Origin of the sequence: Shewanella oneidensis MR-1 (assembly GCF_000146165.2) — a bacterium.
GTDB lineage: Bacteria > Pseudomonadota > Gammaproteobacteria > Enterobacterales > Shewanellaceae > Shewanella > Shewanella oneidensis.
The window spans coordinates 4,325,105-4,382,775 of the sequence record NC_004347.2 but is presented as its reverse complement, the minus strand read 5'-3'; the positions used below and the strand labels follow the sequence as shown (position 1 = coordinate 4,382,775).

The window sequence follows — 57,671 nt, the reverse complement described above, 5'->3', positions numbered from 1 at the left end:
GACAGCAATACGCAGTTGCAAGTGCCAGTACATCAAGTGATTAAATCCTTGATGAGCGAAAAGAAAGTTTTAAAAACTACTTGACGCAAAAACGGGAATGCGTAAAATACGCAGCCCTGACCCGCTGAAATCACTTGTGATAAAGCTGATGGTCAACGCTCTTTAACAATTTATCAAGCAAATCTGCGTGGACACTCACAGGTGTTGAGTTAATCGAAATTACTCTGCCGTTTGGCGAGTAATCAAAGAATTAAATCAATGATTCCAAATCACTTCGGTGATGAGTGTTCATAGCAATATGTACATAATTTTGGTTTCGCTTTCTTCTCTTTATGAAGAGATGGCGAAAACAAATGACAGAATTCATTGAGCCGTTTCTTCGGAAACAACAAAACTTTAATTGAAGAGTTTGATCATGGCTCAGATTGAACGCTGGCGGCAGGCCTAACACATGCAAGTCGAGCGGCAGCACAAGTGAGTTTACTCATGAGGTGGCGAGCGGCGGACGGGTGAGTAATGCCTAGGGATCTGCCCAGTCGAGGGGGATAACAGTTGGAAACGACTGCTAATACCGCATACGCCCTACGGGGGAAAGAGGGGGACTTTCGGGCCTCTCGCGATTGGATGAACCTAGGTGGGATTAGCTAGTTGGTGAGGTAATGGCTCACCAAGGCGACGATCCCTAGCTGTTCTGAGAGGATGATCAGCCACACTGGGACTGAGACACGGCCCAGACTCCTACGGGAGGCAGCAGTGGGGAATATTGCACAATGGGGGAAACCCTGATGCAGCCATGCCGCGTGTGTGAAGAAGGCCTTCGGGTTGTAAAGCACTTTCAGTAGGGAGGAAAGGGTAAGTCCTAATACGACTTATCTGTGACGTTACCTACAGAAGAAGGACCGGCTAACTCCGTGCCAGCAGCCGCGGTAATACGGAGGGTCCGAGCGTTAATCGGAATTACTGGGCGTAAAGCGTGCGCAGGCGGTTTGTTAAGCGAGATGTGAAAGCCCTGGGCTCAACCTAGGAATCGCATTTCGAACTGACCAACTAGAGTCTTGTAGAGGGGGGTAGAATTCCAGGTGTAGCGGTGAAATGCGTAGAGATCTGGAGGAATACCGGTGGCGAAGGCGGCCCCCTGGACAAAGACTGACGCTCATGCACGAAAGCGTGGGGAGCAAACAGGATTAGATACCCTGGTAGTCCACGCCGTAAACGATGTCTACTCGGAGTTTGGTGTCTTGAACACTGGGCTCTCAAGCTAACGCATTAAGTAGACCGCCTGGGGAGTACGGCCGCAAGGTTAAAACTCAAATGAATTGACGGGGGCCCGCACAAGCGGTGGAGCATGTGGTTTAATTCGATGCAACGCGAAGAACCTTACCTACTCTTGACATCCACGGAAGACTGCAGAGATGCGGTTGTGCCTTCGGGAACCGTGAGACAGGTGCTGCATGGCTGTCGTCAGCTCGTGTTGTGAAATGTTGGGTTAAGTCCCGCAACGAGCGCAACCCCTATCCTTATTTGCCAGCACGTAATGGTGGGAACTCTAGGGAGACTGCCGGTGATAAACCGGAGGAAGGTGGGGACGACGTCAAGTCATCATGGCCCTTACGAGTAGGGCTACACACGTGCTACAATGGCGAGTACAGAGGGTTGCAAAGCCGCGAGGTGGAGCTAATCTCACAAAGCTCGTCGTAGTCCGGATTGGAGTCTGCAACTCGACTCCATGAAGTCGGAATCGCTAGTAATCGTGGATCAGAATGCCACGGTGAATACGTTCCCGGGCCTTGTACACACCGCCCGTCACACCATGGGAGTGGGCTGCAAAAGAAGTGGGTAGCTTAACCTTCGGGGGGGCGCTCACCACTTTGTGGTTCATGACTGGGGTGAAGTCGTAACAAGGTAGCCCTAGGGGAACCTGGGGCTGGATCACCTCCTTACCTATACGACTAACTTGATGTTTGTTGAGTGTTCACACAGATTTGCTTGATAGAAGATAGAGTAAAAGATGGGTCTGTAGCTCAGCTGGTTAGAGCGCACCCCTGATAAGGGTGAGGTCGGTGGTTCAAGTCCACTCTGACCCACCAAATCTTCGTTCTCCTTTGTTAAATTAACACTCGTTTAGTGAACTAAACGTCGCGTTAATTTGCCGCGGATAACTCGATTTGGCAAACCAATCCTTTAAGAGGTTTGGAACATCTTATTTACTCGCACTGCATGTAAATGGGGCTATAGCTCAGCTGGGAGAGCGCCTGCCTTGCACGCAGGAGGTCTGCGGTTCGATCCCGCATAGCTCCACCATTTACTGCATTATGGTTAGAGATGCCAAAGATAAACTTAAACATTATCTTTGGCTTTTTTAAGCCCGTTCTTTAACAATTTGGAAAGCTGATAGTAATTAACACAATGATGTCTGTCGTTGTGTTAATACGAAAAAAATTGAGTTCTTAACACACTTTTTAAGTGTCTTGAATATTCAAGTCTAAGGCGAGTCCATCTTCTTGGTCGAAGATGAGACAAGTAAAACCAGCTGGTCGCAACAGCGCAAGTGATGTGAAACTCATTTGGGTTGTATGGTTAAGCGACTAAGCGTATACGGTGGATGCCTTGGCAGTCAGAGGCGATGAAGGACGTAGTAACTTGCGAAAAGCGTTGGCGAGCTAGTAACAAGCATTTGAGCTAACGATGTCCGAATGGGGGAACCCGGCCGCATAAGCGGTCATCATGTGGTGAATACATAGCGACATGAGGCAAACGAGGGGAACTGAAACATCTAAGTACCCTTAGGAAAAGAAATCAACCGAGATTCCCCTAGTAGCGGCGAGCGAACGGGGATTAGCCCTTAAGTCAGAGGGGTGTTAGTGGAATGGTCTGGAAAGTCCAGCGGCACAGGGTGATAGCCCCGTACACGAAAACTAACCTTTGATGAAAACGAGTAAGGCGGGACACGTGATATCCTGTTTGAATATGGGGGGACCATCCTCCAAGGCTAAATACTCCTGACTGACCGATAGTGAACCAGTACCGTGAGGGAAAGGCGAAAAGAACCCCTGTGAGGGGAGTGAAATAGAACCTGAAACCGTATACGTACAAGCAGTGGGAGCGGTACTTGAGACCGTGACTGCGTACCTTTTGTATAATGGGTCAGCGACTTACGTTTTGTAGCGAGGTTAAGCGAATAGCGGAGCCGTAGGGAAACCGAGTGTTAACTGCGCGTTTAGTTGCAAGGCGTAGACCCGAAACCCGGTGATCTAGCCATGGGCAGGTTGAAGGTTGAGTAACATCAACTGGAGGACCGAACCGACTAATGTTGAAAAATTAGCGGATGACTTGTGGCTGGGGGTGAAAGGCCAATCAAACCGGGAGATATCTGGTTCTCCTCGAAAGCTATTTAGGTAGCGCCTCGAGCGAATACCATTGGGGGTAGAGCACTGTTAAGGCTAGGGGGTCATCCCGACTTACCAACCCTTTGCAAACTCCGAATACCAATGAGTACTACTCGGGAGACAGACGGCGGGTGCTAACGTCCGTCGTCAAAAGGGAAACAACCCAGACCGTCAGCTAAGGTCCCAAAGTGTATGTTAAGTGGGAAACGATGTGGGAAGGCTTAGACAGCTAGGATGTTGGCTTAGAAGCAGCCATCATTTAAAGAAAGCGTAATAGCTCACTAGTCGAGTCGGCCTGCGCGGAAGATGTAACGGGGCTAAACATACCACCGAAGCTACGGGTGCATTTCATTAGAGATGCGCGGTAGAGGAGCGTTCTGTAAGCCGTAGAAGGTGAAGGGGTAACCCACACTGGAGGTATCAGAAGTGCGAATGCTGACATGAGTAACGATAAAGGGGGTGAAAAACCCCCTCGCCGAAAGACCAAGGGTTCCTGTCCAACGTTAATCGGGGCAGGGTGAGTCGACCCCTAAGGTGAGGCCGAAAGGCGTAATCGATGGGAAACAGATTAATATTTCTGTACTTCCGCTAACTGCGATGGAGAGACGGAGAAGGCTAGGCTAGCGCGGCGTTGGTAGTCCGCGTTTAAGGTGGTAGGTGGGTGACTTAGGCAAATCCGGGTCACTATACACTGAGAGCTGATGACGAGTCCCCAAGGGGATGAAGTAGTTGATGCCATGCTTCCAGGAAAATCTTCTAAGCTTCAGGTTAGTGGGAATCGTACCCCAAACCGACACAGGTGGTCGGGTAGAGAATACCAAGGCGCTTGAGAGAACTCGGCTGAAGGAACTAGGCAAAATGGTACCGTAACTTCGGGAGAAGGTACGCTCCTGTTGGTGATGAGACTTGCTCTCTAAGCTGACGGGAGTCGCAGATACCAGGTGGCTGCAACTGTTTATCAAAAACACAGCACTGTGCAAACTCGCAAGAGGAAGTATACGGTGTGACGCCTGCCCGGTGCCGGAAGGTTAATTGATTGGGTTATCGCAAGAGAAGCTCATGATCGAAGCCCCGGTAAACGGCGGCCGTAACTATAACGGTCCTAAGGTAGCGAAATTCCTTGTCGGGTAAGTTCCGACCTGCACGAATGGCGTAATGATGGCCACGCTGTCTCCAGCCGAGACTCAGTGAAGTTGAAATTGCGGTGAAGATGCCGTATACCCGCGGCTAGACGGAAAGACCCCGTGAACCTTTACTATAGCTTGGCACTGAACATTGACCCTACATGTGTAGGATAGGTGGGAGACTTTGAAGTTGGAACGCTAGTTCTGATGGAGTCGTCCTTGAAATACCACCCTTGTAGTGTTGATGTTCTAACTTGGCCCCATTATCTGGGGTAAGGACAGTGCCTGGTGGGTAGTTTGACTGGGGCGGTCTCCTCCCAAAGAGTAACGGAGGAGCACGAAGGTTGGCTAAGTACGGTCGGACATCGTACGGTTAGTGCAATGGCATAAGCCAGCTTAACTGCGAGACAGACACGTCGAGCAGGTACGAAAGTAGGTCATAGTGATCCGGTGGTTCTGAATGGAAGGGCCATCGCTCAACGGATAAAAGGTACTCCGGGGATAACAGGCTGATACCGCCCAAGAGTTCATATCGACGGCGGTGTTTGGCACCTCGATGTCGGCTCATCACATCCTGGGGCTGAAGTCGGTCCCAAGGGTATGGCTGTTCGCCATTTAAAGTGGTACGCGAGCTGGGTTCAGAACGTCGTGAGACAGTTCGGTCCCTATCTGCCGTGGGCGTTGGATGATTGAGGGGAGTTGCTCCTAGTACGAGAGGACCGGAGTGAACGAACCGCTGGTGTTCGGGTTGTCATGCCAATGGCATTGCCCGGTAGCTATGTTCGGAATCGATAACCGCTGAAAGCATCTAAGCGGGAAGCGAGCCCCAAGATGAGTCATCCCTTGGACTTTAAGTCCACTAAAGAGCCGTTCGAGACTAGGACGTTGATAGGTCAGGTGTGTAAGCGTTGTGAGGCGTTGAGCTAACTGATACTAATGACTCGAGAGGCTTAACCATACAACCCAGATGGGTTTTACTGAAAATGTTCCAGACATTTTCCAGTACTTCCTCCTTCCCTGGAGGTCGTACAGTACTTAGACGAATACAAACACTTAAGAAGTGATACTCAATACAGCTTTCTAAATTATTAAATAAGACAAGAGTAGGTTCTAGGACCTAGCAGCACACAGTGCGCTCTCGAGTCTTGTTTAAACCGAATTTGCTTGGTGACAATAGCATTGTGGTCCCACCTGATCCCATCCCGAACTCAGAAGTGAAACGCAATCGCGCCGATGGTAGTGTGGGGTCTCCCCATGTGAGAGTAGGTCATCGCCAAGCGCCTAATTTGATTTCACTTTTAAACGTGAAGACAAACAGTCTCGTAAGAGAGCAAAAAAGCCAGCTGAATAAGCTGGCTTTTTTGTTTTTCATTTTCAAACTGAACATATCGACACCTTTTCTAATACTATTCCGCATTGAAGTCTGATCTAATTGCAAGCAACACAACAGCTTAAAATTGGATTATTAAACCTGAAACTGCTGAAAGTCTGCTTAGCCTCTCCAAAAGAGAAAAAAATCCGCATAAGCGCATGCGATTACTCGCTGTATCGCTATTTTTGGCAATGCCATAACCGCACTCAGGTGGCAAACCAGTTGAAGGTGGCCAGAGCTAGCGTCAACTTATGGGTCAGAAGCTATCTTAAGCAAGGACTTGAAGATAAACCACGCCCAGGGAAGAAGCCGTCATTGTCAAATGAGCAAAAAAGGAGACTCGCCAGATATATTGAGTTCCAAGCACAATCAGATGAGGGCGGCAGACTCACTGGGGCAGACATCCAGCAATACATCTCGAGTGAGTTTAATGTCGAGTACCATCCCAATCACATCTACAAGCTACTCAAGAGCATGGGATCCTGTTGGATAACCAGCCGCTCCAGGCATCCAAAACAAACTCAGAGCTTACAGGACGCTTTTAAAAAAGTTTCCTCTGGAAACGCTCCTTCACACTCCCATTCATATACAACCACACCTGATTGATATTTGGTTTCAGGACGAAGCAAGATTCGGCCAGCAAAATACAACGACACGCCTTTGGGCCCCCAAAGGCAGTAGACCAAGAGCGCTAAAACAGCAGCAGTGTGAATATGTGCACCTCTTCGGCGCAGTCTGTCCTGCAACAGGAGAAACTGAAGCCATCATCACACCATTCGCCAATAAGGACATCATGCACCAGCACCTGGAGCTAATTGCAAAACGCACCAAACCTGGCCACCATGCAGTCGTGGTAATGGACGGTGCGGGTTGGCATACCAATGACATTGCTGCTGATATCCCTAACCTGTCGATCCTCAAACTGCCGCCATATTCCCCAGAACTAAACCCCATCGAACAGGTATGGAGTTGGCTGCGCCAACATTATCTCGCCAATCGCTGTTTTAAAGGATATGAGGACATAGTGGATGCCTGCAGCTAGGCTTGGAACAGCTTTATCAGTTGTACAAAACGCGTGATAAAGATGTGCTCTCAGGAATGGGCAAAGGTGACTGAACTTTAATGCGGTATGGTATTATTTAGAGTTGAGTCTTGGATGGCGATGGGGGATTGGTCTGTTTACCTTAACGCGACAAAGTTAACCACTTCGTTCAGGGTTCAGGCAAATAAAAAGAGCGGCGTTTAGCTGCTCTTTCTGCATAAGATCGATTTCTAAATCCGATTATTTAGCTTCTTTTAACCACTGTGCGGCACGTTTTGCGAAGTAGGTAAGGATGCCATCGGCGCCAGCGCGTTTAAAGCATAGTAGCGATTCCATGACGATTGCCTTTTCTGCTAACCAGCCATTTTGGATTGCAGCCATGTGCATGGCATATTCACCACTCACTTGGTAGGCGAAGGTGGGGACTGCTAATTCAGTCTTTACACGGTGAACGATATCGAGGTATGGCATGCCAGGTTTTACCATCACCATATCTGCGCCCTCTTGGATATCCAGTGCGACTTCGTGCAGCGCTTCATCGCTATTTGCTGGGTCCATTTGATAGCTATGTTTATTGCCACCTTTTAGGTTGCCTGCTGAGCCAACCGCATCGCGGAATGGGCCGTAGTAGCTTGAAGAGTATTTGGCAGAGTAGGCCATGATTTGAGTGTTAACATGGCCAGCAGCTTCTAGCGCTTGGCGAATGGCGCCAATGCGGCCGTCCATCATATCCGATGGAGCGACAATGTCTGCGCCCGCTTCAGCATGGGAGAGTGCTTGTTTCACTAAGATCTCTGTGGTGATGTCATTCAGGATATAGCCTGTTTCATCAATAATGCCGTCTTGACCATGGGTCGTGAAAGGATCTAGAGCTACGTCGGTCATAATGCCAAGTTGCGGGAAAGCTTTTTTGAGTTCACGCACTGCGCGTTGCACTAGCGCATCAGCATTGTATGCCTCTTCTGCCATAAGCGACTTTTTCTCGGAAGGCGTAACAGGAAAGAGGGCTATTAAGGGGATACCTAATTCAACTAGCTCTTCTGCTTCTTTTAGCAGTAGGTCGATAGAGTAGCGCTCTACACCTGGCATTGAAGCCACTTTTTCGCTGCGATTGCTGCCTTCGAGCACAAACATTGGATAGATTAAGTCATTCACTGTTAGGTGATTCTCAGCCATCAGGCGACGACTAAAATCATGTTTACGCATGCGGCGCATTCTGCGCTGTGGGAAGGCACTGGTAATGATATTCACATTAGACTCCTAATTAGGTTCTGTTTGTGCTGGCGCATACAATTTTACTTGATTGCGTCCGCTATTTTTTGCTTGGTAGAGGGCTTTGTCTGCTTGCTCTAATAATTCGGTACTGTGTTGTTCATTCATGATAACGTCGGCACTCACGCCAATACTGACGGTGAGTGGAATGGGCTTTCCTTCCCATGTTAGGCCGATACAACTTACTGTATCTCTTATACTTTCAGCGACTTGAAGCGCGCCATCTGCAGTTGTATTGGGAAGAATAATAGCAAACTCTTCTCCACCAAAACGTGATACTAGATCGGTTGGTCGTTTTAAATGCTGCTGTAAGGTTTGCGCAATGAGTTTTAATGCTTGATCGCCCGCTAAATGGCCGAATTGATCATTGATGGATTTAAATCGGTCGATATCAAGCATCAATAGGGCAATTGGCGTTTCTTGACGGCGGCTAATACGGCTCTCTGCCAACAGGCGTTTATCGAAGGCGCTACGGTTTTTGACTCCCGTTAAGCTATCTATGGTGCTTTGTTCGGTAAGCTTTTGATTGACTTCGTGTAACTCGCGTAGCGTTATCTCAAGTTCTAAGGTGCGCTCTTGCACCTTTTGCTCGAGTCTTTCATTCGTCTCGGCCTCAACCTTTAAGGCTTCTTCCCGCGCACTACGAATTTTTTGCGCTTGTTTTAGTGCTTCCTGCTGAATGCGTTGTTTAGCTTTACGTTCATCGTTATAGCGAATCGCCAGTACAAGTGACATAAAGATAATTTCGAAGGTTAATCCCAGCATCACAGGTGTCTGCGGTTTGATATTCAGTTCAATAACACTCAAATACAATAGGCTACTCAGGCATGCCCCCGTCAGCATACTCACCCAGCCAATAGTATATAGCTTGGCTAATTTCTGTCCCCTAACAGCTTGAATAATAGCGAGTATCATCATAATGATACTGAGTACGGCAACAGAGACTATTTCGATGTAGAGTACGGTACCGTAACGGGTAAAGGGGACTAATAAGCATACTAAGAGGATATAGACTGCACTGTAACGGCACATCAATAGCATGTGACGATTATAGTATTTCAGTTGTAAGATTTTTTCGGTAAACATCAAGGCAAAGCCCATAACTAAAGGCAGTAGCATTGGAACCATCAGTTGCTGCAATGCGGGCCAATTAGGCCAGAGAAATCGGAATGCAAACCCATTAATGGTGGCGACCAAGAGTGTCATGCAGAGAACATAGCCGGAGTAATAACTGTAACTGAATGAACCCGAAGCCAATGCGATAAATAGACTGAAGATCCCGATGGCTGCGAGCACACCAAGCTGAAACCCATGCTCGACTGCTGTTGATTCGGCAATTTGTACCAAATCATTAGCTGACCATAGATTAATAGGAACGGCAGCATTACCTTCAGTTTCTATATGCAGATAGAAGGTGTGTTGTTCATTTGCATTGATTTTAAAAGGGTATAGAAAAATATTACTCAGTAGTGGGCGTTGCTGATAGGGAAGCGTATCCCCCATATAGGTGGTGTTGATGAGCTGGTTACCCACTAAATGATAAAGGGTCACTTTATCTAATAACGGATTGTCGAGGGCGAGAATACGGGAGAGGCTTTCGTCACCACTTTGGATGCTAAATGTCAGCCAAAAATTATGTTGGCTAAGGCGTTGAATATCGCCACTGGTAAACTGATGCCATTTTGTTTTTGGGAGTGCTTGAATATCTGCTAATTCACTTGTGGTATTTAGGTGAGTTACCGTAAGCCAAGGCATTAGATTGAGCGGTGTTGGTGTATGGTCATCTATGCTCATCGTGTCGGCATAAACAGCGGATGACATAAACATGCTGATAAGCAAAACCAATATGTTGCCTAACTTAGCCATTGTGTTGACTCAGATTAAAGAACGCTAGGCTATTTTTATAGCATTGCTTAGCAAATTCAGCCGGATTTTCACCACGTAGATTGGCAATATACTGAGCGATATAGGGTAAATATTCGGGTTTATTTTTGCTGGATTTGGGTTTAGGCCGCATGCTACGAGGCAGCAGATATGGGCTATCTGTTTCGATCAATAAACGATCTTTTGGAATAAAGGGCACTAGCTCTGCTAATTCTTGGCCGCGTCTTTCATCACAGACCCAGCCTGTAATCCCTAAGTGTAAATCGAGATCGATATAAGCTTCCATGTGCGCGCGGGTGCCAGTAAAGCAGTGCAATAAAGCGCCGCGAAGATGGGGACGGTACTCGCTAACGATGCTTAAAAAATCACTATGGGCATCTCGCTCATGCATAAGAACGGGTTTTTGAAGTTCAATCGCCAGTTCTAATTGGGTGATAAATGCTTGGCGCTGGGCTGGGCGGGGTGAAAAGTCCCTGTTATAGTCAAGCCCGCATTCGCCAACGGCAACGACCTGTGGTGCTAGGCATAAATCTGCTTGAATTTGCTTGGAATCTGTTTGCCATAGGCTGGCATGGTGTGGGTGCACACCGGCAGTGCAATAAAGTTGGTTAGGGTAGTTTTGGCATAATTGAATAGCTGCTGCGCTTTCGGTTAAATCGCTACCAATAACGATGAGCGGCGAAACCCCTTGGTCCGCCGCTGCTTGTACAATTTGCGCTATGTCTGGTTCGAGTGCGCTGCCAAGCAAGTTGACAGCGATATCTATATAGGAAGCCATTATTTGAGGCGCTTTACCCTCACCTTCGCATTACGATTCTCAGTCCCCATTAAAAATGAGCCAAAGGCCGCTTTCTCGATGAAGATTTTCTCGCCCGCTTTTAAGTTGTATTTACGGCCTTCGGTTTGTTTCCAAACTTGGCCATTGGTGAAAGTGATTTTTAGGGCGCCGTAGGGATCTTCTGCGATAGATTCCACATCAAGATAAAGCTTGTCGATGGTATCTTCTTGGGCTCGTTTAGCTTCCATACCGAAATTATCTTCGATATTGCTTGCCGCAGCAGTGGGAGTTGGAGCTGCAACACCCTGCGCTATAACTGCGGTTGCTACAGCCGCAGATGGTGCGTTCGAATCAGTAGGCACAGAACTTACAACTTGAACGCTGCTCGCTAAATTGTCATAGCAAATTAAACGTTCAAGTTTGTCTGTCATTGCAGCACATTGAGCTAATTGTTGCTCAATACCAGCATTGGCCTGTGCCGATACCATAAATATGGCGGCAGTCAGTAGAGTAAAACGCATCCCAGTTCCCTTATTATTTTCCTCTAATGCCTTCTAGGCATTAGTTGTTCGTTGATTCTTCTTCGTCGGTCTCGTCATCAGGTTTACTGTAAAAACGAGCCGCAAATAATCCGGCTTCGAACAATATCAGCATTGGCACGGCAAGCATAGTCTGGGAGATAACATCGGGTGGCGTAAGTAGCATGCCCACCACGAATGCGCCGACAATGATATAAGGGCGTTTTTGCTTGAGATCTTCAGGTGATGTGACACCAGCCCAACAGAGTAGGACAACGGCAATAGGGATCTCAAAGGATAGGCCGAATGCAAAAAATAATTTCAGCACAAAGTCGAGGTAGCTGCTGATATCGGTTGCGACTTGTACGCCCTCGGGTGCTGTGTTGGCAAAAAAGCCAAACACGACAGGGAATACAATGTAATACGCAAAGGCGATCCCTAAATAAAACAGTACAGTGCTGCTAAAAAGTAGCGGCATGACTAAACGTTTTTCATGCTTATACAAACCAGGCGCAACAAAAGACCAAATTTGATAGAGCACATAGGGGACTGCCACAAAAAATGACAACACTAATGTCAGTTTGAAAGGGGCGAAGAAAGGCGCGGCGACATCGGTCGCAATCATGCTGCCACCTAAGGGCAAAGACTGCATTAAAGGGATTGCCATGTAATGGTAAATATCATTTGCCCAATACACGCTGCAAATAAATACAATTAAGACACTGGCAATGGATTTAAGCAGCTTGGACCTAAGTTCAAGCAAATGGCTGATAAGTGGCTGCTGTTGCGACATGAATTATCCGTTAGCTTTCGTGTTAGAACGGGGATCCTCGCCCTGAATGGACTCACTTTTGGGGGCGGAAGAAGCCGAAGTAGAGCTCGCCTCTGTAGAAACAGTTTGGCTTGCAGGGTTGTGGATCTGGTTATCCTGTGCACTGGGAGTATCTTGCACTTGGTAAGGACGATTCACAGACTGCGCGGCTTGTTTCAACTGCTCGATTGATTCTTGCAGTTCGGGTGAGAGGTTAGATAGGCCTTTACTCTCCGCTTTTTTGAGGTCGGCGTGCAACTGCTCGATCTTTAGCTCTTGCTCAAGTTCTTCTTTGACTGAGTTGGCCATGCGTTTCATCGCGCGGACCCAACTGGTTACTGAACGTACTGCAACCGGTAGACGTTCGGGGCCAAGAACTATTAGCCCCAAAACACCGATCAGCAGCAGCTCCATAAAGCCGATACCGTCAAACATAAAGAGTTACGCCTGTTCTTTGTTAGACTCAGGTTTCTTTTCAGTCGCCTGTTGAGTTGGTTGCGCACTTTGCACTGTTTGTGCTGTTTGCACCGGTTTTGCTGCTTCAGCATCTTCTAACGCCTTTTTATCTTCTTCAGAAGACATGGCGTTTTTGAAGCCCTTAACTGCACCACCTAAGTCACCACCCAAAGAGCGTAATTTCTTAGTTCCAAACAATAAGACAACGATTAACGCGATGATAAGAAGTTGCCAAATACTAATGCCACCCATGAAGGTATCCTCTTAATTGAAAACGGTTCTATTATGAACCTCTGATTAATTAGTGCTAGCTAAAATTTACGATTCTTTGGCCTAGATCGCCATCCGATAATCCACAATACTGCGCCTGAAATCAGGCACACATAAGGACTCAACAGTGTAGCGTCTTGGTTGAACAATAACGTGCCACAGATCAATAAAATTGCAGAAGTGATGAGCAAGTAATTACTCTTATGCGCTTGCTGCTGATATTTCAAATACTTATCTAGCATTTGTTGCTGAGAACTCAGCAATTTCCTGCCTAATTTAAGGTTGTCGTAAATTAGTTCAGGGAATTCCGGTAGCTTATCAGACCAATATGGCAGTTTTGTGGATACCTTTTTAAACATGGCTTTAGGTCCCACTTGCTCGGCCATCCACTGCTCTAAAAAGGGCTTGGCGGTCTGCCAGAGATCCAGTTGCGGATACAGTTGGCGGCCTAAACCTTCAATATAAAGCAAGGTTTTCTCGAGCAAGACAAGCTGAGGTTGCACGACAATATCAAAGTGTCTAGCGGTGCGAAACAGCTCTAACAACACATGTCCGAAGGAGATTTCATCTAAGGGTTTGTTAAACATAGGTTCACAAACGACCTTGATGGCTTGCTCGAAGGCTTGCAGATCGGTTTTTTCCGATACCCAACCTGATTCAATATATAGCTGGGCGATGCGGTGATAGTCGCGATTGAAAAATGCGAGAAAATTTTCCGCGAGATAGCGCTTATCGACCTCGCTGAGCGTGCCCATAATGCCGCAATCAAGACCAATATAGTAAGGATTCTCCGGATTTTCGCGGGAGATAAAAATATTCCCCGGATGCATGTCGGCATGGAAAAAATTATCGCGGAATACTTGAGTGAAAAACAGCTCAACGCCCCGTTCGGCTAACAGTTTAAAGTTAGTGCCTTGTGCCTTTAAAGCGACGATATCCGATACAGGAATGCCGTAAATCCGCTCCATCACCATTAAACGTGGATAACAAAACTCTTCATACACGTAAGGAATGTAGAGCGCATCTGAATCGATAAAGTTATTGCGCAGTTTAATGGCATTTAAAGCTTCAAGCTTAAGATTTAACTCGCCTAAAATGGTGACGCGGTAATCTTCAATCACCTCTGCTGGACGTAAACGATTACCTTCACCAAGGAGATAATCGATAACCTTTGCCGTTTGTGACATCAGCAACAGATCGGCTTGGATTTTGGTTTCCACATTAGGCCGCAGCACCTTTAACACTACCGCCTTGCCGTTGGATTTGAGCGTGGCGGTATGCACTTGCGAAATTGAGGCCGAGGCTAATGGCGTTTCATTAAAGTCATCGAAGAAGGTTTCTATCGGTGCTTTAAGTTCAGCTTCAATTGCAAGCCGTGCGAGTGCGCCATCAAAAGGCGGGACTTTATCCTGCAACATGGCTAGTTCAGTCGCCCATTCATCACTCAGTAAGTCACGGCGGGTGGAGAGCATTTGGCCGAGCTTGATATACACTGGGCCTAGCTCCTGCATTGCTAGCTTTAAGCGCTCGCCACCGGATTTATCTTTGTGTTTATTGCGGATCCAAAACAGACTATTGCGGGCGAGTGTAAAGTACCAAGGGGTCATCTTTGGCGGTAAAACATCATCTAACCCATATTGCAGTAGGGTTTTAATCACATGATAACCGCGGCGGATACTGGCAAGGGTCATGGCTTAATTTGGTCTCTTAATTTGGCTATCCGTTGTTCGAGCGTGCGAGTGTCGCTCACTAAATCATCCATTTGATCGCAAAAATGAATGAGCTCAAGTCGATGGGGCGCGATGCGGTACTCTTCGATAGCGAGTTGCCCTAAATGGGAGCGAGTTTTACGCAATACTTCAAGTGCAAAACTTTTTGCCTGATGGCCAGTGCTGATGAGCTTGTGAGTGGGGCCATCGCCCAAATAACTTGATATTGGCTCAGCAAAATCAAACTCTATGCTGCGTAGATACTGGCTAAAGCTTTGTAGTAAATTCAGATCACCTTCGAGCTTGAGTTTATCTTGCTTGATAAGTTCAGTCAGGTTGGCGCCTTCGGACACGTGATAAAGCGTGGTTGCATCTGCATGAAGGCTTACATCAACATCGCCTTCATAGCGGCTCAGGACTTGGATCTCTTTGGCAAAGATTAAGTAAATGGGCCAGCTAAGTTGGGTTAATTGAATACGAAATACTTTGCCATGTAACTGGCGCTGGCGAGCATAGGCGCCGCCCGCTTGGGTCTGAAGTTGTTTCAGACCCATCTCAATAGCGGCGCAGACAAGTAACACCACTTCTTGCGGCATCATTAGAATTTATAACCACGGTGCAGGGCGACAATGCCATCGGTCATATTGGTGTAATCGACCTGTTCAAAGCCCGCATCCACCATCATTTGCTTAAGGGTGTCTTGGTCTGGGTGCATACGAATTGATTCGGCCAAGTACTCATAGCTGTCAGCATCTTTCGTGATGAGTTGGCCCATCTTAGGTAAGACTTTGAAGCTATATAAATCATACACTTTACGCATGACTTCATGCTGAGGCTTAGAGAACTCTAACACCAATAACTTGCCGCCTGGCTTAAGCACGCGGTTCATGGAGCGAAGGGCGGCGTCTTTGTCAGTCACATTACGTAGGCCAAAGGCGATAGTGATGATATCGAAGTGGTTATCGGGGAAGGGCAACGCTTCGGCATTGGCTTGCACATAGCTCACATTGCTAACAATGCCACGATCACGCAGTTTAGTGCGGCCCACCTTGAGCATAGAGTCGTTGATATCCGCTAACACGACTTCGCCTTTATCGCCCACTAAATGAGAGAATTTAGCGGTTAAATCGCCCGTACCACCCGCAAGGTCAAGTACCTTCATACCTGGGCGAGCGCCAGACACTTCAATAGTGTAACGCTTCCAAAAACGATGAATACCGAAGGACATAACGTCGTTCATGATATCGTACTTGGCGGCAACCGAATGAAACACGCCAGCAACGAGATCGGCCTTTTTATCCGCCTCTACGGTTTTATAACCAAAGTGGGTACTTTTAGATTCGCCCTCAGACATCAATGTATTCCTATTATTTTGCAAAGTATTAGTGGCGAGTGTAAGCCATCGCCTGCATTTGCTGAATCTTTGATCTATCACTCTGTGATCGAGCTAGTAAACTCTCCTCAAGGCGTAAGCTTGAGGCGTTTGGCTTTTGCCATTGTTTAATGCGTCGACCCGATAAAATGGATTGGCATTAGACCACAATATCAGGATTTGGTGAATAGCTTCGCGCCCACAAGGACGCAAGCGAGACATGCTATTGAGCTAAAAATTGGCGCCGAGCCTGTACATAGGCATAAATTAACTCACTTATACTCTGACCTACATCCCTAAAGCCCGCCTCTATGCCTGCCTCATGGCAACTAGGGGCTGCTTCGGCTAAATGTAAATAAGCACAGGGGCAATGGCTGGCGATATAGCTGATGTAGTGAGCTGCATCGAGTAGTGGAATTCCTGCTGCAGTAGAGGCGCTACTTGGCATTTTGGCAATGGCATCGACATCCAGTTCTAATGCCACAGGGAGTGCGGTTTGATTGAGTTTGTCGGCTATCTCCTGCAGCGCCTGTGTGAGGCTTATCTCTCGGCGAATCCAAATTTGTTGCAGACTATGCCAAGTGCCACCAAATTCGGTGAGTTGTTGTAAATTGGCCTCACTGTTTTTGAGCTCGTGTAAACCGAGCACATGGTAATAACCCAGCGCACCGCGATCGGCCGCGTAACTAAAGCCGTTGCCGCTATGGCGTCCTTCGAGTAGGCGAAAATCGCTATGAGGATCTAGATTCACCGCTGCAACTTGGCGTTGATAATGGGCTGAGGCCGCCATTAATAGTCCATAGGCATTATTGTGGCCGCCACCAATCAGTATCGGTTCGAGTCCTGCATCTAAAATTGCGCGAACGATGTTAATCACCCGCTCATCTAATTGCTCTACCGCGGCACGTAAAGCCGTTAAACTCGCGCCTTCATCGGTTTTAACCTGTAATTGCAAATCAGCGGTATGCACTTGCCCTAAAATGAGGCATTCGGTACCCGAAAGAAAACGATTCGACTGTAAGTTCAGCCATTGGCGCATGCTGGTGGTAAAGGCGTCGGTGGCACCTCCTCGGCCTAAATTGGCTCGCGGGCCGATATCTTCGCCTACTCCAACAATGGCAAATTGGGCGCCATGGGCTTTGGCGGTAGCAAGTATCGATTCTAATGAATGTTCACCATTGGCCAAATGCACACATTGGCCTATTTTAGTTTCACCTGCTCGAGGGCTGACGAGACTGGCAACATCGGCTTGGGTAAATGGGATAAATTCAGACATAGATTAGCGTTCTTATTGGTAGGGACGGGAATATTGTGGCGCACACTTGGGCGAATATTCAATGGTATTTCGCGACGTTAGCCAATAAAAAAGCCAGCTTAGCTGGCTTTCTTGTCTTGGAATTCGTCATTACTCAATGTCGAGTGGTTCAGGCGATAAAATGATGCCCGTGTTGTCGGCATAGATATGATCACCGGGGAGGAAGGTCACGCCGCCAAAGTTGACGGGAATATCGACTTCACCCACTGAATTGCCATCAGCGCCCACAGGAATAGAGGCAAGGGCTTGAATGCCGATATCTAATTCTTCCAGTGCATCCACATCGCGTACTGAACCGTAAACGATAATGCCTTCCCAGTTGTTGCTAACCGCAAGCTCTGCGATAGTGCCATCGATAAGAGCACGGCGTAATGAGCCACCCCCATCGACGAGTAGGACTTTACCTTGGCCGTCTTCTTGTAAGACATCGGTAATTAGGCCGTTGTCTTCAAAGCACTTAATGGTGCTGATTGAACCGCCAAAAGAGCTACAACCACCGTAGTTACTGAACATGGGCTCGACTACATCTACGACATCTAAGTACATGTCACATAGTTCTGAGGTGTTGTATTCCATATTTACACTCCTATTGATCCGCGTTGCGTACAGTTTAGCGAGTTTACGCCAGTATAAAAGGGATTCCTGAAAAGAAAAGTGTTATCAATCACGGTATTGTTGCACTTGGACGTTAACACTTATGTTGTAAACTTTCGTCACTTAACAGGTGTTTATCCTCAAAACTTGATATCGGTCATTAAATAACGGTTTTTTATTACAACTCTGTTGCGTGTTTTGGTATTATATCTCAAGTTTAAATTAACTTACTTAACTTAATTTGCTTTAGGGGCAAGGACCCCCCGTTACGCTTATGGACGGCAGAGGGCCTTCGAGAGGTGCCTATGGAAGCTGTAAATACGATTGAAATTATTGGTTATTTTGCCTCTGTGATGGTGGCGATTTCACTCATGATGAAAAATATCATCTGGTTAAGATGGTTAAACTTTGTTGGTTGTACCCTGTTTGTTATCTACGGCGTATTCATTTCTGCTTGGCCTGTTGCGGGTATGAATGCCTTTGTTGCCTGTATCAATATTTACCATTTGACGAAAATTTACCGCGCCAAAGCACTGGAACAAGCCGTCGCTTGAAATTTATCTTAAGGTGTTGCTCGAGCTACAACGAGGGCAACACTGTTTTACCCTCTTCATTTGGCTTTATGCTCCTCAAAAAATCACTCGTGTCATAAAACTTTAGGCCAGATGTCACGTTGCCGTCATCGAGAGTTCTTAGTCTCAAAGTAACACTGAGTACTTAAGCGATATCTGTTTGGGTCAATCTAGGTTTTAGCATGAAGTTCTATCGTGAAATAGTCGTCTGATCTTGTGAGTAAAAAGACGCTAAAGGCTGTCGAGAGAATGCACTAATTAACATCGCCATGATACTCGCTGGCATGCCAGCAAGGAGCCTGTTTTATGTTGAGTTACATTGCAGACTTAGATAAGCGAATGTTTTATCGCATTGTTGCTTTCACCCAGCGTCACGGCTTTTATGATTGGGCAAAGCGGATATCGGCAACTGGTGATGGGCATGTGTATTTGTATCTCTCCGTGGGGTTGATGTTGACTCATTCGCAGGGACAGAGCTTATTTAACCTACTGTTGGCGAGTTTTTTGATCGAGTTGCCACTGTATTTGTTGCTTAAAAATAGTATCCGTCGCACTCGGCCCTGTCACGCATTGGTTGGGTTTGAAAACGCCTTTGAACCTTCTGATCGTTTTAGCTTACCCTCGGGACATACCGCTGCCGCGTTTGTCATGGCCGCGAGTGTGGCGCAGGTTTATCCTATTGCGACTCCTTTTGCTTACGCTTGGGCACTCAGTATTGGTGGTTCGCGAATCGCCCTTGGGGTGCATTATCCCTTAGATATTGCCGCGGGTGCTCTGTTAGGTGCGGGGGCAGTTTTACTCGTACATCCAGTGATTTAGCTCTCAACTTCCCATTCGTTGGAATTCAATTTCATTTACAGTTGAAGGATAAGCAATGCGAATACTCTACGGAGTTCAAGGCACAGGGAATGGCCACTTAAGCCGTGCTCGGGTGATGGCAAAGGCATTAGTTGAGCACAATATTCATGTCGATTTTTTGTTTTCAGGCCGTAAACCCGAACACTTTTTTGATATGGAGTGTTTTGGTGATTATCGCGTTCAGGCGGGGATGACATTTGCTACGCACTCTGGGCGAGTCAATGTGTCACAAACGGTGAAGCAGAATTTTTCATTGTCTTTGCTTAAGGATATCCAAGCCCTCGATCTAAGTTACTATGACCTAGTACTGAATGATTTTGAACCCGTATCCGCTTGGGCGGCGAGGCGTCAAAGTGTGCCCTCCATCGGTATTAGCCACCAAGCTGCATTGACTCATCCTGTGCCTAAATTGGGGAGCACTTGGTTTAATGAATTACTGCTTAACTATTTTGCCCCAGTGGATGTGGCTTTAGGTTGTCATTGGCATCATTTTGGGTTTCCGATCTTACCTCCCTTTGTCGAAGTGGATGCCAGCCCCATTGAACATACTCATCAAATTTTGGTGTATTTACCCTTTGAAGATGCGGATGTGATTGCCGAATTTTTTAAACCTTTTAGGGATTATCAATTTTTGGTGTATCACGCCAAGCAGCCGACGGAACCTATTGCCGAGCATATTCAATGGTATGGTTTTAATCGCGATGGGTTTAAACAACACTTGGCGACTTGTGGTGGTGTAATCGGTAATGCGGGATTTGAGCTTGCCAGTGAAGCCCTAACATTAGGTAAAAAATTATTGGTAAAGCCATTGATTGGCCAATTTGAGCAGCTATCGAATGTTGCGGCACTGCAATTATTAGGCGCAGGCGATAGCATGATGAGCCTAGATACGAATGTGGTTAAGCGTTGGCTTAAGGCGGCATCGCCAAATCCGATAGCTTATCCTCAAGTGGGTAATGCTTTAGTAAAGTGGATTTGCAGTGGTCAGTGGCAACATACAGAGACCTTATGCCATGACCTTTGGAACCAAGTTAAGCTTCCCGATACTTGGCGTTAATTTGAGATGGACATAGCGATAAAAGGCCATTTCTGCTCTAGCTGGGACGGTAGGGTTCGCGTATAATTTGGCCAATTTTTGCTGTGAGCCCTTGCAGCGTGTCTCTATTGGCCTAGCCAGAATTTAGTTGTCATCAATGAGCCTTAAGAAGTTTACTCAGTACAAGTTACTGTTTTTAATGTTGTTGTCCCTCGGTATTTTGCTTCCTTTTATTCCTGATCAAGCCTATCACATGCCCGGCCCTGAGACTGCTAAGCAAAATCTGCATGTGATTGAATTTAATGATCAAGGTCAGCCCCACAACGATGGACAATGGCAAGGGCTTAAGGCACGCATTTTACAGCCCAATAATGGCACCGCGCCTGAGTTGCTGATTTTTGTTCATGGTTGGCACCATAGTGCAAATCCTAAGGATGAAAACTTTGTCGCTTTCGAACAGTTTTATCAGCAGATGGCGGCCTCCGACTCCCAACGAAACTTGCTCGGCTTATACATAGGCTGGCGTGGGGATAAGTACGATCCCTTCTGGCTTGATGGCTCGGATGATGCCACCAGTTGGATTGAACCGTTGGATTTTTCCACCATTTTGCAGCGTAAAACCGTGGCTAAACGCATTGGCAAAACCGGTTTATCTCAGTTGCTCGATAAGCTTGATTCGTTAGTCGCTGAGCAGCAACTACTGCGTTATACCGTAATAGGTCATAGCCTTGGTGGCTTAGTGGTGCTGCATGCCAGTAAAGATAGAATTAAGGCTGCTATCGACAATGAGCAAGATAACCCGAATCTTTTCTTACTGTTAAACCCAGCTGCGCCCACGCAGGATTTTAAGCCACTTGACACGCTAATGAGTTTAGATAGGCAAAAGCCGAGTATGGTGGTGTTGCAATCCAAGGGCGATTTTGCGGTAAAAGAGGCGTTTAATTACATTAAAGATGGCGAGCGGGCACTGGGTAACTCTTGGGCAATTACCCATGATATTGATAAATGCTCTGGCGGCAACTGCGAAACGCCGATGAAAATGCCATCAGCACTGATGGCTCACGATCAGCTTCCCGGTTGTATGATGACGTTGCCGCATTCTGGCTGGAAAATTCGTGCGCGCTTACAGGCTCGGCGCAGTGTACAAACCTGTGCTGATGCCAATATGCAGGCGGTTTGGGTACTGGCGGTATCTGATGAAATTGTCTCTGGTCATAATGGCATCTTAACGCCTGATCATGGCAAAGCGTTGTCGGAAGTGATGGGCATGATTGATTTATATCGAAATCAACTCCCCAAACATGCCGTTGAAAGTCCTGCCAATGAAGATTTAGCCACGTTGGTGCCAGAGCCAGAAGCCGCAAGCACCACCGATACCCAAATGAGTACGCCGGCTGAGCCTGTGGTGATTGTCGAGGCTGCTTCTGAAGCTGAAAACCAACCACAGCAACAAGAGGCTCCTGCGCCGATGAAGCCTGAACCAGCCATAGCGCAGCCAGAGTCAGAAGGTGCAAAGAAAGATTCGCCATAGGCTAATCCAGTTGCAGTAAGTGAAGCGTTAAGGTTACCGAGCAAGAGATAAAACCGCAGGTTAGTGTGCTTGCGGTTCATGCCAAACCTGTAACTCAGGCCAATTTAGCTAACGAGTACCAGCCGATAGACGGAACTCCGCCTCAACCTAAAGTTGAGAAGGAGTAACGCATTGTCACAATTTAATTGCCGCAATCACGGCGATAAAATTAGCGCGTGAAAATAAGTACTTTATTGATTTTTCACTTGCCATTTGCGCCAAGTGAAGAGAAGTAGCGCCATCAGCATCAGGCTAACGATCGCCCATGTAGGGTATTTATGCTGATGATAAAACGCGAGTATTGGTGCGATTTCATCGCGGATTAACACGGGGCCTAAACCAAACAGACTCACCCAGATGCTGGTGGCGAGCAGATTGCCCATCACGAATTTCCTAAAGGGCATTTTGGCTAGGCCGCAGCCAATAAACATAAATTGTTTAAGCCCTTCGACAAAACGACTGAGCACTAGAGCGGCGATACCATATTGGCCAATGACAGCGTGAATTTTGTCTTCCACCTTAGGTTTGATCCAGCCCTTTTTTAACAACACGTCACCGAATCGGCGCCCGATAAAATAGCCCAATGTGTTGCCACATAAGGCTGCAAAGGTGGCGACCAGCAACACTAATGACAGTGACATTTGCCCCGTGGCCGCCAGCAAACTGGCAACGATCAATAAGGATTGCCCTGGTGCGGGAATGCCAAATCCTTCGACGGCAATGGCGATAAACAGCAGTAGATAGCCGTATTGCTGCAACCAAGGTGTCATTTCAGCGATAAGATGTTGTAGGGCTTCAGGCATTCAGAAATAAGCAATCTTGGTGACAATAGATAGCACCATCATACTCGTCAGAACTAAACTTAGGGTAGCTTTATGAGCAAAGTTTCATGTCCGCTTTAAGGAGTGAGACACAATTTGGACGGGTCAATAGGCACTAAAAAGCCGAACTGAGTTCGGCTTTTTAGTGGATTTACGACTTAATTGATGATTAAGCGAAAGCTGCTTGCAGTTGTGGTACCACTTGTTTCTTACGGCTTAATACGCCATCTAACCACACTTTGCCATCGACAGGAGTTTTACCGTAGGCACGGTTAATCAGTTCGGCATCATCCGAAACCACTAACAGCTCTGAGCCTTCTTTCATGATGTCGGTCAGCAGTAACAGTACGCTGTGGCGGTTGCCTTCAACTTTCAGAGCTTTGATATCGGCTTCTAGTTCGGCTTTGATTGCATCAAAGACTGACAGATCAATCACTTCTAACTGGCCGATACCGACTAAGTTACCGTTCATGTTGAAGTCTTTGAAATCGCGCATCACGAGGTCGCGTGCTGGCGTGCCTTCAACGGCTGATTTCACTTTGAACATTTCCATGCCCAGGGCTTTATAGTCTTCGATGCCAGCGATTTCGGCCAAGGCTTCTACGCAGCGAATGTCAGCAGTGGTGCAGGTGGGCGATTTGAAGATCACAGTGTCGCTCAGGATGGCGCACATCATAATACCAGCGATGTTTTTAGGGATGGCGACTTGGTAAAAGTCATACATCATTTTGATCACTGTGTTGCTGCAACCAACTGGGCGGATCCAGCACTCTAATGGGGTATCAGTGGTCAGATCGCCCAGTTTGTGGTGATCCACAATACCCACGATAGTCGCTTTGGCGATATCGTCCGGCGCTTGAGTCAGTTCAGAGTGGTCAACAATGTAAACCTGCTCGCCTGCATAACTGGTTTTGTATTCTGGTGCTTCAAAGCCAAAACGCTCTAGAATGAAAGCGGTTTCGGGTGATAACTCACCTAAACGTGCGGCAACGGCTTCTTCACCGATTTGGTTTTTTAAATAAGCTAACGCGATAGCACCACAGATTGAATCAGAATCGGGGATTTTGTGACCGACAACGTACATAGGCATTTCAGGGACTCTCCTTTAAATTTGTGCCAATTTTAACAATATTTCGCCCGATTCGGAAATAGCCAAAGCGCATATCGCTGCGCCTTTAAGTGGCTATTCCACTCAACATCGACCTCAGGCATGAAGCATGATTACATCTCGTTTTAGATTTTCACTTTTATCACGACTTTACGCACGGCCACTGGGGAGTCGCTTGTGCCAGGCATATGCATGTCCCCTGGGAAAAAGAGCGCAAACATGCCTGCTTTAAGCTGAATATAAGAGGCATTTTTTTTGTTGGACTCGTAATCAAATTCGGCGTAGTCGTGTTTATCGAAATAAGGCTTTGATGGGGTTTGGTCAGCTAATGGCAGATAACCAAACTCTTCTTCACCACTGACCACATACTGTACATCAATATATTTTTGATGTACTTCAAAGGGTTCGGTCGATTGTGGCTTGGTTTGGTAATCATTGACGATCACGAAAATATTATCGCCATCGAGAGGGTAATTTCCAACGGGCAGTTGGCTAAAATCCGTTGTGGCTAAGTGTGCTAATGCTGTGGCAATACGTGGGCTGAGTGATTGATAAATATGGCGATTAGCTAAAGTATCGACAATCATGGGGTACTCGATAGCGCAGATAAAGTTAAATTGTAAAGATTATAATCAGATCACTGCCGTTAGGACATAAGCTTTAGACATAAAAAACATACTATAAATAACGAGCAATGCGTTTGAGCTCGGCGTAAGTGATGAGTTGGCTGAGGTAGAGATTGGTGTCGATAATGGGCTTGGCTTCGGGTAAGGTGGTTTTGTTTACCAATAAAAACAGATCGCAAACTAAATATGTTTCATTGCTATTTTAATCAGTTGAATCTAAATAGTCCGTAAATGAAACTCATTAATGGAGTGACCTCATGAAGCTAAAAGCGACCGCCCCTTGTACACTCTTTGCTTGCTAAGCCTTTTTTCTGTAGGTGGTTGCAATGGTAGTAACAATGACAAGGCTGAACAGATATCCGTCGAAGATCAACCTGTAGTAGCTGAGATGCGGCGCAGTTCACCAGAACCACGAGAGGGCTACGATTGGAAGTTGTGGATCGATGAAATGGACCAAGAAGGTGATCGTCGGGTTTTTCTGTTCTATGCACAGAAAAATGACGATGTCGATGCGGCTGAACTCAGATTTCTGTGTCTTGCATCGGAAGGTGAAGTTTATGCGGCCGTTCGCGTCGTTGATGATAATCTATATAATGAGGTGGATTTAAGTAGCCAAAACGAAAAGCTGACTCTAAAAGCCAGTAGCAGTGATAGAATGGTCAGCTCTGAACCATTTACGAGTAACTCTACTTTTATGCAAGATTTCGCCAAAAGTGGCTGGCTGCAATTGAATGTTACGCAAAATATGGAGGGTATAAGCGATGGTTTTATGGTTGAAATGGCGATCAGTACACCGGAGGGCATGCAAGCGATAGCTGATTTCGTTAACAACTGTAATCCCGGTGATATGAAATAGTCTAGCATTCCTATATCCACAACTTTTAGTTGCATGCCGCTCCAAGCACATAAATTGTTTTAGCCATAAAGTACCGTTGGCGGTGGGACTGGTTATCGCCGCAGCAAGCATTTTATTTAGCAGTAAAGCCTTAGGTTGGCATTTTGAGCGTGTAGTCTTTAGTCAGCAATTCGTGGCTTCACCCTTTCGGCTGCTAGAGGATTGACCAACTCAGCAAGCGCCGCTCACCGCGGCCAATATGGATGCCGTGATGTTAGCAACGGATTCCATTCCACTGTTGCTTGCACTTGTATCTCAAATAGAGGGGTCACTGCCCTTTGGTAAAGTCCCCGACCGTGAAGGTTTCAAACAACTGAGCGCATGCAATATTGCTGTCGCCTTAAGTGAGCGTCTTGCCGATGAATTTGCTGAGGTTTACGTAAAAGGGAAGGTGTTAGACCACTTATCGCCTCTGCAAGGTTAGGGGCCAATCAAGCTAAAATCTTTTTTGCTGTCAGCGACTTTGGGATGGAAATAATTTCTGCTGCTACACTCTAATTTTGTAAGGTGGTTGTTTTTTGAACGCATCTTCTAACTGTTCTGGTCTAATCCCATCGGACACTTAATTTTGAGACAGTATGGTCAATAAATTAAGAGGTCTATATGAGTCTGAAAAAATCACATAAGAGTTATCCGCAGGCATTTAAAGATGAAGCCGTCTTGATGGTGCTGGAGCAAGGTTATAGCGTTGCCGATGCGGCAAAGTCTCTTGGAGTTAGCACGAGCCTGCTTTACAACTGGAAGGAAAAACACGAAGCCCTGCAACAAGGCATCACCTTAGAAGAGTCTGAGCGTGATGAGTTGAAGCGATTGCGTAGAGAAAACAAAGAATTACGCATGGAGAAAGAAATTCTAAAAAAGGCAAGCGCCTTCTTTGCGAGAGAAATGAAGTAAGATTTCGTTTCATCAAACTGCAATCTCACCTGTTTCCCATAACACTGTTATGTCGAGTAATGAGTGTCAGTAAGTCAGGCTATTACGATTGGCATAAACGCCCTGCAAACGTGATAAGCGTTGAAACACTGAAGCTTTATCGCCTTGTTCGACAGCTATTTAAGCAAAGTCGAGGCAGCTTAGGGAATCGTGAAATGGTGAAGAAATTGCGCAAGGAAGGCTACCAGGTTGGTCGCTATCTCGTTCGTAAAATTATGCACCGCCTTCGACTCAAAGCAACCCAGCGATGTGCTTACAAGGTGACGACACAGCGAAAACACTCAGATGCAGTGGCTGATAACCTGTTAAACATGAACTTTAATCCAGTATCGGCTAATCAGGTCTGGGCGGGTGACGTGACCTATTTAAAGACGGGTGAAGGCTGGATGTACTTAGCTGTGGTGATGGATTTATATTCACGCCGGATTGTGGGATGGCGCATAGACAAACGCATGACCACAGATTTGATATCCAAGGCATTAATAAAAGCCTACAACCTGCGACAACCAGCGCGAGGGCTGGTATTTCACAGTGACCGAGGCTCGCAATATACCAGTAAACAATTCGGTAGGCTGCTATCGAGCTATGGTATCCGAGCCAGCATGGGTGATGTGGGTGCGTGTTGGGATAATGCCGTTGTTGAGCGATTCTTTGGTAGCTTGAAACACGATTGGATTTTTAAAGTTGCTCAACCAACAAGGGAGTTTATGAAGCAAGATGTGACGGCTTACATCAAATATTACAACTTGGAGCGACTTCATTCTGCTAATAACGATCTGTCACCTGTAGAGTTTGAGAATTCTCAAGTAAAAGTGTCCAGTTTGGGTTGACCAGTACAAACGTTGGGCAGGAGGTTGCTATGCAAACACGAGAAATGGCGTTAATTATGCGCGATGCCTTGTTACTGCCACAGGGAAGGATTGAGGTCCGCGTGGTCGAACCGGGTCAATTGCGTATGGTTGCTGATGTCTTAAAAGGCAAATACGATTTGGCCTTTGCGGCGATGAAACCCAGTGGCAATCCGCCCTGTTATCCGACTGCGACACAATGTGAGATTATTGATTTTAATCAGTTAGAAGATGACACCCTCAGCATCGTTTTAGAGGGGCGCCAAAGGGTGAGTATTCTTTCGGCGGCGCAAGCGAAAGATAAACTGTGGATGTCCCGTACTTTACCGTGCCAAAACTGGCAGGAAGAACCGATAAAAGGGGAGTTCGAGCTGATCAGCGCTGCCCTTGAACAGTTTTATGAGGTGAACCCCGACTTGCTGGAGTTATACTCTCAAGTGCATTTAGAAGATGCGGCTTGGGTCAGTCAGCGTTGGTTAGAAGTGCTGCCCATGTATAATCGCGATAAGCTGGTGCTGGCAAATCAACCCGATTGCCACAAAACTATGGACTTTGTTTTGCAACTCATCAAGTCCCATGTGGACTGAAAAACCACACCGAGGCTAAAATAGCGGCTCATTGTAGCCGCTATTTGTTGATATGACCCAAACCGCCCGCGCCGCCCAACCTTCCTTTGTGGTACTTCCTTTAGAAGTGGTGGATAAACCCACGGTATTTTCTTTTTTGATTGACCACTATGCCCATATTGGCGAAGCGGTTTGGCGCCAGCGCATCCTCGATGGCAAAGTGCATTGGCAAGACGGCAGCTTGATTGGGCTCGATACCGCTTATCGCCCGACGGCGAGGGCCTATTACTATCGCGAAGTGCCGGTGGAGGCAAAAGTCCCGTTCGCGGAGCAGATTTTATTTCAAGATGACAACCTTATCTTGGCCTACAAACCGCATTTTTTACCCGTCACCCCCAGCGGTGATTATGTGAATGAGTGCCTCGTGCATCGTTTACGCCTGCGAACGGGTATCGACACTATCGCCCCTGCCCACAGGTTAGACCGGGAAACCGCTGGCGTAATTCTGATGACGACTCGCCCAGAAACGCGGCATATTTATCACCAACTATTTGTCGATGACGCTATTCGTAAAGATTATCAAGCGATTGCCAAACTCACGCCTGAACTTTTGGCGCAACATGCGAGTGGCGAATTAACTTTGCCACGACATTGGACGGTCAAAAATCGTATGCAGCGCAGCGAACCCAGTTTTACCATGAAAATAGTCGAAGGCGAGGCAAATACTCACTCGGAAATAAGCTTGATCGCGATTAAAGGGGAATTTGGATTATTCCAATTAAGTCCGATTACCGGCAAAACTCACCAACTGCGGGTACATATGCAAAGTCTTGGTATGCCATTATTAAATGACCGCTTTTATCCAATGTTATTACCTAAAGGGCCAGATGATTTTGCGAGGCCACTGCAACTGATGGCGCAGCGCTTACGCTTTATCGATCCCGTCACTGGCACGAAACATGATGTTCAGGGTGAACAATTGTATCTATAAATAGGTTGATGTTACTTATTTGTTTATTTTTATTTTGTTATTTTTTAATATTCGGTCTTTGGTTGAAATATTGATTTAATATGTTTATATTGATTTTTAACATAAATAGTTAAGATCAATATTGCTGTGATTAAAGCGAGTTTTGATATTCTTTTTTACACTATTTTGACTCCTACCTAATCTATACTCAGTGTTAGAACGACTTTCTAATGATAGCTGAGTTTAGGGTCTACTCCTTATGGGTTATTACACGGATGTTTATATCTGTACAAGGTTTTTTATATGACATCTAAACTTTCTTTGAATGCTATAAATAATTGTTATTTAGATAATTTCGTCTGGATTGGTCCCTGTCATCAGCACCCTTGGCACCCTGAGTTTGAAACGTTTAATTCAGTGGAGGCTTTGTTAGAGCAAGGGCGGACAGTTGAACTAATCGTATTATCATTGCAAGCTGAAGAACAAGATAAGTGTTTACGTGCACTGAGGAAAAATGACTCTACCTTTTTGAGTCATATATTAGTTTGCCATGAGAGCGCTTTGTCTCCTTATTTAGCGAATGGATTGTGGGATGCTGGTTATGATGAATGCTATCAAATATATCAACTTAAGAAAAAACAGATTAAGTTAGATTATCACGATGATCCCCGTTACAAATTACTGACTTATTTGTGGTGCCATGAAAATACCATATTAGAACCCCATTCCGTTCCTGAAAAAACCTACCTCTATGATTACCCATTATTACGCTGTTTTGGTATTAATCCAGAGGAAAGTTTTGCTTGGTTGGGGGAATTACAAAAATCTCAGTTGATTGAAAAGGCAGAATTATCTAATCGATTACGTTTTTGTCCCAGTTGTCATTCAGGACATCTGAATTACATCGATGTCTGCCCTCAATGTCATAGCATAGACACTGAGCTACAAAGTAGTTTGCATTGTTTTAACTGTGGGCATGTTGGTGCACAAGCATCATTTCGCAAGTTGAACACCCTAAGCTGCCCAAACTGCTTACAGAGTTTGCGTCATATTGGTGTGGACTATGACAGACCGATCGAGAATCAACATTGTAACAGTTGCCAAACTTTGTTCGTTGATGCTGTGGTGGAAGCAAAATGTCTACATTGCCAGGTCAGTAGCAAGTTGAATGATCTGCATGTGAGGAATGTGTACAGTTTTAAACTGGCGATAACTGGCCGCACCCTTGTGCGACAAGGACGCTCGCTATCTTGGTTTGCTTTGGAGCCGGGTGAGCAAATGACCAGTGCTCAGTTTTATTGGTTGCTCGATTGGCAAAATAAATTGGCGAAACGTCACCATCAAACCCATTCTATTTTGTCGATTCAAATGCTGAATGTAGATGAGTTTTTACGGGCAGAGGGTGAGGCGAAGGGCTTTGCTCAGCTTGATGCTTTGCAAGATCGTCTGCGAAGCGTTATTCGGGTGACTGATGCGTGTAGCAATTATACCCGTGATGGTTTGTTGATGTTGTTACCCATGACAGAGATGAGCCAGCTAAATAGTATTTATAAGAAGTTGTTTGATCTTAAAGAATTGCAATCCACATCTAAGATTGAATTTAGCGTAAAAGCTCTGACCTTACCGGCGGAGATTGGCGAAAATGTGGCTGAATGGCTCACGGATCAATTAGTTAAAGCTAAGCCAATATGACTGAATTCAACACCATCAGCTACATGGTGCTAGATATCTGGCATCAATTGGCTGAACACTTAAGCTTTTTCGCTTGGCTGGTGCCGCTCATACTGCTGTATGAGGCTCCACTGATGTTGTTGGTGCTCACTGGCATTATGCGGTTTTACTACACCAGTTTCGTGCAGATCCCTCGGCAGTCGCTTTATAAACCTAAAGTGTCCTGCGTGATCACTTGTTATGCCGAGGGGGAAGCGGTCAAATCGACAATCGACTCCTTTATCGAACAGGTTTACGACGGTGAGATTGAGATCATTGCCGTTGTCGATGGCGCTGTCCAAAACGCGCTGACCTATCAAGTTGCGATGGCGGCGGCTAAGGCTTGCCAAGTACCAAATCGCAAGGTGGTGGTGTTGCCTAAATGGCAGCGGGGTGGCCGAGTGTCGACTTTAAATGCGGGTCTATCGGTTGCCACGGGCGAGATTGTGATCAATGCCGATGCTGATACCTCTTTCGATAACGATATGGTGTCGCAGATCGTGCCCTATTTTGAAGATCCTAATGTGCCCGCTGTAGGGGGGGCATTAAGGGTGCGCAATGTGAACGAATCGATACTGACTCGAATGCAAGCGATTGAGTATCTGATCTCAATGCAAGGTGGAAAAACCGGACTTGGGCAATGGAATCTGCTGAATAATATTTCTGGGGCTTTTGGTGCATTTAGGCGGACTTTTTTAATTCAAATTGGCGGCTGGGATACTCATACCGCCGAAGATTTGGATTTAACCGTGAGGATTAAGCAATACTTTAAGCGCCACCCTGACTGGCATATTCCTTTTGCGACCTTGGCTGTTGGCCATACAGATGCGCCAGCCGATCTCAAAACCTTAGTGTTACAGCGCCTGCGTTGGGATGGGGATCTGTTATTTCTGTATTTTCGTAAACACTGGCCAGCATTTACGCCTAAGCTGTTAGGCACTGGGACTTTTCTCTTTACCTTGCTCTATGGCTTTTTACAGAACGTGTTGATGCCCTTCGTCATCGTATTTTATTCCTTAGGGATAGTGCTGAGTTATCCTTGGCAGTTTATTACCTCGATTTCGCTCACGATTTATGGCTTTTATCTTGCCATTTTGGTGTTCTTTTACTTAGTGGTGCTATTGGCGATTTCGGAGCGACTATCCCAGGATTTACGTTTAGCCATCTGGTTACCTTTATATCCTTTTTATGCGCTGTTTATGCGTTTAGTGTGTCTATTTGCGCTCTTGAATGAAGTTGTTCGCCGCTCCCATGAAGAAAGCTCAATGGCGCCATGGTGGGTTTTGAAACGTGGGAGAAAGTTTTAATGAAAGTGAATTATCAGCCTAGCCATAAGGCACAGCGACCAACCGATGACAAAGGTATCGGGGTAAAATATGCCGCAGCTAAAAGGGGGGGCTTTAAAGGGCGTTGGTACTTGTTATTAACCTTAGTTATTGCACCTGTAGTTGTGGTCGGCTGGATATTACTGCGTCCCCATTTGTTTATTTTGGCCAGTGGCATAGTGACGACTGAGCCCTTAGAAGTGCGCGCCCCAAGTGCTGGGGATGTGGCCGCGATTATGGTGAAACGAGGTGATGTGCTCGCCAGTGGTGCCAATATTCTCACCTTAGTCGATACGCAGTTAGGTGCCCAAATTCAAGAGTTAGAGAAGCAATTGTCTCAGCTTGAGTTTGATCATCTCAGCCTCAATGCTGAAATCCTTACGCAATTACAACAGCGTATCGCTGTCGCGGCAGAAGGCGTTACGCGGCAGGATGGTTTGCTCGACAGTTTTGAGCGTTATCAGCGTCAAGGAGTTGTTCCCACCGCGGATATGGCGGCAGTGTTGCAGGCGCATACGGCTTCAAAAATGGCACTTGAACAGGCAAAAGTCGACTTAATGCAGGCGCGTCAGGGGCAGAAGACTGAGTTGCTCGCGGGGGCCATCGCGCAATCAAAATACAATATCGAGCTGCAGTTGGCCCGATTAAAAGCACAGGAATCGCAATTACATATTAAGGCACTTAATCCTACGCGGGTTGTTGATGTGTTAGTGCAAGTAGGTGAGCATATCGTTGAAGACAGACCCTTAGTCTTACTCTCCGGTCGTGAGGCTGCGGTCATTTTTGCTTACCTTGAACCTAAGTATCTGGAATATACCAACATAGGTCAAAAGGCGACCATTAAGTTACCCAATAGTACTTGGCTTCGCGCTGAGATCTCTGAGCCCACCGAGCTGGTGGGTCGCTTACCTAAACAATTGTCGGGTCCCTTTGATGGCGAAAAACCCGTTTTGAAAATTACCTTAAAACCGGAAACTGCGTTGCCTACTGCGATTGAGGGCGTGCCAGTTGAAGTGAGTTTTGACTATCTTTGGTAGCCATTTCGATCGAGGCAAATGCAGTTCTTAATAAGGCCAAGCGAAGATGGTGTACAAATTTTATTACTGTTCTGTGTGTTACACCTTTGGCTTTAAACTAGTTGGCGGTAGTCTTGTATGGTTATGATAGGTCCTACTAAAGTGTTAGTGCTGCGTTTTATCGGCCCATTTGGATGGTAAGATGACCCAATCTGCAATCATTTCAATTTTGCTCTGTATCGCAGTGCTTTTAGGTGCCATGTATTTTGGTAGCTGGACGAAGCATCCCTATGTGCAAGAGTTGACGACAGAGATCTGTAAAGCGAGCGCGGTGATCGAACCCAAAAAACCAAGTGCAGAGGTCATGCAGGAGGATAAGAGTAAAGCCGAGTCATCATCCTTACCAAAGGTCATTTGGGATCAGATGTTAGATAATACCTCGCCACCTAAGCCCCCTGTATCGCCGTTATTTAATCAGAGTTTGCCCAGACAAGAAGATAGCGCAACTACACCTGACCATTCAGGGGCGGATGAAACGCGTGTTGAACCGTTGGAATAAACTACTCTTGCCTTGGTGGTTCGAACCGAGTTTCGCTCATATCCCCATGTAATACGGCAATTTTAGTGGGCTCGCCATTATCCGCTAATACCAAAATACCTATGCCGCTGCGGTTGACTAAACGCTTGCTCCGTTCGCCATTTGGTCGTCTGCCGCGCAATGACATCCGCTTTCGCTTGGTAAACAGGTTTAACGGTGAAAAATGGCCGTAAAGCCAACCATTGAGTTTGTCGAAAAGTGGTAATAGTTTTTCAGGGAACTGATTTTTAATCCCACTGCAGGTAATTTGGTAAATATTCGGGCTGCTACGGCGAAAGCGAATGTTGATGTCATAGGCAAAGGAGTAGTGTACATCCCCTGAAAGGATGACGAATTGCTCTGGGGTTTTTCGGTGCATAAAGATGCTTAGCAAAGCATTGGCAGCGCCCGGATGCGCCATCCAGTTTTCCGCATCGACCAGTAGCGAAGCACCTATCAAGGTAGCCATCCGTTGCACCGCTTCAATCACTTTGACGCCAAACATCGGCGCGGGCGAGACGATAATGACCTTAGATTGGCCGAGCAGCGCCTGTTGTAAGTCCATCAAGGCTTCCCAATCCATCAAGCCCGAGGGTTTGGCAAGATTCGATTCACTGCGCCAACGGCGGGTGCGAGTATCGAGTACAACCAGCTTGGGTGAGGTGTCTAAGGTGTAATGCCATTGCTCAAATGTCAGTAAGATATCAATCAAGGCGTCCTGAGTGTTAGGCTCGGGGCGATTGAAAAACGCATCCAACTTTGGGCGAACTTCTGCATTAAATTTACGCGGTGCATTACCTAACCCTTGGAATAAGGTATAGGCAATCAAGGCGTTACCAATTATTCGTTTAGAAAAGGCATGGCCGTAGGCGGCCTGCTCCCACTTGGTGGTGAGATTCCAATCATCGGTAATATCATGGTCATCAAACATCATATACACGGGAATATGCGCCATAAGGCGCCTAACCTGAGTGAGTCCCGCTTTAAAGGCCAGCAAGTTTTGCCATTCCTTTTGCCACCGCAGCTTATTTGCCAGCGAAAGGCCGTCGACATCCTTGGGTAAATCAAGTAGCTCCCATAGCTCTGGCGACCAAGTGAGTAGATACTGGGCGATCATTTCACTCAGGCTAACTAAATGGTTTTCTGCGATGGATGAGGTAAAAATCGGATGATTGACATACCAGCGCCAGAGTGCGGTTTTAGCGGAATATTCGGTGCGTGGCAACAAGGTTTTATGGCGTAAGTACAAGCTATCGGCTTGATAACTGATTGATTCACTTCCCGAAATATTGGCGCCACTAAAGGTTTCATGGTGCAGGCCGAGTTTTTCGATCACCTGACCAATGGCGCATAACATGGGGCCAGCCACATCATCCACATAAACTTGATCGCCACTGAGCATCAACAGGGCTGGGCGCTGCTGCGGATCTCCATCGATAAGCTGTGCTAGCTTAGTATCTGCGGCGACTAAGGCATCCTCGCTGTGGTGGTGGGGGTTGCGACATGAGCCGTGCCATACCTGTTTGAGTTCGGTGCAAAAGTAAACATGGGGTGAGTCGGCACCGCTATAGTGCAATCCGTTGACACCATTGAAAATATCGCCAATCCCCTTAGCTGATACGCGGTAAAAAATGCTCGAGTTAGGTGTGAGCAGATGAGGGCGAGACAGGCTAATCAAATATTGAAAGGCGTGCTTGCCGAGTGGGATGCAATGCACTTCTTCCTCAGCTAACCCATAACTTTGCTCCCCTAAGACCAGTTGTAATTCGGTTAATGGCTCGCGGCTCACAAACCAGAGGGTAAAGTGCGAGGTATCGCAGTGGCGCAGCATCGGGCCTGCGAGGATAAGGGGAAGTGCTTGAGTCAAATTCAGCCTTTTGATCGTTAATTGGGTTACCTTGAGTCAAACCTATGCGGTTAAGCACAGGCAAATAAGAGTAAACAAGTGCGTTGAATATGAAAAGCTTTTAGAATTATCCGCCAAATGAATGGCTAAGGAGCTTGGGGCAATATGGCAAATATCATGGTGACGGGCGCAACCGGATTGCTCGGCAGGGCGGTGGTTAAACAGTTAACTGCCGCAGGGCATCGGGTGATAGCCACCGGCTTTAGCTGCGCCGAAGCGAATATCCATAAACTCGATTTAACCCAAGCGATTGCGGTAGAAGCCTTTATTGCCCGCGAACGGCCAGAGGTTATCGTGCACTGCGCCGCAGAGCGTCGCCCCGATGTGTCTGAGCAGTCTCCGGAACAGGCTTTGGCGCTTAATCTTAGTGCTAGCCAAACCCTAGCTAAGGCCGCTAAACAGCATGGAGCTTGGCTGCTGTATATCTCAACCGACTATGTGTTTGATGGCACAACGCCGCCCTATGCCGAAGATGCCGCGCCCAATCCGGTTAACTTTTATGGTGAGTCTAAATTACAGGGCGAAACCTGTGTGCTGAATACCGACAGCCGTTTTGCGGTATTACGTTTACCGATACTCTACGGCGAAGTGACTCAACTGAGCGAATCTGCGGTATTAGTGTTAATCAATCAATTGTTGGATAGCAGGCCGCAGCGGGTCGATGCTTGGGCTATTCGTTCGCCTACCTCGACGGCGGATATTGCTGGCGCCATCGCTAAGTTGATCAAGCGGCAGTTACATGCTGCCGATGTGTTAGGGATTTATCATTTTAGTTCGCCGCAAACCATGACTAAGTACCAAATGCTACTGAGCTTAGGTGAGTTATTGGCGATTGACACCGCGCATTTAACTCCAGAACTTACACCGATGGATAGCGCTAAAAGGCCGCAGAACTGCACCTTAAGTTGCGGGCGTTTAGCGGCGCTGGGCATTTATTCTGAGTTGGAATTTAGCGCAGGGCTTAATCAGGCGCTCGCTCAATCCAGTGCAGCACTTGCAGCTGTTGGCCTTAAGCTTAAGGAATAATGATGGTTAAAATTTTAGGAGCGAATCTGCAAGCGGCCGACCAAGTCGCGCTGCTGCGCACCTTAGGGTTATTGCTGCAAATCGGTTTGACGTTGTTTGCCGCCGATACCTTTGGCCTGAGTTTGCAAATGGAGCCGCTCATGCACGTTTTTGTGCTGGAGGTGCTCTATCTTTCGCTCACATTAGCATTACGTAAACCCTTGTTTGCCAAAGAGCGTGGTCTGTTTATCGCCCTAAGTCTGGATACGTTGTTTTGGATTTCTTGGCTGTATTTTTCGGGCGGGGCGACCAATGCGTTTATTTCGCTATTATTATTACCTATCGCCTTGGCCGCGGTCACATTGCCCATTTGGGCCCCTTGGAGCCTGACCGCGATATCAACCCTCGCCTATAGCGTGATGATTTTTACCGTGCCAGAGTCGCAGATGCAGCACCATGGCATGGATATGAGTTCCCACTATTTAGGCATGTGGTTTAATTTTGTGATTTCCGCCTTAGTGCTGACCACCAGCGTGGCGCTGATTGCCAAACGTATGCGCCGTCAGGATGCGCAGCTTGCCTATATGCGTGAAGGGCAGTTAAGACAAGAACAGTTAGTGGCGCTTGGTACTGTGTCAGCACAAATGGCCCATCAATTAGCGACGCCACTCTCAACACTGCATTTATTGCTCGATGAGTTAAGGGAAGAAACTCCTGAACCCTCAATAACCTTAGTTGAAATGGAAACTGCGCTGGGGCGTTGTGAACATACTTTGGCGGAACTGCGATTGGCTACCGAGTCGATTCGTGACCGTCGTCAGCGGCCTCAAAATATCACTGAGCTGGTGGTCGGATTAAAACAGAAAACCCAGTTATTGATGCCACAAACTGCGCTAAATTGGTTGATAACCTGTGAGCCTAAGCTGCTAGAAGAAAAGCAGATCTTAACCGATATGAGCTTAACTCCCGCGATTATGGCCCTGATTGAAAATGCCGCCCGCGCCAGTGTCGAAACCATAGGTACTTCGCAGGTGGATATAAGCGTCGATTGTTCGCCAAGCGAGGGGCAGGCCTATTTGCAGATCCGTGATTATGGTGCGGGTATCGCCCCCTCATTATTGCCACAATTAGGCACCTTATTAATCGAAAGCCCTAAAGGCTTAGGCGTGGCCTTGTTACTGAGCCATGCCAGTCTTGAGCGTTTAGGCGCGGAGCTTATTTTGGCGAATCACCCCCAAGGCGGCACTGTGGCGCAAATTCGTTTTACACTCTTGGCGCCTAAAGTGCCAACTGGAGAAATAGTATGAAACGGCTATTGATTATTGAAGATGATCAAGCGCTTGCAGGTATTTTAGCGCGGCGTTTGACCCGCCATGGGTTTGAATGTCGTTTAAGTCACGATGCCAGTAGTGCCCTGCTGGTGGCGCGGGAGTGTTGCCCAACCCATATCCTGCTGGATATGAAATTGGCCGAGGCCAACGGCCTGAGTTTAATTGTACCGCTGCGTAATTTGTTACCTAAAGTGGTGATGGTGCTACTGACGGGCTACGCCAGCATTGCCACCGCGGTGGAGGCGATTCGTCTTGGCGCGGATAACTATCTGGCTAAACCCGTTGACACCCAAACCCTGTTGGCCGCCTTTGAGCTTGATGTTCATTCCAATAACCTGCAAGAAGATGACGTTGACGACTCGCCGCTTAATCCTAAACGGCTGGAGTGGGAGCATATTCAGCAGGTGCTCAATGCTAATCAGGGCAATGTGTCGGCCACCGCTCGGCAACTGGGTATGCACCGCCGTACCCTACAACGCAAGTTATTAAAGAAACCAGTGAGTGAAACTGGGCCGCTCAAGTAAACGAGAATTCGCTGAATGAAGGAGTCGTGGAATGCGTGAGTATGATGGTGTTGAGGTGCGTTATCGCAGGCCCGATGCTGATTTAGCCAAAAGCTTACAAGTGATTGAAAATCTATTGGGCTTTGCCCCCGAGCCGCAGCAGTTAGACTTTGATTTATCCTTTTGGGCGGGCGGTGCTGGGGTATACGATAAGTTGGCGATCTCCTGCAATGTCACGCCCGACCAGCGGCAACGACTACAACAAAAACTGGATTTATATTCTCCTGAAGATGCCGTAGCACGGGACTATTGGTGTGATGACTTTATTTGGTTAGTCGCCGACGATGAAGAATGCCGTGATATTTTGGCGGCTTCGGTGCAGTTTATTAACGACAATAAAGCTGCCTTCCAAGAAACTTGTCTTGAATCCCATACCATTTATTTTAGCTATATGAGCGACGTGAACGGCTGGACCGCCGTATGGGAGCTAGGCGGCCGCATCAATTATGCCTATTTTTGTCAGGGTTAAGATCTGCCAAGGTTAATCCGTATCAGTGCTAAACGCTTGTGTCGCTACCAAGGCAGTTCTACCCCATCGTAGGCCAAAAATGTTCCTGTTTGAGTTGGGGTGGCATTGGCAATAATACCCACTAAACACTGGGCAACATACTCTGGTGTAAACAATTTATCTTTGGGCACACTCTGCTGAAAAGGTTTGGATAATGGTGTATCCGTGGTGCCGGGATGCAGTGACAGCACCACGCAGTGTTTGATGCTTCTTTGCCATTCAATCGATAACGTTTTGAGGAACATATTCAGCGCCGCTTTGGAGGCGCGATAGCTGTACCAACCACCTAATCTGTTATCGCTAATGCTGCCGACTCTCGCCGAAATCACCGCAAATCTTGCTGAGTTACTTTGTTTTAAGGCATGGCTGAAGTGTTTTGCCAGCAGCATGCTGGGAAGGGTATTTAGCTTGATATTATCTAGGAAAAAATCCCCATCGAGGGTCTGTAAGCTTTTTTCTGGTCCCTTATCCTCGGTGTGCAGCATGCCAATACAATTGATTAGCCAATCTAATTGGGGAATGTTTTGACTCAGTTGCTTAATTTCCTCCTCAAGGGTGATATCCAACTGATGCCAGATAACGCAATCGTCTCGCCCAGTATCTGGCCTATGATGTTTATAGGTCGCATGAATTGTGGCCTCGGGATAGGTTTCGCCAAGCTTATTGACCATCGCTTGACCTATACCACCGCTGCCGCCCAGTACTAGAATATGCATGGCTTTTCTCCTCAATACTCAGTCGTTATAGCCGTTCAAGTTGCGCTAGATGCTGTTCCGCAGTGGCCAAAATTGCCTGTTTAACCGACTTCTCAGTGTTATCCCAAGTGCGGTACAGCATGGCGATGCGTGGATTATGGGTGAGCTGCGCGCGGTGTTTATCCATAAAGCGCCAATACAGGCTGTTCAATGGGCAGGCTGATTCGCCGCTACGTTCTTTTATCTTGTAATGACAACTGCCGCAGTAATCACTCATTTTATTGATATAACTGCCGCTTGCGGCATAGGGTTTAGTGCCGACAATACCGCCATCGGCGAATAGCGCCATGCCGCGAGTGTTGGGCATTTCGACCCATTCAATCGCATCCACATACACGCCTAAGTACCATTTATCCACTTCATCGGGGGCGATTTCGGTCAATAAACAGAAGTTGCCAATCACCATTAAGCGTTGAATATGATGGGCATAGGCAAAATCCAGTGACTGAGATAAGGCGTGGTGCAGGCAATTCATTCGAGTCTTGCCATGCCAAAAGTAGTCGGGCAGCTTGCGCGTGGCCTCGAGGGCATTAATGCTGGCGTACTTTGGCATATTCGCCCAATAGATGCCGCGCACATATTCACGCCAGCCGAGGATTTGCCGAACAAAGCCTTCGACCTGGGCTATCTCAATAAAAGGGTTGGCATGATAGTGCTCAATCACCGCATTGATCACTTCTAATGGGCTGATAAGTTTAGCGTTTAGGCTAAAGGACAGCCGACTGTGATACAGGCTCCACTGCGCTGGATGTTGCTGGGTCATCGCATCTTGAAAGCGGCCAAATGCGGGTAGGCAGTATTCACAAAAATACTGAAGTAATTCGAGGCTTTGCGCGCGGTTTATCGGCCAGAGTAAATGCGTATCCGCCTTGCCCATAGTATTAATCCCATGGCGTTGAAGGCGAGCGAGAATATCTTGTACATTGTGGCCAAACATCAAGGGTGTAGGTAAAGATTTGATATCTTGGGATTTAAGTTTTTGCCTGTTGTTGACATCAAAATTCCACTGTCCGCCAACGGGCTTGACATCCGTCATTAAGATATTGAATCTTTTGCGCATTCGCCGATAAAAATGCTCCATCAGCCTGTGTTGCCCTTGGGGAAATTCCCTATCAATCTCGTCAAAGGGGAATAAAAAGTGCTCAGTATCGACGCAATTCACAACGGCATTGGCCAACTTCAACTGGCTTAATTGCGCGAGGAGTCGATATTCGTCAGGCCGTTGATATTCAAACTTAATCGCCCCCGTTTCGGCGACATAGTATTGGAGTAAGGCATTAAGATCGGCAAAGTCTTGGGTATCGTCGAGGGTGAGGTAACGCACTTGATGCCCCGCAGCGCCAAGCTCGCTGGCAAACTGCGCCATGGCACTAAAGAACGCACAGATCTTTTGCACATGGTGCGTCACATAGGTATTTTCTTGATGCAATTCTGCGATTAAATACAGCACCTTAGGGTCGACTTGCTGATACCAAGTATGCTCGGCATTAAGCTGATCGCCCAAAATCAGCCTAACCGTATGGAAGTGCTGTAATTGCTGCTGTAATTGCATTAAGTGGACTCTGGTGAATGATTGTCGCGGTTACACATTTCGCGATGATATATTGCTGAACGTTACGGATAGCAGCACTGTGAGGATCACAAGGTAGGGTATTTGTCGGGATTCCGACAATAAGGTTTATTTGTAAACTTCGTTTATTGCGTTTAAAAGGCTTTAAAAGCAAAGTCAAAGTCAACGTCGTGGGGCTTCACCCCCTGATTTTTTTATAAAGAGTCGACCAAGGAGAGCTGCTCGTCCTATCCTCCTTGCCTATTGTTTTCACATCAGCCAAGACGCCCCCAGCGGAGTTGAAAGCCCCTTGTGCATTAAGCGTTCTAATGCTATCGCGTCAGACGCTCGTCCCTGATTCGACTGACGATATCTCGGCATCTGATAGGCAGGATGCCTGAATGTCGTGAAGTGCATGGATGCACGAGAACGACCATGCCTCGCTCACGCAACGACCGCAAATGCCCTGCGGCAACTCCGAGGGGAGGTGAACTCCTTCAGCTTTTGCGTTGTTTGCAAGTCATACAAAGCAAACCGAGTAATGCTTACTGCCACATTTAGAAATTTAACAATGGGTGGCTCGTTAAATTGAAGCTCGCTGGCAAACTGCGCCATGGCGCTGAAAAACGCACAAATTTTTTGCACATGGTGCGTCACATAAGTGTTTTCTTGATGCAATTCTGCGATTAAATACAGCACCTTAGGGTCGACTTGCTGATACCAAGTATGCTCGGCGTTAAGCTGATCGCCTAAAATCAGCCTGACCGTATGGAAGTGCTGTAATTGCTGCTGTGATTGCTGCCGTAATTGCATTAGGTGGACTCTGGTGGATGACTGTCGCGGTTACATATTTTGCGATGGGATATTGCTGAACATTACGGATTGCAGCACTGTGAGGATCACAAGGCGGGGTATTTGTCGGGATTTCGACAATAAGGTTTACCTAAGCTCGGTTTGATTGCTTTTTAAAAGCAAAGTCAAAGTCGTGGGGCTTCACCCCACACCCGACCAAGGAGGACTGCTCGTCCTATCCTCCTTGGATGCTCCAAGACGCCCCAACGGAGTTGAAAACCCCTTGGGCATTAAGCGTTCTAATGCTATCGCGTCAGACGCTCGTCCCTGATTCGACTGACGCTATCTCGGCATCCATGCCTCGCTCACGCAACGAACGCAAATGCCCTGCGGCAACTCCGAGGGGATGGTGAACTCCTGTGCTCTCGGCGTTGGCTTTTAATCCCCAATAGATCAATGCCTGTCTAATATTTGCTCTGAACAGTTATTTAGTTGAAGGAGCTGAAAAATACAAAAAGATATGTCCTAATATTTCTGTAAAACATAATTTTTTTAATAATTTAGCTTATTTTTATGTCTCAGCTTAAGCCCTTCAACGTATGATAACTTTCATTGAAGCTATTTTAAGCAGAGTAGGTTGTAGACAAGCTGAAAGTGCATTATGTTGTTGAACTAAAATGGATGGCTAGATTTTTTTAGGCATTGTAGCGTCAGCTGAAATTTCGTAACAATCGGCTGCAGGGCGACCTATTTTCTGCGGCTACACCGCGATAAACTGGCACGTGTGACCCTGATGTTACGTTTACAATCAGAGGCTTGGAGAATTATGGAAGTAAAAGTTGGAGAAAGTACATCGGTAGATGAATCTCTTTGGCGCTACATGTCGCTCGATAAATTGATTAATTTGTTAGAAACCAATCAATTATATTTCACGGCCTTGGAAAGCTATAATGAAAGCGATCCATTTGAGGGCTATATGCCAGATGTTGCCGCCAAAGCCTATGCTGAAATATTTGGTTCTGAAGTTAGTGAGTTAAAAAAGGCTTATGAGTCGCTAAAACAAATAGATGCAACTCAAAATAACCCTAAACTTGATGACTTGAGAGATGGTATAGAGAAACTTAGTTCTCTCATGCAATTAGCTTTCCATAAAATCTCAAAAGGAATAACTGTAAACTGTTGGCACAGCAATCGCGTTGAATCTGAAGCAATGTGGAAATTGTATTCAGACGGTGGTAAAGGTATAGCGGTAAAGACATCAGTACAGCGTCTACACAGTGCTTTAAAAGATCAAGTTTTTGGCAAAAAAATTCAAATCGGTAAGGTAAAATATCTCGACTTTTCAGATACAAACCTAACACCAAAATGTTGGAGGGCGTTCAAAATTCTGTGTCAGGCTAATTTTTAAATTTCTAGCACGCTATCTAAACGTCCTTCAAAATAAATCGCTAACTGAGATAAACAAAGGCTCCAATTGTGGATTGGCATGGTCCATTTATCTGAGGCGTTTAATATGCCTGCGTAAAGTAGCTTCAACAAGCTATTTTCATTAGGAAATGCACCTTTGGTTTTGGTGAGCTTTCTAAATTGGCGATGTACAGCCTCAACCGCATTGGTCGTGTAAATCACTTTCCTGATATGTTCTGGGTACTTAAAATAATGGGACAAATTATGCCATTTGCGACGCCAAGAGTTGATTACCAACGGATAAGCATCACCCCATTTGGCCTCCAGTTCGTCCAATGCCATCTCTGCGGCTTCTTTACTCACGGCTCGATACACAGGCTTTAAATCAGCCATAAACGCTTTCTGATTTTTTGAGGCGACATACTTCATTGAGTTGCGGATCTGGTGGATAACGCATAGCTGTGTTTCCGTATGAGGGAAGATACTGGCTATGGCCTCAGGGAAACCGGTCAAGCCGTCAACACAGGCGATAAGAATATCTTTTACACCACGATTATTAAGATCGGTCAGTACGGATAGCCAGTAATTAGCGCCTTCATTTTCGGACAAGTGAAGCCCCAAAATTTCCTTTTTTCCTTTCATATTAAGCGCTAACAATGTGTAAACGGCTTTACTGACGTAACGCCCATCCTCTTTGACTTTATAATGTATCGCATCAAGCCAAACGATAGGATAATGGCTATCTAATGGGCGCTGTTGCCACGCTTTAAGTTCGGGGATGAGTTTGTCAGTGATAGCACTGACTGTTGCGTTAGACACATTGAGCCCATACATATCTTCAACATGTTGATTAATATCGCGATAGCTCATACCTATACTGAACATCGATAACACTTTACGTTCGATTTCATCGGTTAGTGTAGTTTGATTTTTCTTAATCAACTGAGGCTCAAAGGTGCCATTGCGGTCTCTAGGCGCGTCTAACTCAAAGTTACCGGACGGATGCTTAATGGTCTTAGGGGTTTTGCCATTTTTACGATTAGGCTGAGGATCATGCGCTAAATGCTGCTCAAGCTCAGCTTGGAGAGCCGCTTCAGTGAGTTGCTTGATCAGTGGGCCAAGAATGCTGTCTTTACCTGTGAGGCTTTTACCTGATTGCAGATCTTTAAGGGCTTGTTCGAAGTTAAAAGGTTGGGTCATATGTCATTCCTGTTTTTGAATATTTTACTGAAATGACACAGAATTATGAACACTACCAAATGTTGTGTTGTTGATGGTCATATTAGTCCTCTAATTAAACGTTCATCATTTAGTCACGAAAATGAGCTTAGATGTTTTATTGTTAACCAATTACCTCCTGATAATATTGAGAATTATCGTCCAAGTGCAGATAGTGTTCCTGTTGATTTAAATGAGTTAATAGAAGCCGTCTACATCTCTCCGTTTGCAAAGGAGCCTTTCATTTCAAGTGTTTTTGCGATATGTCATAAATACGGGATCGGAGATAAAGTTATAAAGTCCACTTTACTGGATAGTAGTGGTTTCCTGTCAAAGCTAAGTGACTGGTAAACCTAACCAGTTTATCTAGACATCCATTGTTAAATTTAGCAATACCGATGACACACTGATGTTACAGAAGTTCACCTTCCCCTGCGAAGTTGCCGCGGGGCGTTGGAATAAATTGCGTGAGTCCGGTCATGGATGACCGGCTAGCTTTCGCAGGTGCAGGGACGCATCCTTCGGAAGCGATAGCAATTTATCCATAAGACCAAGGCTAGTAATCAATGCATGTAACTTCGCTAGGGGCGGCAAGGGAGATCCAAGAGGGAATTGCTGTTGATCCCCTCTTGGTCGGGTGTGGGGTGAAGCCCCACGACTTTAATTCGATTAGTTGTACTTTATATTCATCGCGATCAGGGGTTCGCGTGAGGCCTTTTCTGCTCGTAGGCGTGCTAAGTACTTTTCCCATAATTCCACTTGGTGAGTGGCAAGATCATAAAGCACTTGCCAGGAGAATAGGCCTGTATCGTGGCCATCGTCGAAGACGATTTTAACTGCGTAGTTACCTACGGGTTCGATGCGGGTGATATTGACGTTTTTCTTGTGGGTGACCAGCTTAGGATTACCGTGACCATGCACTTCGGCGGAGGGGGAATAGACGCGTAACATCTCACAGGTGAGCTGATATTGCTCGCCGTTATCGAAGCTGATTTCTAAAATGCGCGATTTACGCTTGAGCTTAAGATCGGTGACATTGGGTGTGCTAGTGGTCATAGTGGGCGCCAAGAAAATACGGGGAATGGACAAGCTGTAACATAACAATTTGTGGCTAAGGTTACAAAGTGTAAGCCTTAGCCACTGTCACAATTTCGAACTTGTCTCCGCCATATGTGCATGGCGGATGTTGTGTGCTAATCGCTTAGAGGATAAAGCGGCTTAAGTCTTCGTCTTGAACCAGATTATCTAAGTGAGCACTCACATAATCGGCATCAATCACAAATGAGCTGCCAGACTTGTCAGAAGCCTCATAGGAGATATCTTCCATCAGCTTTTCCATCACGGTATGCAGACGACGGGCACCAATGTTTTCGGTGCGCTCGTTCACTTGCCATGCCGCCTTGGCAATGCTCTCAATGCCTGATTCGGTAAACTCAATAATCACACCTTCGGTCGCCATCAGTGCGATATATTGTTCTGTCAGTGAAGCGTGTGGCTCAGTTAAAATGCGTTTAAAATCATCGGCTGTAAGCGCATCTAGCTCAACGCGGATCGGTAAACGGCCTTGTAGCTCAGGGATTAAATCCGATGGTTTCGACATCTGGAATGCGCCCGAGGCGATAAACAGAATATGGTCGGTTTTCACCATGCCGTGTTTAGTGGTTACCGTGCAGCCTTCGACTAAAGGTAATAGGTCGCGCTGTACCCCTTCGCGAGAAACGTCTGGGCCTGAGGTTTCGCCACGCTTACAGATTTTGTCGATTTCGTCGAGGAACACGATACCGTTTTGCTCAACCAATTCAATGGCTTGCTCTTTTAAATCTTCTTGATTTACCAGCTTAGCCGCTTCTTCTTCGATCAACAGCTTAAAGGCTTCTTTGATCTTCATCTTGCGACGTTTGGCCGGTGCTTGGCCCATGTTTTTAAACAGGCTTTGCAGTTGGTTGGTCATTTCTTCCATGCCAGGTGGCGACATGATTTCAATACCAATTTGCGGCTGTGCCACGTCGATATCGATTTCTTTGTCATCTAATTGGCTTTCGCGCAGCTTCTTGCGGAAGATTTGACGGGTATTGGAGTTGCTGTCGCTGTCGTCCCAGTCGTTTTTCGGCTTAGGCAGCAGGGCATCAAGAATGCGCTCTTCAGCGTGTTCTTCTGCGCGTTGGCGGCATTTGCCCATTTGCTGCTCGCGGGTCAGCTTGATGGCGATGTCGGTTAAATCACGGATGATTTGCTCGACTTCTTTACCCACGTAACCCACTTCGGTGAACTTAGTGGCTTCAACCTTGATAAATGGCGCGTTGGCGAGTTTGGCTAAGCGGCGGGCTATTTCAGTTTTACCTACGCCCGTTGGGCCAATCATCAGAATGTTTTTTGGGGTGACTTCTTGACGGAAGTCGGCATCCAGTTGCATGCGGCGCCAGCGGTTACGTAGGGCGACGGCAACGGAGCGCTTGGCCTTTTTCTGGCCAATGATATGTGCATCCAGCTCGTGGACAATCTCACGGGGGGTCATTTCAGACATAATATTCCTCACGCCCTGTTAGTAATTGAGTTCTTCAATCGTTTTGAATTGGTTGGTAAATACGCAAATGTCACCGGCAATCGTCAGCGACTTTTCTGCAATTTCCAGCGCCGATAATTCGGTATTTTGCAGCAGTGCCAGTGCCGCCGCTTGGGCATAGTTTCCGCCCGAGCCAATCGCGACTAAATCATGCTCCGGCTGCACTACATCGCCGTTACCTGTGATGATAAGTGAGGCTTCGGCATCGGCGACCACTAGCATGGCCTCGAGTTTGCGCAGCATTCGGTCGGTACGCCAATCTTTGGCCAGTTCAACGGCCGAGCGTAATAGGTGACCTTGGTGCATTTCGAGTTTGGACTCAAAACGCTCAAATAGGGTAAAGGCGTCGGCGGTGCCGCCTGCAAAACCTGCCAATACTTTGTTGTGATACAAGCGACGCACTTTTTTGGCGTTACCTTTCATCACGGTATTGCCTAGGGAGACTTGGCCATCGCCAGCGATGACAACTTGGTTATTACGGCGTACTGATACGATAGTGGTCACAATGAATCCTCTTCTCTTGCCCGCAATGAAAATCCTGCGGTGGATGATGGACTAAATATGGGGATGGATAGCCAGAATTCAAGTTATTGCAGAAAAAGCCAATGGGGTTTGCGAGTTTTCGCACTTTTTTGGTTGCCAAAATAAGTGCTTACTGGGGAGGGGCTGCTTCAGTCTTGCCACTACTGAAGCGTCCGCTGATACGCAAAGACTGCCGTTGGCGCTATTTCGGCAGTCTCGGTTTTACCTTAGGCGATCACGAGGTTTTTAGTAGGCTAATGGCTGCGGGAATACTATCAATACCACATTCCTGTAAGGTCTGATTGATGCCCTCGGCAAATTTCGCTTTATGCTGGCGCACAACGCTATAAAGCTGAAAACACAGCACGATATCGCTTTCTGTCAGTCCATTATTTTTAAATGCCATGGCAGATAAGTAACAGCGGATCATAAAGCAATCTATCACGAGCAAGCGAAATGCCATCCAAGGCTGCTGCGAATGAATCATGGGGAAATGCTCATGGTAAAGCGAATATAAAATATAACGGTCAAATAAATCCTGATAATTGCTCAACGCGGGCAAGGCTTTTTCTTCCCACGCTTTATTTAAATGGTCAATTTGATATTGATTACCCTCATTACACAACAAACCAATTGCTTCATTAAGCGAGGTAAAGCGAGGCTTTAAACTTCTTGAGTGGAGTTTACATAATTGATCGTGTATCGACACAAAAGCATGGGTTTGGGGCTGTGGTGTATAGGGTATTTTTTGATATTGTGCAGTGATTTCCTTGGTTTGAGCCAGCAAGATTAATTGTTCAAAACGCTGATCTATCTGTGCGATGGGAAGGGCATTTTGCCTCACTTGGTCACTGACTTTTACCAATAATCCTATGGCCATGAGTGCCTGTTGCCAATCCACGCCCATATTTATTAATAGATCCAAACTGTAATCGTAGGTTTTTTCTAACCATGCAGGATTGGCTGCAGTTGGACGTTTTGCGCCACCGCTCTTTGCCTCAAATTGAAATGCATTGGCGTCAAATAGCACCAGACGAGCAGCTTCTGGGCATGATAGCGATAAACTTTCATATTTGGTGGTTGCGATAACATTGTTAATACGGGGGTAGGTTTTACAGGTATGACTTAAGGCTGTTTCACCCGCCGCGGCATGGATGGCACACAACTGCTGCTCGTTTACAAATGGGCAGGTGCCATTGGCGTTAAGTTTGATTTGCGCCCACTGATTAGCATCGGTTTTGGTTTCAATAAATGCCTCTTTGGCGAGAGAGGCGAGTTTGGGATGGTTAAGGGTATTTTTATAACTCTTTTTGTCAAAAATGATGGTCCAGTCATGGCAGCAACTGTCTTCACATGCGGAGCCTATACAACTGAATTGTGAAGCGTAGCCTGGTGTAACAATGAGATTATTCATTGGCGTTTATTCATCTGAGTGTTCCATAAACAAAAAGGTAACAAATCTGCGGGATTAAGGCCAATCTTTGGTGAGTTTGACGGCCGTATCAGATAGGTGACCCTTGGTGTCAGCTAGCAACGAAAATGCTGCGGTGGAAAGCGAAGCCGCTATCGGAATGCTTAGCCAAAATTCACATTATTGCGCAAAAAACACTGGGAGTTGAGGATTTAGCTCCCAGCGGCTAATGCAGATGCGCTTGGTGTTAAGGCGCTGATAAGGTGGAGCGACCGACAACCGTGCGGCCATCGAAGGGATAGTATTTTAGATCCCAATTCTCGCTGCCAAGGCGGCGATCATCCGACACGTAGTTAAAATAACAATAAGTGTTTGGGTCGCTAATGGCGCCGCCGCTGTACCAATAGACAATATCGACATTGGGCGTGGTTTGCCAATCAAAATGGTTAGCTAGCACAGTGCCTTGATTATCTAATAAGGATTGCCACAATTCACCGCAGTAAGCGCCTTGTAACTGGGTGCCTTGGGTGCTGCTTTGGTCAGTATCTTCACCCAGTGGAAACCCTGTGGTGGTGGAGTCCAGTTTACCATCGCCATAACAGGCGAGATCTTGGGTATAACCCGAGTGTCCGCCAGCAAGCCAGCAACTGTGATACAGCTTTACGCCAGAGGTAAAAGCAGCAAAGGCGGCCTTGGCTCTGGCATCGTGGGCGTCTTGGCTGAGATTCATAAAGCGCGGCGCTGCTACCACGGCCAAAACCCCTAAGATGATAATCACCACCACCAGTTCGATTAAGGTAAATCCTTTAGATGTCTGTAAACGGCTCATATTACTGACCTGTTGCTAAGATAGTCGTATTCTAACTTAACTTTGAAGAATGATCATTAAGCTATTGATAGTGTTTAAAATTGCAACTTTATTTTTACATTTGTCACCTGCTGAATTAGTTCGTGTCTTAGATCATTGGGTGATGAATGCGCAGGGATGAATGGCTTAAATAAAAAATCCCCGAGAACACTGGCCGAACTCGGGGGAAGGTTCAAAAGCAGTGGATCTTTAATGCCTACGGGACATAAAGGAGAGAACCTGAGCTGAGTGTGGCTGTGAATGGCGTTAGACACAAAGCTTATGATGCAAACTGCGACAGCTTGTCGCAGGTGCTCAGTTGATTGCTGTTGGTTAATCGATTGCAGGCAACAGATAAGCTAAGTGTCTATGCCTTGAATCGGTTAACTGGCTCTCAATCGTTTCATCTTTTGAGGTTTATTGGATTACTCCGGTAAGAGTGTATTTAGGTGGGCTAAGTGCTGTACTAATTCTGCCATATTACTGACTTCGAGCTTTTTCATGATCTTAGCGCGGTGCACTTCAATGGTTCTTAAGGATAAATACATGGCCTCGGAGATCTGCTTGTTGGTCATACCTTGAACCACATGGGCTAACACTTGTTGTTCACGGTCGGTCAGTTGGGCAAATTTATGCTGCAGACTCTGTTGCTCAAAGCTGGCTTGGCTTTCTTTATGCGCTTTTTTAATGGCTTGTACTAGGGCTTTGCCAGATACCGGCTTTTGAAAAAAATCGCATGCACCCTTACGAAAGGCGCTTAATGCCATGGGCAAATCACCGTGCCCCGTGAGAAAGATAACTCCCAATGGGCTTTGGGTTTCAAGTAGTTTTTGCTGCACTTCTTGGCCGGTGATCTCCGGCATTCGGCTATCTAAAATCACGCAGCCAGCCTGTGTTAACGGACATTGGGCTAAAAAATCCCGTCCACTGCTAAAGGTTTGTACTTGGTAACCAAATTGCCTGAGCATAAACCCTAAGGAGTCGAGAATCGCTTCATCATCATCGACTAAATACAGTGGCAGCATGGTGGACATGGTTTTCCTTTTTGTAGTGAGACTCTCTATTAGCTTAAGCTTGGCGTGTAGTTGGCTCAATTTTAAGCCTATGTCTTGGGAGGTGTATCACTAAATTAGCCAAATCATATGGGGTGAATGCCAGAGTTTGGCGCTATTCACAGCATCATTTTTGCCTAGCGGGTAAAGTGCTCCTAATACAAAAGCATACAGGCTATAGCAATGGCAACTTGGTGTAAGACAATACTTGTGAGCTGTATATTGAGCATGATTATGCTTAATTTGTCCTATGCCGATGAAGACCTTCCCGTTCATGAATTTAAAGTAGGGGTGCTGGCAAATCACGGGGTGTTGCAGGCAAAGCAACGCTGGCAACCTATGATGGATTACTTGAGTGAAAATGTTCCCAATAGCCGCTTTGAAGTGGTGCCTTTGGATTTCGATGGCATGCGCAGCCAGTTACTCAGCAATGAGTTGCAATTTATTGTGACAAACCCTGGGCAATATCTGCACTTAAGTAATAACTTTCCACTGTCTTGGCTTGCGACTATGAAAAGCCGCAAACATCAAGGCAGTACTTTTACCATTGGCGCAACCATTATTGTGCGCGCCGATAGTCCTATCCGCAGCTTGCAGGATTTACGGGGTAAGAATGTGGTTGCTAGCGATCCGCAGGCGCTCGGTGGCTATCAAGCGGCGATGGGATTGCTGCATAAAATGGGTTATTTACCGGAGCAATTCTTTGGCCAAGTGCGATTTTTAGGGTTCCCCCTCGCACCGCTGATCTATCAAGTGCGAGATGGCAGTGCCGATGCGGCCATTGCGCCTTTTTGTACCCTAGAGGAAATGATTGAAACTGGGCTTATCAATAAGGCGGACTATCGGGTAATCCACCCAACTAACCCGCCTGGATATGATTGTGAGGTCAGTACGCAGCTCTACCCTAATTGGTCATTTGCAGCGGCGGATACGGTTTCACCATGGATCACCATGCAAATCACCCGCGCTTTGTTTGATTTGCCCGCCGACCATGTGGCAGCGATTACCGCCGATACCTTAGGCTGGACAGCGCCAGTAAGCCAATTAAAGGTAATTGAATTATTTAAAGAATTACAACTGCAAGGTGCATCACCGCCGCTATATCAAACCGTGTATAAATGGATGGAGAAAAACAAAGAGTGGGGCGGGGTATTACTGCTGATCTTTATTGTGTCGACCATCTATCACCTGTGGCTCGAATATAAATTTCGCCAAAAAAGCGAGTTTTTAGTCAGCACTGAGCGGCAATTAAAAGACAAGGCATTGCAGCTTGAACGCTTGCAAAGTGCGGCGATCCTTGGGGAAATTGGCGCAGGTCTGGCCCATGAATTAAATCAACCGATTGCGGCGATAACTCAATACAGTGAGGGCGCTATGATACAGCTGGAAAGACTCGGGCACGATAATCCAGAACTCTATGATATTTTGGGCAAAATCAATGCGCAGTCGATTCGAGCTGGCGCAGTTGTGCACCGTATCCGCGGTTTGCTTAAACGCCGTCAAGCGAAGGCTGAGTCGTTGAATGTGACGCTAGTCGTCAAAGAAGCCTTAGCCTTATTACGCCGCGAGTTAGATCGCGCCGGAGTACAAGTCACTGTAGAAGTTGAAGGTCATCCCTACGAATTGATGGGCGACAACGTTGGCTTAAGCCAAATGTGGGTCAATTTGGTGAAAAATAGTCTCGATGCCCTAGAAGCCTGCAAGGATAACCGTTCGCGCCAACTAAGGATTGAGATTTATTATCTACCGAATGAAATCAAAGTATTAGTCATCGATAACGGCGAAGGATTACAGGGGCAAGCGAGCGAATTAATGGCCTCTTTTGCCTCCACCAAAGATACTGGGCTCGGCTTGGGCTTAGCGATTTGTAAAGATGTGGTCAGCCGTCACCACGGCAGTATTGAAATTGAAAACTGCAAGCAATCGACACAAACGCCATTGCCTTGGCAGCAAGGCTGTGTGGTGACGGTGATATTACCTCGGGGCTAGAATGAATCGCCGCAGAGTTTTTAAGTATCTATCTTCAGTTGCGGGTGCAAGCCGCTTTTTATCTGGCCCTGTTAACCCTTAAGGCGCTGGATATTCTTGGCTAAATTGCTGCAGTTTTTGCGCTAAAAACTCAATGGTGCGGCGAATTTTATGGCTAGGGTAATCGGTTTGTAGATAAACCAGTTGCAGGGGGATAGGTGGGGCGATTTTATCGGCTAATACTAGCTTGAGTCTGCCTTCGGTAACATCCTGCGCCACATCGAGCCAGCTTTTATAGGCGATGCCACGGCCATCTAGCGCCCAGTCGCGGATCACGGCGCCATCATTGCAGAAGCGTTTTCCTCTCACTTCAATTTCTACGGCTTCACCATTATGGCTGAATTTCCACTTCTGCCACGGCTCGCCGCCACGGTTGAGGATCAACACTGAGTGCTGACTCAGCTCGTTCAGTGTTAGCGGCTCACCATATTGAGCAAGATACGCGGGAGAGGCGACGAGCACCCTTGGGGTCATCGACAGTTGGCGCCGCTTTAGATTGGAATCTTCAAGCTGGCCATAGCGCAGGGCTAAATGGATATTTTGATCGATGAGATCCGTCATATGGTCGCCAAAGTACAGCTGAATCGACAATTCTGGCGCGCTATCCATTAATTCGTCTAACCAATAGCGGATCCGGCTGCGGCCAATATCCGAGGGCAGGGCGAGGCGCACTTCGCCTTTAAGCTCGCCCCTATGCTCGGCCAAATTGGCGGAAGCGGTTTCGAGTAACGCAAGTGCTGGCTTGGCAGCATCGAGAAATATTCGGCCTTCTTCCGTGAGCTGCAACCGCCGAGTTGAGCGCGCAAACAGCTGACAACCTAACTTTTTTTCAAGCCGTTGCAGTGCCGCGCTCGCGGCGGCGGGTGTCATGCCGACTTCTTTACTGGCGGCGGAGAGGCTTTCTAGCGCAGCGATACGCAAGGCAAGTTGCAGATCGTTTATATGATACATATCAAATTATTTTTGAAAATGATTTAAATAATAGGCTAATTATCAATATAGATTAACTAATGCACAATTGCACTCAGATATTCAATCATCATTTATGGTTCGGGAGTGTATATGAGTGTATTTACCGCATATGAGTCAGGGGCGCTGACTTTGCAAAATCGTATCGTGATGGCGCCGATGACACGGGCGCGTACCACGCAACCGGGTAATATTCCCAACGACTTAATGGTGCAATATTATGCCCAGCGTTCGTCGGCAGGGCTGATTATTACCGAAGCGACCCAAATTTCTAACGACAGCCAAGGCTATTCTTTTACCCCCGGCGTTTATACCGAGGCACAAATTGACGGCTGGAAAAAAGTCACCGCAGCAGTGCATGAAGCGGGTGGCAAAATCTTTAATCAAATCTGGCATGTGGGCCGGGTTTCCCATCCGATTTTTCAGCAAGGCAATGCGCCGATTGCGCCTTCGGCTATAGCGCCCGTCGGCACCAAGGTGTGGATTGTCGATGAGGCACATCCCGAAGGACAGATGGTGGATTGCCCTGAGCCGAGGGAAATGACCCAAGCCGATATTGACCGCGTGGTGGCCGACTTTGCCAAGGCAGGTGCTAATGCGATTGCTGCAGGTTTTGATGGCATCGAAATCCATGGTGGCAATGGTTATCTCATTGACCAATTCCTGCGGACTAATTCTAACCATAGAACCGACGCCTATGGCGGCTCGCCCGAGAAGCGTATTCGGTTTTTATTGGAAGTCGTTGAAGCGGTAAGTGCCCAGATTGGCGCCGATAAAGTGGGCGTTCGCCTTGCACCCTATGTGACCTTTAAGGATATGGCTTGTCCTGAAATAGTGGAGACGATTCTGTTAGCCGCCAAGCAGTTATCGGCTTTTGGGGTAGCGTATCTGCACTTATCTGAGGCTGATTGGGATGATGCGCCGCAAATCCCCGAATCCTTCAGAATCGAGTTACGTAACGTCTTTAAGGGCAGCATTATTGTGGCGGGTCGCTACGATGTCGAACGTGCTAATGATGTGATTGAAAAAGGCTATGCCGACTTAGTGGCCTTTGGTCGTGCTTTTATCGCCAACCCTGATCTGCCCTATCGATTAGCTAATCAATTGCCCTTATCCCCCTTTGATAAGGGGCCATTATTTGGCGGCAGCGCTGCGGGCTATACCGATTACCCAAGCTACCAAGCGGCACTGCGCGCCGTCATCCGCTCCAGCGATGATGAGGTAGCATAATGCAAAACCGTATTGATTGCCCTGTTTCTCCGTGGATAAAAGTGGGTTTATTAAGTTCAGGGTTACTCGGCTTAGCACTTTTAGGCTTTGCAATTGCCGGCCTCAGCATGACGGTTTTTGCCGCTCAAGGTAACTCAACTCAGGCGAGTGTCGATGTGAAAACAGCCTTAAGCCCTAAGGTGACGGCAATGGAGCTGATCAGTGATGGCTCACCACAGGCGCAATCCATTGCTCGTGCAGCCCTGTTATATGCCAGCTTTTGGGATACCGGTGACCCTAGATTTGCCCACTGGGCATTAGCGACAGGTTTTATTGACCGCACTCTGCCCCAAGGCCGAGCTCAAGGGATTAGCGGACCGCTTGAAGCCTCTAAAACCTTTAGGGTGGCAGTGCCTGATCTCTCGGTGACCGTTGAGCATTTACTGGTGGTAGGCGATCACGCCGTAGTACGCCTCCGCTTTAATGGCCACTTTACGGGAGTCTTTGGTGAGCAACGTGGTCAAGGGCAAAAAATCGATTTTCGGGCGGTAGATATGTACCGCGTACGTGAGGGGTTTATTACCGATAACTGGCACCTTGAGGATTATCAAACATTGTTTACCCAACTCGCCTCAAAGGCCGTGACAGCAGGAGCGAAGTCATGAATCAACGTCGACAATTTTTAAAGACCAGTTTACAGGCGGGCGGCGCTTTTATTGCAGGGGTAGGGCTAAGCCAGTCTGCATTTTCAATGGGAGTTTCGGGCTTAGTGACACTCGATGATAAGACACAAACTTCGGTAGGAGGCAGTATGAATAACCGTTTTTGGCCTAATGGCGAGCAACTGGTGATCTCGATATCCATGCAGTTTGAGGCTGGCGCGCAGGATAAAAACGCTGAAGGGCCATTTCCACCAATGGAGCAGGGTTATCCGGATACCATTACCCCCAGTTGGTACGACTACGGGATGAATGAGGGAATACCGCGTTTGCTGCGTTTATGGCGTAAGCACCACATTCAGGTGACATCCCATATGGTGGGCCGCGCTGCTGAGTTACATCCACAACTTGCCAAACAAGTCGCGGATGAAGGCCATGAGATTGCTGGCCATGGACAAACATGGACGCCACAATTCAGCATGTCGCCAGCGCAGGAGCGCGCCTCTTATATTGAGAGTATCAACACCTTAGAGAAGATCACCGGCCAGCGTCCCATTGGGTTTAATGCGTTTTGGATGCGCCATAGCACCCAAACCTTAAATATCCTGCAGGACCTAGGCTTTATCTATCATATTGATGACTTATCGCGGGATGAACCGTCGATTACTCCGGTACAAGGTAAGCCATTTGCCGTGGTGCCTTATACCTTGCGTAACAATGATATAGGTCGCTTTGGTGGTAACACTGCGATGACTGCCGCCGACTTTTTACAGGAGCTTAAAGATGAATTCGATATGCTCTATCAAGAAGGCGTATCCCAGCGGCGGATGATGTCGATTAGTGTGCACGATAGAATTGGTGGCACGCCAGGTCTTGCCAATGCCTTAGACAAGTTTATTCAATACGCGAAAGAACACTCAAAAGTGGGTTTTATGCGTAAGGATGCGATAGCTAAATGGGCGCTGGCGCAAAAGGATACGCCAACCAATCCTGCGAGAACATTTTAAGGGATAAAAACACAGCGCATGGATGTGCTGTGTTTCTTACTTTCTTGCAGATATTGGCGCTTAACGCATCGCGAGCATGGCCCAAGTGCGGCGACCTTGCTCTAGAATAATCCCCACGGCAAGCCCAGCCGCGGCGTTAATGGCAAGGCAGGTCACTGCGGTAGATAAGATTACAAAGATACAGAAGGGCTTGCCGTCGATCAGGCGTTTTGACCAGGCTAATTGCAATCCGCCAATCGAAAGTAAGCTGCCGAGAATCGCTACAGGAATAAGCCCGAGCAACCACGCCATTTGGCTATCCCAAAACAGGGCGATGACAAGACAAGTGCCGCCAAAAATCAGTGGCGCAAGGTGAGTTCGGGCGCCAAAGTGATACTGCACTGCCAGCCCTCCCGCACCGTGACACATGGCTGCAGCGCCAAAAGGCGCGAGTAATAGATTCGCCAGCCCAGAACTAATCGCTAAGTTTTTAGGGGTAAGTTTGGCGGCATCTTCAGGGAATTTTTCCTGCGCCATCACCGAGGTTGCAATCACCGCATTGGTTAAGGTGAGTGCCAGTTGCGGTAACACCAGCAAAATCGCGGCCGAACTCCATTCATTTAATGTCGGCCAAGCCAGATGTAAAGATGCACTCAAGGCGGGAATGCTCAGACTGGTAGCCATATCGGTTTGGCTATTGGCTTGCCAGATCATGCCTGCTGCGATAACGAGTGGCATGGCAAGGTAGCGTAATGGCAAGAATTTACTCGCAAATAGCAAGGCAAACGCGCCGAGTCCGAGCAACCAAAAATCGCTCATCATCTTAGCGCCCATCCACATCAATTGCAGACCAATCGCCAATTGAATCCCCACACTGACGGCTTGGGATAATTGCTTGGCAAGCCAAGTGATGGCGCCGCTAAAGGCCAAGATTAACAGGATAATGCCCATCAACATGGCGCTAGCCTGCAACATGCCTGGGGTTAAGCCTTGGGCGATAACGAGGGCGGCGATGACTTTCATGGGTTGGACTGGCATAGGGCGGCGGTAAAATAAC

At 47.0% G+C, this 57,671-nt stretch carries 50 protein-coding genes, 2 tRNA genes, 3 rRNA genes and 2 pseudogenes (1 of these 57 cut by a window edge); 29 read left to right on the top strand and 28 right to left on the bottom strand.

Going from position 1 to position 57,671, the window contains the following annotated elements; all coding sequences use genetic code 11:
• The first annotated feature begins 397 nt into the window (after positions 1 to 397).
• The 6 genes and pseudogenes from SO_RS19515 (at position 398) to SO_RS19490 (ending at position 7,005) form a co-directional block, all read left to right on the top strand.
• Positions 398 to 1,940, top strand: a 16S ribosomal RNA gene (locus tag SO_RS19515).
• Positions 1,941 to 2,010: 70 nt separating this feature from the next.
• A tRNA-Ile gene (locus SO_RS19510) sits at positions 2,011 to 2,087 on the top strand.
• A 138-nt stretch (positions 2,088 to 2,225) separates the two neighbouring features.
• Positions 2,226 to 2,301, top strand: a tRNA-Ala gene (locus tag SO_RS19505).
• A 274-nt stretch (positions 2,302 to 2,575) separates the two neighbouring features.
• Positions 2,576 to 5,468 (top strand): 23S ribosomal RNA (locus SO_RS19500).
• Between the two features lie 205 nt (positions 5,469 to 5,673).
• Positions 5,674 to 5,789, top strand: a 5S ribosomal RNA gene (rrf, locus tag SO_RS19495).
• Together the 16S, 23S and 5S rRNA genes with 2 tRNA genes alongside form the textbook arrangement of a ribosomal RNA operon.
• Positions 5,790 to 6,040: 251 nt before the next feature.
• Positions 6,041 to 7,005, top strand: a pseudogene (locus SO_RS19490) (IS630 family transposase).
• Positions 7,006 to 7,164: 159 nt separating this feature from the next.
• On the opposite strand, the gene hemB reads toward SO_RS19490, so the two are convergent.
• The 12 genes from hemB to rraA all read right to left on the bottom strand — a co-directional run bounded on the left by hemB (position 7,165) and on the right by rraA (position 17,885).
• On the bottom strand, positions 7,165 to 8,175 hold the full coding sequence (gene hemB, locus SO_RS19485) for a porphobilinogen synthase (RefSeq protein ID WP_011073891.1): 1,011 nt from the start codon (positions 8,173 to 8,175) through the stop codon (positions 7,165 to 7,167).
• Between the two features lie 9 nt (positions 8,176 to 8,184).
• Positions 8,185 to 10,062 (bottom strand): sensor domain-containing diguanylate cyclase, encoded by a 1,878-nt coding sequence (locus tag SO_RS19480; RefSeq protein ID WP_011073890.1) that lies wholly within the window; start codon positions 10,060 to 10,062, stop codon positions 8,185 to 8,187.
• A complete protein-coding gene (locus SO_RS19475; RefSeq protein ID WP_011073889.1) occupies positions 10,055 to 10,858 on the bottom strand; it encodes a TatD family hydrolase in 804 nt (267 codons plus the stop codon). The genes SO_RS19480 and SO_RS19475 overlap by 8 nt, the downstream gene beginning before the upstream one ends.
• Positions 10,858 to 11,379 carry a hypothetical protein gene (locus SO_RS19470; protein ID WP_011073888.1) on the bottom strand — a complete coding sequence of 174 codons (522 nt, stop codon included), beginning with the start codon at positions 11,377 to 11,379 and terminating at the stop codon, positions 10,858 to 10,860. The genes SO_RS19475 and SO_RS19470 overlap by 1 nt, the downstream gene beginning before the upstream one ends.
• A 40-nt stretch (positions 11,380 to 11,419) precedes the next feature.
• Complete coding sequence (gene tatC, locus SO_RS19465) at positions 11,420 to 12,169, bottom strand: twin-arginine translocase subunit TatC (protein WP_011073887.1); 750 nt, start codon at positions 12,167 to 12,169, stop codon at positions 11,420 to 11,422.
• A gap of 3 nt (positions 12,170 to 12,172) precedes the next feature.
• Positions 12,173 to 12,622 (bottom strand): Sec-independent protein translocase protein TatB, encoded by a 450-nt coding sequence (gene tatB, locus SO_RS19460; protein ID WP_011073886.1) that lies wholly within the window; start codon positions 12,620 to 12,622, stop codon positions 12,173 to 12,175.
• 6 nt (positions 12,623 to 12,628) lie between these two features.
• The gene (gene tatA / locus SO_RS19455; RefSeq protein WP_011073885.1) at positions 12,629 to 12,895 is read right to left on the bottom strand and encodes a Sec-independent protein translocase subunit TatA; all 267 of its coding nucleotides are present in this window, start codon (positions 12,893 to 12,895) and stop codon (positions 12,629 to 12,631) included.
• 59 nt (positions 12,896 to 12,954) lie between these two features.
• Complete coding sequence (gene ubiB / locus SO_RS19450) at positions 12,955 to 14,604, bottom strand: ubiquinone biosynthesis regulatory protein kinase UbiB (protein WP_011073884.1); 1,650 nt, start codon at positions 14,602 to 14,604, stop codon at positions 12,955 to 12,957.
• The gene (locus SO_RS19445; RefSeq protein ID WP_011073883.1) at positions 14,601 to 15,221 is read right to left on the bottom strand and encodes a ubiquinone biosynthesis accessory factor UbiJ; all 621 of its coding nucleotides are present in this window, start codon (positions 15,219 to 15,221) and stop codon (positions 14,601 to 14,603) included. The genes ubiB and SO_RS19445 overlap by 4 nt, the downstream gene beginning before the upstream one ends.
• Positions 15,221 to 15,976, bottom strand: a complete 756-nt coding sequence (gene ubiE / locus SO_RS19440; RefSeq protein WP_011073882.1) for a bifunctional demethylmenaquinone methyltransferase/2-methoxy-6-polyprenyl-1,4-benzoquinol methylase UbiE — start codon at positions 15,974 to 15,976, stop codon at positions 15,221 to 15,223. The genes SO_RS19445 and ubiE overlap by 1 nt, the downstream gene beginning before the upstream one ends.
• Positions 15,977 to 16,217: 241 nt before the next feature.
• The gene (locus SO_RS19435) at positions 16,218 to 17,270 is read right to left on the bottom strand and encodes a formimidoylglutamase (protein WP_011073881.1); all 1,053 of its coding nucleotides are present in this window, start codon (positions 17,268 to 17,270) and stop codon (positions 16,218 to 16,220) included.
• 129 nt (positions 17,271 to 17,399) lie between these two features.
• The gene (gene rraA / locus SO_RS19430) at positions 17,400 to 17,885 is read right to left on the bottom strand and encodes a ribonuclease E activity regulator RraA (RefSeq protein WP_011073880.1); all 486 of its coding nucleotides are present in this window, start codon (positions 17,883 to 17,885) and stop codon (positions 17,400 to 17,402) included.
• 323 nt (positions 17,886 to 18,208) lie between these two features.
• Here rraA and SO_RS19425 point away from each other — a divergent pair, with 323 nt between their 5' ends.
• The 4 genes from SO_RS19425 to SO_RS19410 all read left to right on the top strand — a co-directional run bounded on the left by SO_RS19425 (position 18,209) and on the right by SO_RS19410 (position 21,900).
• On the top strand, positions 18,209 to 18,457 hold the full coding sequence (locus SO_RS19425; RefSeq protein ID WP_011073879.1) for a YgjV family protein: 249 nt from the start codon (positions 18,209 to 18,211) through the stop codon (positions 18,455 to 18,457).
• Positions 18,458 to 18,781: 324 nt separating this feature from the next.
• On the top strand, positions 18,782 to 19,294 hold the full coding sequence (locus SO_RS19420) for a phosphatase PAP2 family protein (protein ID WP_011073878.1): 513 nt from the start codon (positions 18,782 to 18,784) through the stop codon (positions 19,292 to 19,294).
• Positions 19,295 to 19,349: 55 nt separating this feature from the next.
• Positions 19,350 to 20,390 carry an MJ1255/VC2487 family glycosyltransferase gene (locus SO_RS19415; protein ID WP_011073877.1) on the top strand — a complete coding sequence of 347 codons (1,041 nt, stop codon included), beginning with the start codon at positions 19,350 to 19,352 and terminating at the stop codon, positions 20,388 to 20,390.
• A 136-nt stretch (positions 20,391 to 20,526) separates the two neighbouring features.
• Positions 20,527 to 21,900 (top strand): alpha/beta hydrolase family protein, encoded by a 1,374-nt coding sequence (locus tag SO_RS19410; RefSeq protein ID WP_011073876.1) that lies wholly within the window; start codon positions 20,527 to 20,529, stop codon positions 21,898 to 21,900.
• A 230-nt stretch (positions 21,901 to 22,130) separates the two neighbouring features.
• Here the strand turns inward: SO_RS19410 and SO_RS19405 are convergent, their stop codons facing one another.
• The 3 genes from SO_RS19405 to SO_RS19395 form a co-directional block, all read right to left on the bottom strand.
• Positions 22,131 to 22,742 (bottom strand): DedA family protein, encoded by a 612-nt coding sequence (locus SO_RS19405; protein ID WP_011073875.1) that lies wholly within the window; start codon positions 22,740 to 22,742, stop codon positions 22,131 to 22,133.
• A gap of 187 nt (positions 22,743 to 22,929) precedes the next feature.
• Positions 22,930 to 23,850, bottom strand: coding sequence for a manganese-dependent inorganic pyrophosphatase (locus SO_RS19400; RefSeq protein ID WP_011073874.1), 921 nt, complete (start codon positions 23,848 to 23,850; stop codon positions 22,930 to 22,932).
• A 143-nt stretch (positions 23,851 to 23,993) separates the two neighbouring features.
• Complete coding sequence (locus SO_RS19395) at positions 23,994 to 24,455, bottom strand: NanQ anomerase/TabA/YiaL family protein (protein WP_011073873.1); 462 nt, start codon at positions 24,453 to 24,455, stop codon at positions 23,994 to 23,996.
• A gap of 487 nt (positions 24,456 to 24,942) precedes the next feature.
• On the opposite strand from SO_RS19395, the gene SO_RS19390 reads away from it, so the two are divergent.
• From SO_RS19390 to SO_RS19350, 9 genes are all read left to right on the top strand, one after another.
• Positions 24,943 to 25,350 (top strand): hypothetical protein, encoded by a 408-nt coding sequence (locus tag SO_RS19390; RefSeq protein WP_164925785.1) that lies wholly within the window; start codon positions 24,943 to 24,945, stop codon positions 25,348 to 25,350.
• Between the two features lie 250 nt (positions 25,351 to 25,600).
• Positions 25,601 to 25,813, top strand: coding sequence for a hypothetical protein (locus SO_RS19385; protein WP_164925784.1), 213 nt, complete (start codon positions 25,601 to 25,603; stop codon positions 25,811 to 25,813).
• Positions 25,814 to 25,992: 179 nt separating this feature from the next.
• Positions 25,993 to 27,152 (top strand): IS3-like element ISSod1 family transposase gene (locus SO_RS19380; protein WP_141135407.1). Its coding sequence is split into 2 segments (ribosomal slippage): positions 25,993 to 26,242 and positions 26,242 to 27,152, totalling 1,161 coding nucleotides; the frame shifts between segments, so codons are not numbered across the junction.
• Between the two features lie 29 nt (positions 27,153 to 27,181).
• Positions 27,182 to 27,757, top strand: coding sequence for an LON peptidase substrate-binding domain-containing protein (locus SO_RS19375; protein ID WP_011073871.1), 576 nt, complete (start codon positions 27,182 to 27,184; stop codon positions 27,755 to 27,757).
• A 52-nt stretch (positions 27,758 to 27,809) separates the two neighbouring features.
• A complete protein-coding gene (locus SO_RS19370) occupies positions 27,810 to 28,727 on the top strand; it encodes a pseudouridine synthase (protein ID WP_011073870.1) in 918 nt (305 codons plus the stop codon).
• A 282-nt stretch (positions 28,728 to 29,009) separates the two neighbouring features.
• Entirely contained in the window at positions 29,010 to 30,398 is a 1,389-nt protein-coding gene (mxdA, locus tag SO_RS19365; RefSeq protein ID WP_011073869.1) for a c-di-GMP binding protein MxdA, read from the top strand.
• A complete protein-coding gene (locus SO_RS19360) occupies positions 30,395 to 31,723 on the top strand; it encodes a glycosyltransferase family 2 protein (RefSeq protein ID WP_011073868.1) in 1,329 nt (442 codons plus the stop codon). Before mxdA ends, SO_RS19360 begins: the two co-directional genes overlap by 4 nt.
• A complete protein-coding gene (locus SO_RS19355; protein ID WP_011073867.1) occupies positions 31,723 to 32,778 on the top strand; it encodes an HlyD family secretion protein in 1,056 nt (351 codons plus the stop codon). The genes SO_RS19360 and SO_RS19355 overlap by 1 nt, the downstream gene beginning before the upstream one ends.
• Before the next feature lie 181 nt (positions 32,779 to 32,959).
• On the top strand, positions 32,960 to 33,316 hold the full coding sequence (locus SO_RS19350) for a hypothetical protein (protein WP_011073866.1): 357 nt from the start codon (positions 32,960 to 32,962) through the stop codon (positions 33,314 to 33,316).
• A gap of 1 nt (position 33,317) precedes the next feature.
• Here the strand turns inward: SO_RS19350 and SO_RS19345 are convergent, their stop codons facing one another.
• Positions 33,318 to 35,165, bottom strand: coding sequence for an alkaline phosphatase D family protein (locus SO_RS19345; protein WP_011073865.1), 1,848 nt, complete (start codon positions 35,163 to 35,165; stop codon positions 33,318 to 33,320).
• A gap of 180 nt (positions 35,166 to 35,345) precedes the next feature.
• On the opposite strand from SO_RS19345, the gene SO_RS19340 reads away from it, so the two are divergent.
• Genes SO_RS19340 through SO_RS19325 form a run of 4 tightly spaced genes read left to right on the top strand, consistent with a single transcriptional unit; the run spans position 35,346 to position 38,608 of the window.
• On the top strand, positions 35,346 to 36,266 hold the full coding sequence (locus SO_RS19340; RefSeq protein ID WP_011073864.1) for a dTDP-4-dehydrorhamnose reductase family protein: 921 nt from the start codon (positions 35,346 to 35,348) through the stop codon (positions 36,264 to 36,266).
• A gap of 2 nt (positions 36,267 to 36,268) precedes the next feature.
• The gene (locus tag SO_RS19335) at positions 36,269 to 37,552 is read left to right on the top strand and encodes a sensor histidine kinase (RefSeq protein WP_011073863.1); all 1,284 of its coding nucleotides are present in this window, start codon (positions 36,269 to 36,271) and stop codon (positions 37,550 to 37,552) included.
• Positions 37,549 to 38,100 (top strand): response regulator transcription factor, encoded by a 552-nt coding sequence (locus tag SO_RS19330; RefSeq protein ID WP_011073862.1) that lies wholly within the window; start codon positions 37,549 to 37,551, stop codon positions 38,098 to 38,100. Before SO_RS19335 ends, SO_RS19330 begins: the two co-directional genes overlap by 4 nt.
• Before the next feature lie 31 nt (positions 38,101 to 38,131).
• Positions 38,132 to 38,608, top strand: coding sequence for a hypothetical protein (locus tag SO_RS19325; protein WP_011073861.1), 477 nt, complete (start codon positions 38,132 to 38,134; stop codon positions 38,606 to 38,608).
• A gap of 44 nt (positions 38,609 to 38,652) precedes the next feature.
• Here the strand turns inward: SO_RS19325 and SO_RS19320 are convergent, their stop codons facing one another.
• The 3 genes and pseudogenes from SO_RS19320 to SO_RS19310 form a co-directional block, all read right to left on the bottom strand.
• Positions 38,653 to 39,363 (bottom strand): SDR family oxidoreductase, encoded by a 711-nt coding sequence (locus tag SO_RS19320; protein WP_011073860.1) that lies wholly within the window; start codon positions 39,361 to 39,363, stop codon positions 38,653 to 38,655.
• 25 nt (positions 39,364 to 39,388) lie between these two features.
• Complete coding sequence (locus SO_RS19315) at positions 39,389 to 40,954, bottom strand: cryptochrome/photolyase family protein (protein WP_011073859.1); 1,566 nt, start codon at positions 40,952 to 40,954, stop codon at positions 39,389 to 39,391.
• 588 nt (positions 40,955 to 41,542) lie between these two features.
• Positions 41,543 to 41,764 (bottom strand): annotated as a pseudogene (locus SO_RS19310) (cryptochrome/photolyase family protein); the annotation flags it as partial.
• 805 nt (positions 41,765 to 42,569) lie between these two features.
• On the opposite strand from SO_RS19310, the gene SO_RS19300 reads away from it, so the two are divergent.
• Entirely contained in the window at positions 42,570 to 43,151 is a 582-nt protein-coding gene (locus SO_RS19300) for a hypothetical protein (protein WP_164925783.1), read from the top strand.
• Here SO_RS19300 and SO_RS19295 read toward each other — a convergent pair.
• Complete coding sequence (locus SO_RS19295; protein WP_005054087.1) at positions 43,148 to 44,350, bottom strand: IS256-like element ISSod4 family transposase; 1,203 nt, start codon at positions 44,348 to 44,350, stop codon at positions 43,148 to 43,150. The two genes, SO_RS19300 and SO_RS19295, sit on opposite strands and share 4 nt — an antisense overlap.
• 45 nt (positions 44,351 to 44,395) lie before the next feature.
• Here SO_RS19295 and SO_RS19290 point away from each other — a divergent pair, with 45 nt between their 5' ends.
• Positions 44,396 to 44,719 (top strand): hypothetical protein, encoded by a 324-nt coding sequence (locus tag SO_RS19290; RefSeq protein WP_164925782.1) that lies wholly within the window; start codon positions 44,396 to 44,398, stop codon positions 44,717 to 44,719.
• Between the two features lie 318 nt (positions 44,720 to 45,037).
• Here SO_RS19290 and SO_RS19285 read toward each other — a convergent pair whose 3' ends face one another.
• The 6 genes from SO_RS19285 to SO_RS19260 all read right to left on the bottom strand — a co-directional run bounded on the left by SO_RS19285 (position 45,038) and on the right by SO_RS19260 (position 50,745).
• Positions 45,038 to 45,424, bottom strand: a complete 387-nt coding sequence (locus tag SO_RS19285; RefSeq protein ID WP_011073858.1) for a gamma-butyrobetaine hydroxylase family protein — start codon at positions 45,422 to 45,424, stop codon at positions 45,038 to 45,040.
• Between the two features lie 145 nt (positions 45,425 to 45,569).
• Entirely contained in the window at positions 45,570 to 46,892 is a 1,323-nt protein-coding gene (hslU, locus tag SO_RS19280; protein ID WP_011073857.1) for an ATP-dependent protease ATPase subunit HslU, read from the bottom strand.
• Between the two features lie 18 nt (positions 46,893 to 46,910).
• Positions 46,911 to 47,435 (bottom strand): ATP-dependent protease subunit HslV, encoded by a 525-nt coding sequence (hslV, locus tag SO_RS19275; RefSeq protein ID WP_011073856.1) that lies wholly within the window; start codon positions 47,433 to 47,435, stop codon positions 46,911 to 46,913.
• A 253-nt stretch (positions 47,436 to 47,688) separates the two neighbouring features.
• A complete protein-coding gene (fliB, locus tag SO_RS19270; protein ID WP_011073855.1) occupies positions 47,689 to 48,867 on the bottom strand; it encodes a flagellin lysine-N-methylase in 1,179 nt (392 codons plus the stop codon).
• A gap of 244 nt (positions 48,868 to 49,111) precedes the next feature.
• Entirely contained in the window at positions 49,112 to 49,693 is a 582-nt protein-coding gene (locus SO_RS19265; protein WP_011073854.1) for a type II secretion system protein, read from the bottom strand.
• Positions 49,694 to 50,136: 443 nt separating this feature from the next.
• Complete coding sequence (locus tag SO_RS19260; protein ID WP_011073853.1) at positions 50,137 to 50,745, bottom strand: response regulator transcription factor; 609 nt, start codon at positions 50,743 to 50,745, stop codon at positions 50,137 to 50,139.
• A 201-nt stretch (positions 50,746 to 50,946) separates the two neighbouring features.
• On the opposite strand from SO_RS19260, the gene SO_RS19255 reads away from it, so the two are divergent.
• Positions 50,947 to 52,752 carry a sensor histidine kinase gene (locus tag SO_RS19255; RefSeq protein ID WP_011073852.1) on the top strand — a complete coding sequence of 602 codons (1,806 nt, stop codon included), beginning with the start codon at positions 50,947 to 50,949 and terminating at the stop codon, positions 52,750 to 52,752.
• Positions 52,753 to 52,830: 78 nt separating this feature from the next.
• On the opposite strand, the gene SO_RS19250 is transcribed toward SO_RS19255, so the two are convergent.
• Positions 52,831 to 53,742 carry a LysR family transcriptional regulator gene (locus tag SO_RS19250; RefSeq protein WP_011073851.1) on the bottom strand — a complete coding sequence of 304 codons (912 nt, stop codon included), beginning with the start codon at positions 53,740 to 53,742 and terminating at the stop codon, positions 52,831 to 52,833.
• A 111-nt stretch (positions 53,743 to 53,853) separates the two neighbouring features.
• On the opposite strand from SO_RS19250, the gene SO_RS19245 reads away from it, so the two are divergent.
• The 3 genes from SO_RS19245 to SO_RS19235 are packed head-to-tail and all read left to right on the top strand — an operon-like array spanning position 53,854 to position 56,635.
• Positions 53,854 to 54,990, top strand: coding sequence for an alkene reductase (locus SO_RS19245; RefSeq protein WP_011073850.1), 1,137 nt, complete (start codon positions 53,854 to 53,856; stop codon positions 54,988 to 54,990).
• Positions 54,990 to 55,634 (top strand): ester cyclase, encoded by a 645-nt coding sequence (locus tag SO_RS19240; RefSeq protein WP_011073849.1) that lies wholly within the window; start codon positions 54,990 to 54,992, stop codon positions 55,632 to 55,634. The genes SO_RS19245 and SO_RS19240 overlap by 1 nt, the downstream gene beginning before the upstream one ends.
• Entirely contained in the window at positions 55,631 to 56,635 is a 1,005-nt protein-coding gene (locus SO_RS19235; RefSeq protein ID WP_011073848.1) for a polysaccharide deacetylase family protein, read from the top strand. Before SO_RS19240 ends, SO_RS19235 begins: the two co-directional genes overlap by 4 nt.
• Before the next feature lie 60 nt (positions 56,636 to 56,695).
• Here SO_RS19235 and SO_RS19230 read toward each other — a convergent pair whose 3' ends face one another.
• Positions 56,696 to 57,671, bottom strand: the 3' portion of a protein-coding gene (locus tag SO_RS19230) for a putative sulfate/molybdate transporter (RefSeq protein WP_164925781.1). Its footprint extends 185 nt past the window's final position; 976 of the gene's 1,161 nt are visible here — the last part of the coding sequence; the start codon falls outside the window, past its right edge; its stop codon occupies positions 56,696 to 56,698.

Excerpts from the sequence above, each read along its gene's own strand:
- SO_RS19480 (WP_011073890.1), bottom strand. The coding sequence starts at position 10,062 with ATGGCTAAGTTAGGCAACATATTGGTTTTGCTTATCAGCATGTTTATG.
- SO_RS19475 (WP_011073889.1), bottom strand. The coding sequence starts at position 10,858 with ATGGCTTCCTATATAGATATCGCTGTCAACTTGCTTGGCAGCGCACTC.
- SO_RS19470 (WP_011073888.1), bottom strand. The coding sequence starts at position 11,379 with ATGCGTTTTACTCTACTGACTGCCGCCATATTTATGGTATCGGCACAG.
- tatC (WP_011073887.1), bottom strand. The coding sequence starts at position 12,169 with ATGTCGCAACAGCAGCCACTTATCAGCCATTTGCTTGAACTTAGGTCC.
- tatB (WP_011073886.1), bottom strand. The coding sequence starts at position 12,622 with ATGTTTGACGGTATCGGCTTTATGGAGCTGCTGCTGATCGGTGTTTTG.
- tatA (WP_011073885.1), bottom strand. The coding sequence starts at position 12,895 with ATGGGTGGCATTAGTATTTGGCAACTTCTTATCATCGCGTTAATCGTT.
- ubiB (WP_011073884.1), bottom strand. The coding sequence starts at position 14,604 with ATGACCCTTGCCAGTATCCGCCGCGGTTATCATGTGATTAAAACCCTA.
- SO_RS19445 (WP_011073883.1), bottom strand. The coding sequence starts at position 15,221 with ATGATGCCGCAAGAAGTGGTGTTACTTGTCTGCGCCGCTATTGAGATG.
- ubiE (WP_011073882.1), bottom strand. The coding sequence starts at position 15,976 with ATGTCTGAGGGCGAATCTAAAAGTACCCACTTTGGTTATAAAACCGTA.
- SO_RS19435 (WP_011073881.1), bottom strand. The coding sequence starts at position 17,270 with ATGTCTGAATTTATCCCATTTACCCAAGCCGATGTTGCCAGTCTCGTC.
- rraA (WP_011073880.1), bottom strand. The coding sequence starts at position 17,885 with ATGGAATACAACACCTCAGAACTATGTGACATGTACTTAGATGTCGTA.
- SO_RS19425 (WP_011073879.1), top strand. The coding sequence starts at position 18,209 with ATGGAAGCTGTAAATACGATTGAAATTATTGGTTATTTTGCCTCTGTG.
- SO_RS19420 (WP_011073878.1), top strand. The coding sequence starts at position 18,782 with ATGTTGAGTTACATTGCAGACTTAGATAAGCGAATGTTTTATCGCATT.
- SO_RS19415 (WP_011073877.1), top strand. The coding sequence starts at position 19,350 with ATGCGAATACTCTACGGAGTTCAAGGCACAGGGAATGGCCACTTAAGC.
- SO_RS19410 (WP_011073876.1), top strand. The coding sequence starts at position 20,527 with ATGAGCCTTAAGAAGTTTACTCAGTACAAGTTACTGTTTTTAATGTTG.
- SO_RS19405 (WP_011073875.1), bottom strand. The coding sequence starts at position 22,742 with ATGCCTGAAGCCCTACAACATCTTATCGCTGAAATGACACCTTGGTTG.
- SO_RS19400 (WP_011073874.1), bottom strand. The coding sequence starts at position 23,850 with ATGCCTATGTACGTTGTCGGTCACAAAATCCCCGATTCTGATTCAATC.
- SO_RS19395 (WP_011073873.1), bottom strand. The coding sequence starts at position 24,455 with ATGATTGTCGATACTTTAGCTAATCGCCATATTTATCAATCACTCAGC.
- SO_RS19390 (WP_164925785.1), top strand. The coding sequence starts at position 24,943 with ATGGACCAAGAAGGTGATCGTCGGGTTTTTCTGTTCTATGCACAGAAA.
- SO_RS19385 (WP_164925784.1), top strand. The coding sequence starts at position 25,601 with ATGTTAGCAACGGATTCCATTCCACTGTTGCTTGCACTTGTATCTCAA.
- SO_RS19375 (WP_011073871.1), top strand. The coding sequence starts at position 27,182 with ATGCAAACACGAGAAATGGCGTTAATTATGCGCGATGCCTTGTTACTG.
- SO_RS19370 (WP_011073870.1), top strand. The coding sequence starts at position 27,810 with ATGACCCAAACCGCCCGCGCCGCCCAACCTTCCTTTGTGGTACTTCCT.
- mxdA (WP_011073869.1), top strand. The coding sequence starts at position 29,010 with ATGACATCTAAACTTTCTTTGAATGCTATAAATAATTGTTATTTAGAT.
- SO_RS19360 (WP_011073868.1), top strand. The coding sequence starts at position 30,395 with ATGACTGAATTCAACACCATCAGCTACATGGTGCTAGATATCTGGCAT.
- SO_RS19355 (WP_011073867.1), top strand. The coding sequence starts at position 31,723 with ATGAAAGTGAATTATCAGCCTAGCCATAAGGCACAGCGACCAACCGAT.
- SO_RS19350 (WP_011073866.1), top strand. The coding sequence starts at position 32,960 with ATGACCCAATCTGCAATCATTTCAATTTTGCTCTGTATCGCAGTGCTT.
- SO_RS19345 (WP_011073865.1), bottom strand. The coding sequence starts at position 35,165 with ATGCTGCGCCACTGCGATACCTCGCACTTTACCCTCTGGTTTGTGAGC.
- SO_RS19340 (WP_011073864.1), top strand. The coding sequence starts at position 35,346 with ATGGCAAATATCATGGTGACGGGCGCAACCGGATTGCTCGGCAGGGCG.
- SO_RS19335 (WP_011073863.1), top strand. The coding sequence starts at position 36,269 with ATGGTTAAAATTTTAGGAGCGAATCTGCAAGCGGCCGACCAAGTCGCG.
- SO_RS19330 (WP_011073862.1), top strand. The coding sequence starts at position 37,549 with ATGAAACGGCTATTGATTATTGAAGATGATCAAGCGCTTGCAGGTATT.
- SO_RS19325 (WP_011073861.1), top strand. The coding sequence starts at position 38,132 with ATGCGTGAGTATGATGGTGTTGAGGTGCGTTATCGCAGGCCCGATGCT.
- SO_RS19320 (WP_011073860.1), bottom strand. The coding sequence starts at position 39,363 with ATGCATATTCTAGTACTGGGCGGCAGCGGTGGTATAGGTCAAGCGATG.
- SO_RS19315 (WP_011073859.1), bottom strand. The coding sequence starts at position 40,954 with ATGCAATTACAGCAGCAATTACAGCACTTCCATACGGTTAGGCTGATT.
- SO_RS19300 (WP_164925783.1), top strand. The coding sequence starts at position 42,570 with ATGGAAGTAAAAGTTGGAGAAAGTACATCGGTAGATGAATCTCTTTGG.
- SO_RS19295 (WP_005054087.1), bottom strand. The coding sequence starts at position 44,350 with ATGACCCAACCTTTTAACTTCGAACAAGCCCTTAAAGATCTGCAATCA.
- SO_RS19290 (WP_164925782.1), top strand. The coding sequence starts at position 44,396 with ATGAACACTACCAAATGTTGTGTTGTTGATGGTCATATTAGTCCTCTA.
- SO_RS19285 (WP_011073858.1), bottom strand. The coding sequence starts at position 45,424 with ATGACCACTAGCACACCCAATGTCACCGATCTTAAGCTCAAGCGTAAA.
- hslU (WP_011073857.1), bottom strand. The coding sequence starts at position 46,892 with ATGTCTGAAATGACCCCCCGTGAGATTGTCCACGAGCTGGATGCACAT.
- fliB (WP_011073855.1), bottom strand. The coding sequence starts at position 48,867 with ATGAATAATCTCATTGTTACACCAGGCTACGCTTCACAATTCAGTTGT.
- SO_RS19265 (WP_011073854.1), bottom strand. The coding sequence starts at position 49,693 with ATGAGCCGTTTACAGACATCTAAAGGATTTACCTTAATCGAACTGGTG.
- SO_RS19260 (WP_011073853.1), bottom strand. The coding sequence starts at position 50,745 with ATGTCCACCATGCTGCCACTGTATTTAGTCGATGATGATGAAGCGATT.
- SO_RS19255 (WP_011073852.1), top strand. The coding sequence starts at position 50,947 with ATGGCAACTTGGTGTAAGACAATACTTGTGAGCTGTATATTGAGCATG.
- SO_RS19250 (WP_011073851.1), bottom strand. The coding sequence starts at position 53,742 with ATGTATCATATAAACGATCTGCAACTTGCCTTGCGTATCGCTGCGCTA.
- SO_RS19245 (WP_011073850.1), top strand. The coding sequence starts at position 53,854 with ATGAGTGTATTTACCGCATATGAGTCAGGGGCGCTGACTTTGCAAAAT.
- SO_RS19240 (WP_011073849.1), top strand. The coding sequence starts at position 54,990 with ATGCAAAACCGTATTGATTGCCCTGTTTCTCCGTGGATAAAAGTGGGT.
- SO_RS19235 (WP_011073848.1), top strand. The coding sequence starts at position 55,631 with ATGAATCAACGTCGACAATTTTTAAAGACCAGTTTACAGGCGGGCGGC.